The sequence below is a fragment of the Parabacteroides sp. AF18-52 genome (genome assembly GCF_003479145.1).
Classification (GTDB): domain Bacteria; phylum Bacteroidota; class Bacteroidia; order Bacteroidales; family Tannerellaceae; genus Parabacteroides; species Parabacteroides faecis.
In genome coordinates, this window is sequence record NZ_QUGR01000011.1 from 113,832 (window position 1) to 171,502 (window position 57,671).

The window sequence follows — 57,671 nt, forward strand, 5'->3', positions numbered from 1 at the left end:
GGCAGGTTGATAGAGCTCCTGATAAATATACAACGTACCCAAATTGGCACATAATCGTCCCAACCAATAAGGTTCATCCAAATTTTTCCCAACCTTATACGCTTTCAAATAATAATCTTGTGCTTGGAGGGCATCATTCAAATCATAGAATACATTTCCACAATAATAGTACGCCAGCATCTTCCGATCTTCCCGATCCGTTTTTTCATAATAGTTAACGGCTATCTGTATCAATGAATCGGATGTATGCTCTATTCGATTTTTATCTTGTGCCTGTGTATATAACAAACACCAAAGAGCATTTTGCTCCTTTGACATATCTTCCCGATGTGTTATACTATCTAAAAGTAATAAGGCACTATCGGGTCTTTCATTCATATATCCCTCTGCCTCTTTCAATAAAGGGGAGATATTTGTATTTCTGCTACAAGCTACCAAACAGAACAGCAGCAGAAGATTTAGTATTAGCTTAAGTCTATTTGCCATACACAACTGTTTTACAGAATGCAATATAGAACTTTATTTTCAAAAGATCAAAAGAAATTAATACATTCATGAAGACATTGGTTATGTCCAAATGCATGTAAGACCTGATCTATATGGCTAATGAATAGACTGATAATAGTTTTTCAGGATAATAACATTCTAAGAAATCCCCCCAATTAAGCTACAAAACCAACTATACTCATTAAGATCTTGTACTCTTCGTCCATAATTAACTATACCAAGAACCATAAAAATAGTGGATTGCCACAGCATCTTGTAACTTTCGTTTCAATTCTTCATCCGACATATACCCTTTAATACAAAGGGCTACCTCATTTTTCGTCAATGGCGAAATGACAGAAGCTGGTAATAACCTGACCTTTTCCTTGAAATCGTAATTGTCATATACCCGGGTCAACATATAGGGACCGGTCGTCTCCAGTACATAATTAAACTTATCGTCCATGTCATACTGAACCGGATCATCCGACAATAAATGTTCCAATATTACTTTAAAGAGAGGATGCTTGGCCTCTACAGCCATAAAAGCGTTGGTCACAATATGGGATTTATTGAATATACGGGCATGTTCTTCCGGGTCGGATGCCAAACAACAAGACTCATTCTCCAACAAACCATCCAACGGTTCTATACATTCATAATCCAAATCCGCATAAACTCCCCCATATTCATACAATATCAAATAACGAATCATATCCCAACGCTGGACAGCATATCGGTAAGATTCATACACGTCCACATATTCGGAATGTGTACGCATAAAGGAATCTATCTTATCTCCATCCCAAAAGACATACGCCCAATCAGGATGTTGTTCTTTCCATGTTTGGGACACATCTAATAGAAAATTAGGAGGAGGCCCATCTTTACCCTCCCAGACTTGGTGTATAATTTTAGGTATTAGCATATTTTGTTATATTAGTTTTTAATTTCAGCAAACATAATGATAGGGTTATCCTCTTCGTCTGATTGTTCAACCAAAGACTTTAGTTCTCCTGACAATTTGCCCTGTTTCAAACGCTTTTTCAATTCAGGCATTTCCAAAATATCAAATATCAAATTATCCCGATTCGTACCCCAAGCCAGAACATAATCATCCAGATCCCGGTTACGGATCTTTACCCTTGAACATTCCCCAGATTCTTTATCTACCCAATAGGTAAAGTCTGGCATTGGAATATCACCAATGAATACACTGGCAAACCGGGAGGATTCAAATTGCAGATACGGGACCGTTTTCACCTTATCCTCATCCGTCTTCAAAGGATTTTGGATGTATATAGGATCCACCATATTATTTTTTGTATCATAAGCATATATGGTATCACTTGTCGATACACATAAATAAATACGGTCTCCTAATTTATTGATCCTAGAAAAGGCTCCGATATTCACCATCAAGTTTTGGGTATTCGCCAGTATTCTCTTTTCCAACAAGACATGGCCAACTTTTCCATCTCGCAAAGAAATCGTAAAAGCCCGAATGTCATTCGTGATATCATTCGTCGAACAAACAGCCAGAGAATCGTTCAAAACATAAAAGCGATCAAATCTTTCTTCACACCTTACACTTCTCAGATACTTCCCTCCATAAGTATAGACCGAGATTCTTTGCTGCGCCACATCTAACAAAAACAACTCTTGCGTCTCTTCATTTACGGAAAAAATACCACCTAAGGTAAACTCGAAGGGAGCTGCTCCACGTTTTCCTATATTATTCAGGAAAGTACCGTCCAAACCGAATCTGTAAATATTTTCTCCAAAAGAGAGAAACAAATCTTTGTCGGTTAAGAAAATACCGGAAAAACCCCATTTACGCGGAATAAGGCTCTTTGTTTCCGTCCCTAATTTCAAATAGGAGACTTTGGCTATATCGTTAATCTCAATTTCACGTTCGTTTTTATTCGACTTATCGATTAAAAAAGGATAAGAGATTTCCGCTTGAACCTCTACACTATCACATGCAGTCTCCTCCACTGACGCTTTTCTATTTCCACAAGAGAATAGCAGAAAAGAAAAAACGATTAAACATAGGCAATTTACAATCCGATTTAATAAAAATCCATTACTCTGTTCCATAAAATCCAATTTTATATAATTATCTTAATTCCAACAGACTGATATCAGGCTCACTCATCACACTATCTATCAACTACTTAAATACAATATCACCTCTTTCCAGTAAACCCGATATTAATTCGTGCATAAAAGGGAACAAGGTATTCGATGAAAAAAAACCTTCTTCTCCTAATTCATCCAAAGCAGGCAGAAAACGATTCATCAAAACCGGATAATATTTACTATCCTCTTTTACTAATGAGATGAAATATTCTACCATTTCTAATCTTATACGCCCAGCTGCCTCTTCTGATTCTGCTAAATACTTAATACTTGTCTGTTCCGGATAAGTTCTATATAAAGTGAATACTTCTGGAATATTGGCTATTTCTCCTATTTGAGCAATATCCGACCATAATTTATAATCAGCAGCAAAAGAATAACCATACGAATACCTCAAGTTATGTTCAATCAGCACATCTCGCCGGATAAATCCGGTTGGATTCATCATGGGACAATGAATGATCATTGTTTTTATAATATCCAAATGAGTTAACGGTGCTTTCATTAATCGGGAATACATTCCAAAAGAATACATATATCCACCACATACGACAATATTGGGATTATCTTCCATATATTCATATTGCACTTTCAACCTATGGGGCAACATAAGATCATCATGGTCTAATAAAGCAATATATTTTCCTTTGGCTATATCAATTCCATGGTTAAGAGTTTTAATAAAATCATGTGTACATGATACATATTTTACACGAATGTCTGTATAGCTTTTTATGATCTCAGAACTTTTATCAGCAGAACCATCATCCAATAACAAAATTTCAAAATCCACCAAAGTTTGCCCCAGAACACTATCGACAGTCTCCCTTATAAATTTCTCTGAATTATAAACAGGTATTAATACAGATACTAGTGTCTTGCTTTTATCGCTTACAAGCATTAAGAATTATTTTTCCGCAATTTATATAAATTCTCCATATAATGAACCTCTATAGCGCAGTAATTCCTTTCTATAGGAGAGAATATCATTAATATATGCTATCTCCGGTACAATTCCTTCCATTCCGTATTATATTTGTATTCGTACGTTTTTGCGTTTGATATATATCAAACGAATAAAACACATATATGCTTCTTTCGTTTGATGATTGATTTCCTTTCGTTCAATGATTATTGAATGAATGAGTGTATGGGATGAAAATTTGTTTTGGCTGGTATTCATTTAAAACAAGATAGTAATGAGTTTAAAATTCGGATGGTACAAAACACCGGTCCCGGGAGACAGGGAAGACAAGGAGATTCCGCATGCACGGATCATTTCACAGGGTACGCTCGACACAAAGTACATGTGCAAGATGATCTCGATGTCGAGTACGATCTCGTCGGCAGACGTAAAAGGGGTATTGGAAGCGCTTAACTACTGGATGGGGTTTCACCTGGCGGAAGGGAATAGTATCGAACTGGACGGACTGGGATATTTCACCCCCACGCTGAAAAGCCGGACAGTAACGGATGAAAACGACAAACCCAAAGTCATCGCAGAAGCCGACACCGTTAGTTTCCGTTGCGCAACCTCCCTGAAAGAACAGGTAAGGGAAGCCGGACTGGAACTGGTGAAAAAGGCGAAAACAGAAAAACTCACACAGGAACAACGGCTGGAGAATATTATGAAAGAGGTGAATAAAAACAAATGTATCAACTGTAGTACCTGCGTGCAGATAAATCATTACAGCCGGTTCATGGCTCTGAAAGATCTGAAACAACTGATAGACAGCAACAAGCTGGTTCAGATCGGCGGAGGGAAACAAACGATGTATATTCGGTCATTGTAAATCCAAAATTTCGCGGCGGCGAAAATAACCGCCGCGAAATTTCAGATTCAAGCCAAATCACTTTTGCCATATACATATTCTTTTCAGCAAATATAATTATTTAATTCGAATTATTCGAATCGAATAATACAGATTTAACCGTTTCACAAGGACATACAGCCATTTTGTCACCGTAAAATTTGTTATTCTACATCCTTTCTTTTACCTTTGTAACAGCCGTTAATGTAATAGCTATTAAATTAACAGGGATTAAATTAAGACACGCATGAAATTTTACGATCGAAAAAAAGAGTTAAAGCTACTACAGGACATCAATGAGCAATCACGTAACAGCGCTTGTTTTACAGTGATGGTTGGCCGCCGCCGTATCGGCAAAACGGCTTTACTGCTCGAAAGCGTAAGGGGAAAGAAGTTTCTGTACCTCTTTGTTTCCCGCAAAAGTGAAGTACTTTTATGCGAACAGTTCCAACAGGACATCAAAGAAAGCCTGGAGCTGGATATATTCGGCCGGGTGGACAACTTCCGTACCTTATTCGAGCAATTGATGATTTACGCTACAAAAACTCATTTCACACTGATTATCGATGAATTCCAGGAGTTTGACAATATAAACAGCTCCATTTTCAGCGATATCCAGAATATATGGGATAGATATAAGGAAGAAGCTAAGGTAAACTTCATAGCTTGCGGATCTATTTATTCCATGATGAAAAAGATTTTTGAAAACAATAAAGAACCGTTGTTCGGACGCCTGACATCTAAAATTATACTAAAACCATTCAATGTTTCTACGATAAAAGAGATACTAAAAGATTACAATCCGGGATATACGCCCGAAGATCTGCTGGCTTTTTATCTTATAACAGGAGGGGTGGCTAAGTATGTTGCCTTACTGATGGAAGCAGGTGCTACCACATTCAACAAAATGATTCATTATACGGTACGGCCTGATTCTCCGTTCCTGTCAGAAGGACGCGATCTGCTTATTTCTGAATTCGGACGTGAATATGCAACCTATTTTTCCATCTTGCAATTAATAGCTTCAGGTAAGACAGCGCAAAACGAGGTAGATTCGATTATAGGAAAAAACACAGGGGCTTATTTAGCTAATCTTGAAAAAGAATATTCCCTGATAAACAGAAATAAACCGATGTTTTCAAAACCGGAAAGCAGAAACAGCCGCTGGTGCCTGAATGATAATTATCTGATGTTTTGGTTCCGTTTTATATTCCCAAACCTGTCTATGATTGAACTGGGGAAAAACGGTATGCTTGAAAAATTCATCTTAAAAAACTATGAACAGTACAGCGGATATATCCTGGAACGCTATTTCAGAGACAGGATTGCTGAAAGCGAAGATATTACGGACATCGGCAATTATTGGGACAACAAAGGAGAGAATGAAATCGATCTTATCGCCCTCAACCGTTTTGAAGGGAAGGCATTGATAGCTGAAGTTAAGCGAAATCCAAATAAGATCAATATAGCTCGCCTATATGAGAAAGTTGCCTCCATAAAAAAACAATTATCGCATTACACTTTGGAAATAAAAGGCTTGTCAATGCAGGACATGTAAATTGTCAAACAAAAACATTGAATAAACTAAACCTCCGTCGATATGATTCTACTCTCGAACATAGATTTCACCCTCCCACTGGCTGATCCGGTATTGAAGTTTTTACTGATACTGTTGATCATCCTGGCGGCTCCGCTCCTGTTGAACAAGCTCAAAGTTCCGCACCTGCTGGGACTGATCATAGCCGGAGCTATCATCGGGCCTAACGGTTTTAACCTTGTCCTGCGTGACAGCAGCATCATTCTTTCCGGTACGGCCGGTTTACTTTATATCATGTTCCTGGCAGGACTGGAGATAGATATGGGGGACTTCAAGAAGAATAGCGGAAAAAGTCTTGTCTTCGGAATGTATACTTTCCTTATCCCCATGATATTGGGGACGGCGGTGGGACTATGGGTCCTCAATTTCAGCATGGAAACCTCCGTATTGCTTGCCAGTATGTTCGCCTCGCATACATTGATCGCTTATCCGATTATCAGCAAGCTGGGGATCAGCAAAAATAACGCGGTCAGTATTACTGTCGGGGGAACCATGATCACGGATACACTGGCGTTATTGGTATTGACCATTATTGTCGGAATGGCAACAGGGAATGCCGACGACGCTTTCTGGATACGTTTAGGGGTTTCCATCGTTATATTCGCTCTGATAGTCCTGCTGGTATTTCCTTTTATCGGACGGTGGTTCTTCAAACGGGTACATGATAATATCTCACAATATATTTTCGTGCTGTCGATGGTCTTTTTCGGAGCATTCCTTGCCCAATTGGCCGGGATGGAAGCGATCATCGGCTCTTTCCTTGCCGGGCTGGCACTGAACAGGCTGATACCGCAAAGTTCACCGCTGATGAACCGTGTCGAGTTTGTCGGGAATGCCATTTTCATTCCGTTCTTTCTGCTGAGCGTCGGCATGCTGATCGATTACAGGGCTTTCTTTACCAGTTTCGAGACGATTAAGGTCGGCATAGTGATGATCGTTGTCGCTACGGCAGCCAAATACGCCGCTGCCTGGCTGACGCAAAAGACATTCCGGCTGTCGGTCGATCAGCGAAGCGTCATTTTCGGATTAAGCAATGCACAGGCGGCAGCAACTCTCGCGGCTGTCATGGTCGGATACAATGTGATCCTGGGAACGGATGCCAACGGGGAACCGATACGCCTCCTGAACGAAAGTGTTCTGAACGGGACGATCCTGATGATCCTGGTGACTTGTGCAATAGCCTCTTTCTCTGCACAAAAAGGGGCACATAATATTGCCATGAAGGAATCCGAAGAAGAAACGGAAGAGAATGAAACGAAGGATGAACATATCCTGATCCCTGTCAGCAATGAAGAGACGGTAGAAGAACTGGTCAACCTCAGCCTTGCCATTAAATCGAAAACAAATACCAGCGGCCTGTACGCCCTGAAAGTTATCGACAACCAGAACTCGGACGATAAGACACAGAAATCATCCAAACGGGTATTGCAAACGGCTGTCGATACGGCAGCAGCCACCGATACACGCCTGAAAGGACTGCTTCGCTACGACCTGAGCATTTCCAATGCGATCACCAGTGTCGTGAAGGAACGGGAGATAACCGACCTGGTTCTCGGACTTCACAAGGAAAAAGATATTCCGGCTGCATTCCTGGGGAATATCGTTGAAAACGTATTACAGCATAGCAGCGTTACCACCTTTATCTACAAGCCCGTACAACCGTTAGCAACCATCAAACGCCATCTGATCATCCTGCCTGACCAGGCCGAAAAAGAGATCGGCTTCCTGGCGATCATGAACCGGGTATGGAACGTATTGCAAAATGCCGGAGCCAAAGTTGTATTCTATGGCTCGGAGGATACGCTGAAAGCAATCAAAAAAGTATTTGCCAAAAGAACCGGAGAAATATCATACGTGAACTTCAGCGACTGGGATGATTTTCTGATCGTATTCCGGGATGTAAAAGCCGACGACAGCATGTGGGTAATCTTCAGCCGGAAAGAAGGCTTATCTTACGACCCCGTCATGCCACGAATCCCCGGATATCTGAACAAGTATTTTCAGGGTAACAGCTTTGTTCTTATTTATCCTATACAAGCCGGAATCGACGAAGGAACCAGGTACCTGACCTAATAAGAAAGATATTGTAAGAAAAACTATAAACGGAAGAACCAGAGCCCTTGTTCTTGCAGAACTCATGCACATTAAACAGTGCAAATGTAACGTTTTTTATTCACAAGTGTATCTTTTTTATAAAAAAATCACACACATGTTATACAACAGCAAAAAAACGCGCCTTTTTAACATAAATACCCCTAATCCGAGCCTCCCCTTTTAACATTAAGAAAATCTTTGTAATAATTAATCCCTCAAATACCATAGTTCTGCAAGAACGAAGATACGTCAGTACTCTTCTTGTAAAACCCAACGTAAACAATCCGGCAATTAGATTGCAACGGATAACCATAAGGCGGGTAAGATTTTACCTTTTCGGATCTAAAATATTATCGTTCAAAAAGAGTGTTATGTTTAAATTAACAAATTAAAAACACAAACAGAAACTCAATTTTTTATTCCTGTAACAATCCTAATTTATCACGATCGGATATGGACAGCAGCTAAAAAAATAAAGGAGTGCGCAGAGAAGATATTCTCTTCCTCCGATAAGCTATTTAATTGACTTTCCTTCAATGAAAGTCAGAGTGTATAACCTTATAATAATTATTAATGTATGGATAAACAATCGATAGTCCCGGATTCCCAATCACACAAGACTATGCAAATTGTGAAAATGACCGCATTGTTGTTACCTTTCAGTCTGACTCACATGATGGCTTCAGATGCACAAACTACCTCCGGTATTTCTGCTACCGACATCACTTTAGAACAACTTGCAAAACAAGCTCCAGCCAATCCGGTAATCCAACAATCGACCCGCCAGATAAAGGGTATTATCAATGATCAGACAGGCGAACCTATTATCGGAGCTAATGTGGTTGTAAAAGGGACAACCAATGGAACCATCACTGACATAAATGGTGAATTCTCTTTAAATGTTCCCGAAAAAGCAGTTCTTGTCATTTCCTATATCGGTTACAACAGTAAAGAAGTGGATGTGACAGGTAAATCACAAATAACAGCTACTTTATCGGAAGATACGCAAAAACTGGAAGAAGTAGTCGTTGTCGGCTACGGTACACAAAAGAAGGTAACGGTAACAGGTGCTGTAACAGCCATCGGAGCAGACGAAATCGTACAAGCTCCCGTTGCAAATATCAGTAATGCACTGGTCGGACGTCTGCCGGGTGTACGCGTTCAGAACACCGGTGGTATGCCGGGATCCGAATCATCCGTGGATATCCGCGGCTTTGGTAAACCGCTGATCCTCGTCGATGGGATAGAACAACCCGGATTCCAGGTCGATCCAAATGAAATTGAAAGTATCTCCGTCCTGAAAGACGCTGCTGCAGCTATCTATGGTGTAAAGGCCGGTAACGGTGTCGTATTGATCACGACCAAAAAAGGATCGGCCGGCAAAGCTAAGATTACTTACAACGGCTCCGTTGGATTCCAAAACTTTACGAATTATCCCAATGTTGTCAATGCAGCCCAGTATGCAGAACTCGTGGACGAAGATGCCATAAATCATGGGAACTCTCCTATTTATGGCCCTGAAAAACTGGCCTTATTCCAGGAAGGGACACAGGACGGTTATAAAAGCTATAATTGGAAAGATATCCTCACACGGAAAAATGCACCTCAGACACAACATAATATAAACATTAACGGAGGAAACGAAGATGTAAAATACTTCGCTTCTGTAGGTTATCTGGATCAGGAAGGTATGTATTCCACCGGTGACCTGAGTTTCAGCCGTTATAATTTCCGCTCCAATGTGTCGGCTAAAATAGCCAAACACCTGACGGCAGACGTACAATTGGGAGGACATGTCGAAAACAAAATGCAACCGTACGATGAAGACACGTATATCATTCACGGTATAACCCGTATGCTTCCGACATTCTCACCTTATGCGAACGATGAAGAAGGTATTCACTACGGTCTGACCAATTTTCAAAACCCATTAGCCCGTGCCGATGCGGATGTATCCGGATACCGGAAAGAGAAAAAGAAACTTTTCAACGGTTCGTTCGCGTTGAAATATGATATGCCTTTTATTCCCGGTCTGTCTGCCAAAGTGATGTTCTCTTACCTGACAAAGGTCGAAGAAACTAAGAATTTTCAAAAAGAATTCTATCTATATTCACATGATCAGGCAAGTGATAAATATAATAAGGTCTTTACCGGGAACTCTCCCTCTGCCTTGTATCGCAAAGACTATACAAGTGAACAGAACCTGTTGCAATTTTCTTTGAATTACAACCGTTCTTTCATGGACAAACATAATATTTCAGCCCTCTTCCTGTATGAACAGCGCGAAGACCTGGATGATTATGTATCGGCTTACCGGCAGTTCGCTATCGACGCACTCGACCAGATCAATGCCGGTATGGATAAAAACAAGACCAATAACGGTGTGGAAAGTGAACTGGCTAATGTTTCATTTGTCGGACGTATCAACTATGACTATATGAGCAAATATCTGTTTGAGTTCGCCTTCAGAGAGGACGGTTCCGCTAAATTTTACAAAAATAACCGTTGGGGATTCTTTCCCAGTGTATCAGCCGGTTGGCGTTTATCGGAAGAAGCATTCATCAAAAATAATACTTCGATCATAGACAACCTGAAACTTCGTGCTTCTTACGGGGTTATGGGAGACGACCAGGCATTAGACAGGGACGGTAATGCCACTGTAAAGGCGTTCCAATACCTGACCGGTTATAATTATCCGGGCGGAACCAATTATATTTTCGGGAGCGACGTGATCAACAGTGTAATAACAAAAGGATTGGCTAACCTCGATTATACCTGGCTAACCTCCAAAATCGTCAATGTCGGCATCGATGCTTCTTTATGGAACCGGATGCTGGAAGTTAACTTCGACGTATTCTATCGTAAAAGAGACGGTCTGATAGCCTACCGTTCAGGATCTCTTCCGAATACATTCGGAGCCTCTTTCCCACAGGAAAACCTGAACAGTGACGACTATCGCGGTTTTGAACTTGTGTTGGGACATACCAATAAAATCGGCGACTGGACTTATTCAGTCAAAGGTAATATGTCATTCACCCGTATCAAAGACCGTCATATCGAACAGGCCGATCCGATCAGTTCATATACCAACTGGAGAAACAACCGGAGTGACAGATGGCAAAATATGGAATTCGGTTATAAGTATGTCGGACAGTTCCAGAACCAGGAAGAGATCAACAACTGGGCCGTACAGGATGGCGCCGGCAATACGACGCTTATGCCGGGTGACCTGAAATTTGAAGACTTCAACGGTGACGGTGTTATCAACGAGTACGACTTGCAACCGATCGGCCGCAGCAATACGCCGGAAATCTATTTCGGACTGGATCTCTCCGCTTCCTGGAAAGGATTCGACCTCTCTATCCTGATGCAAGGGGCTACCAATTACAGCACACGTATGGACGGGATCATGGGATATGCCCTGTTCAACGGTTCAAGTGCCTTGGAATGTTTCATGGACAGATGGCACCGTGCCGACCTCTATGATCCGAATTCAGAATGGATTCCCGGAAAATATCCTTCAACCTATAACTCCGGTAAGGAATCGAACAAGAGAACTTCAACATTCAACACGATCAGTTCTTATTACCTGCGTGTAAAGAATCTGGAATTCGGCTACACGTTCCCAAGCAAATGGATGAGTCAGGCAGGTATCAGTAACCTGAGATTATACGTATCGGGCAATAACCTGCTGACTTTCGACAACCTTCCGTTCGGTGACCCGGAAGCTCCGAGCAGCGACCGTATCCTTTATCCGCAATTGAGAATATGGAATGTTGGTGTTAATGTTACTTTTTAAAGAATAGAATATGAAAAGTTTAAAATTATTGATAATATTAGCCGTTAGCGGATTATTTTCCTTCACGTCCTGCATTAATGATTTTCTGGACAGGAAACCGCTGGATGTCATATCCGACGATAATGTCTGGTCGAGTGAAAGCGCCATCCAGGCGTATATGGCCGGGATGTATGAAAAAGTATTTGTCGAACCTCATGGCTGGCTGATCAACTGGGGTACTCTGGGCCATTATACGGACGAATCCATGCGTAGTTATTCATGGGGACATCCGTATACACCAACCTTCTCCAACAGCTTTATGAGCAACGACCAGAGTGATAACAACCTTTGGGGAAGCGCTTACAAAGATATCCGCATAGTCAACGAGTTCTTCCAGAAAATTCCGGATGCGAACATTGCGGAAGACCTGAAAACCCGTTATATCGCAGAAGGACATTTCATCCGTGCTTTCTACTATTTCTCCCTGGTGAAACGTTTCGGCGGTGTTCCGCTGATCAAAGAAGTGCAGGAGTATACCGGAGGAAACATCGACGAATTAAAGGTAGCCAGAAACACGGAGGAAGAGACCTGGAACTTCATCGCAGAAGAATGTGACCTGGCAATTGCCGGCCTGCCTGAAAGCTATGCTGCGACAGATCAGTTCCGTGCCACCAAGTATGCTGCAGCCGCTTTGAAATCACGCGCAATGTTATATGCCGGTTCGATCAGCAAATATGGGAACCTTCAGCTGAACGGACTGGTGGGTATCCCAGCCGACAAGGCAAATTCATTCTTCGAAAAGTCTATGGCGGCATCCGAAATGATCATTCAGTCGGGACAGTTCTCGTTGTATGAAAAAAATGACGACAAAGCGGCCAATTACCAGAATCTGTTCCTGGATAAGACCTTACACGAGGAAGCGATCTATGTAAAAGCATATGCTGTTCCGGATAAGGGACATAATTTCGATTATGCGATGGCAGCTCCTTCGTTCAAAATCGACTGGGGAACCAATACCAGTCCGACACTGGAATTAGTGGAAGCCTACGAATATACGGACGGCACACCGGGTGCTCTGAAAACAGAAGATGCCAGCGGAAATCCTATTTTCTATGACAATGCCGACGATATCTTTAAAGATAAAGATCCCCGTTTCTTTGCTTCTGTATTATATCCGAACTGTCCCTGGCAAAACAACGTGTTGGAGATCAGACGCGGTATAATCGGTAGTGACGGTGTAAAGGTCGAAGCAACGGCTTTCGCCGACAAATTCCCGGAAGATCCCAGCCTGACAACCAGTGGAAAGGATGGCCTGGTGATGCAGGGAGACTGTAGCCGTACCGGTTTTTACATTAAGAAATTCATGGATCCGAACAACCGGGTGGAACAAGATCGCTCGGAAACGAACTTCATGGTATTCCGCTATGCGGAAACGCTGTTGAATTATGCTGAAGCGGCAGTCGAACTAGGTAAGGGCAGTCAGGCATTGCCCCGGTTGAACGAAGTGAGGAAACGTGCCGGTATCAAAGAGAAGTCAGGTATCACGATCGAAGACGTGCGTCACGAACGCCAGGTCGAACTGGCTTTCGAGAATCTGAGATTCTGGGATCTGGTACGCTGGAGAACTGCGACCAAAGTGATGAACAACACCATGTTCTCCGCCCTGATCCCCTGGATGGATTATAAGACCCGCAAATATACATTCGAGAAAGGTCCGAACACCATGCAGTTGCCTAAAACATTCCTGGATAAAAACTATTATCAACCGATACCAGAAGTCGAGAAGAACGATTTGTTAGTTCAGAATCCTGGTTTTTAATTATCAAAACAGATACATATGCGAAAAATAATATTTTTAGCAGTAGTCCTTTGCGGATTAATCAGTTTCCAGGGGTGCAGCCTGGACAACTACGACGAACCGACAGCCTCACTCACAGGAGCGTTGGTGGATGCAGAAACGAATGAGAATGTACCTTGCCAGTATCAGAACGGATCCCGTATCCGTATCTATGAGTTTTATAACGGGAATTGGGCAAACCAGCCGAACGATTTCTATACGAAACAAGACGGGACGTTTACCAATAATGCTATTTTCCCGGGGAAATACCAAATCGTAGCCGAGGGGCCGTTTGAGACTCCGGAAAAAGTAGAAATAGAAATCAGCGGTACCCAGACGCTGGAGATGAAAGTAACCCCTTTCCTGCGTGTTTCAGCCAATGCAACAGCTTCTGGAACAACTGTTAAAATGACGGCAACAGTAAAACACACTTCCAGCAAAAGAGTGATAAAGGCGGTAGAATTTTACTGTGGAAAAACTCAGTATGTAGATAAAAACACTTATACGGGCAAAGTAGAAGCCCAACTAAGTGAAATGACGGACGATCAAATCGCTTCTTCTACATTACAAGCTGAATTTACAGGCCTGCAAAGCGGGAAAACTTATTACTTCCGGGCAGGTGCTTTAGGAGAAAACTCCGGTAATTATTACAATTACAGCACTGTTATAGAAGTGAAAATTCCGTAATACTATCCTTACAGAACACAGATGGCACTTTTATCTATGCCATCTGTGTTCATAATACATATCGGCTCAAACATGACAAACAGATATAAAAATACATTGGGATTACTTTTCAGCTTGTTATTGCCTCTTGTGATACTGTTTCTTGCCGAATCAGGATTACGATGGGGCGGATACGGGATCGATCTGGATCATTTGTTCCTCACGACACCCGACGGGCAATATCTGTACATGAATAAAGAGATCAGTAAGCGTTATTTTACAGCCTCACAGGCAACCACTGGAAATATCGAATTCTTCAAAAAAAAGAAAGATGCCAATACCATACGTATGTTTGTTCTGGGAGAATCTGCCGCCCTCGGTTTTCCTTATCCAAACAATATTTCTTTCCAGCGAATGCTGAAATATGAATTGCAGAAAAATAATCCTTCAAAAAACATCGAGATCATCAATCTTTCCCTGACGGCAATCAACTCCTACACATTCTATGACTTCGGAAAAGAACTGGCAAAATACGAACCGGATGCGATCCTCATCTACGGAGGACACAATGAATATTACGGTGCATTGGGTGTAGGATCGACAAATACGTTCGGTAACAATCCGACAACCGTACGAATGATCATCCGCTTGCGCCAGACACGGCTGGTCCAGTTATTGGAGCGGATCACCCATTCATTCAGAAGTCGCAGCATCGATAAAGAGTCTGACAATCTGATGAAGTATGTAGTTAAAAACCAACTGATAAAATATCAAAGTCCGCTTTTTTACAAGGGTATCGACCAGTTCAGACGTAATATGGAGGACCTTATGTCTGTTTTCCATGAAGAGATTATTCCGGTATTCTGCTCTACCGTAGGGACGAATCTGAAAGACCAATATCCTTTCAGGAGTATCTTGTCGGAAAAGACCGATTCCACATTTTACCGGGAACAGTTACAGGCTGCCCGACTCTCTGTCGGTCAAGGAGAGATCACAACGGCTGATTCCATCCTGACCCTCCTTTACAACCAGGATCCTGCCTATGCTGACTGTTCCTATCTTCTGGGGAAGGTAAAACTGGCATTGGGGGAAAAAGAAAAGGCTTACAGCTATTTCAACGATGCGAAACAAAAAGACGGATTACGTTTCCGGGCACCGGATGAAATAAACGAAACGATCGACCGGCTAGCCGGTACATTCAACAATATACATAAAGTAGATGCAGAAGCCACTTTCAAAGCAGAATCTCCGGATCATATCCCCGGTTATAAACTGTTGCTGGAACATGTGCATCCGACCATAGAAGGACACAGGCTGATCGCAAAATGTTTTTTACGGGAATTGAACGGAGCCGGATTTTTCCGGGAGAAAAAGATGAACGAATATGTCGTTACCGGAGAAAGCCTGTCGACTTTTCCGGTCCTGGAATTCGACTCACTGGCCGGAGCATATTCCTGCGCCCGCCTGAAACAAGGGTTCCCGTTCTTCGAAACAGGAAACGATACGATACAGGCTGAAACACCGGTTGAAAAGATGGCGATGCAATATGTCCGTGAGAAAAACTGGTATAAGTCGATGGAAACCCTCTATAAATATGCCGTATCGGTAAAAGATTACCCGCTGGCTCTCGACCTGATGAGGGTACGCATACTGGACAATGAATATGATCCGGCCTTTTATTCGTCAGCGGGGGATATTTGTACCGTGATGCATCGGTATGAAGAGGCACTGGAATATTACCGGAAAAGTTTTACTCTGCATAACACATTTCCATGTGCAAAAGAAATCATATCAGTCGCCTTACGCCTCGACAAGCCGGAGACTGCTGTCCAATATATGGAATATGCAATAGCCAACAATCAAAGCTCCATGAATTTCCGGACGCTAAAAAATCATTGCATCGAGATCATCCGGTATAAAAAATTACTGGAAACAACTCCGTCGGATGAGATATACCGGAAAATCAGGGAAATCTATTTACAAATAGGAAATACGGAGGCTGCTGCTCTGTATCCGGATCGAAAACTGACCAGATAGAGGAACAAAAGCAAATGTATATATTAGGAATATCAGCATATTATCACGATTCGGCCGCTGCTTTGTTAAAAGATGGTGAAGTTGTCGCCGCTGCACAGGAAGAGCGTTTTTCCCGGATAAAGAACGATCCCTCTTTTCCCCGCAGGGCAATTCTTTTTTGTCTGCAAGAAGCCGGAATTGCTTTATCAGCAATCGATATCGTCGTATTTTATGACAAGCCGTTCATGAAATTCGAACGTATCCTGGAAACCTTCTACCGACATGCTCCGCTGGGATTCAAGCCTTTCCTGAAAGGTATTCCCATATGGATCAAAGAGAAAATGTTTTTCAAACAGATGTTGAGAAAAGAACTGCGTACACTCGGTCGATATGACGAAACACATACCCGGTTACTTTTCACGGAACATCATCTGGCACATGCGGCTTCCGCATTCTTTGCCTCTCCATATGAAAAAGCAGCGATCCTGACGGTCGACGGAGTCGGCGAATGGGCCACCTTATCTTTGTCGCTGGGAAAAGGAAATAAGATCGAAGTACTGAAAGAGATGCATTTCCCGGATTCAATCGGATTGTTTTACTCTGCTTTTACCTATTACTTGGGATTTCGTGTAAACTCAGGAGAATACAAATTAATGGGATTAGCCCCATACGGAGACCGGTCCTCAGAAACGACATTACGGTTTGCCGAACTGATAAAAGAACGCCTGGTACGTATCCACCCGGATGGTTCGATCACTTTGAACCAAGCTTATTTCAATTATCAGACAGGCTTGACAATGGTCAAAAGCCGGAAATGGGAAAAGTTATTCGGTTTTCCCCGACGGAAACCGGAAACCGATCTTCTGCCGGCGCATTGCAGCCTGGCTTGTGCAGCACAGATCGTCACCGAAGAGATCTTGTTGAAACTGGTTCATGAAGCCCGGAAAGAGACCTCGGCCACCGCCTTATGCCTGGCAGGAGGAGTTGCCCTGAATTGCGTTGCAAACGGTAGAATCATAAAAGAAAAAGTATTCGACCAGCTCTTTATCCAACCGGCTGCCGGAGACTCCGGGGGCGCCTTGGGGGCTGCATTGGCTGCGTATTATATTCATGCCGGTAAAGAACGCACCTGCCGCCAACCGGACCGAATGAAAGGGGCGCTACTCGGACCCGCTTATACCGATGCTGAGATCCGGGAACTGGCTGAGGAGGAAAATGTACCGTTCCGATCCTTCGACAACCGGAGAGAACTTTGCCGCCATACCGCCCGCCTGTTAGCGCGGGGAAACTGTATCGGCTGGTTTCAGGGACGAATGGAATTTGGTCCGCGGGCATTGGGAAACCGGAGTATTTTAGCCGATCCCCGCTATCCGGAGATGCAGCAAAGAGTCAATCTGAAAATAAAATTCAGGGAAAGCTTCCGTCCGTTTGCCCCGGCGATATTAAAAGAAGAGGCGGCTTCTTATTTTGATTGTCCGGTGTGCTCCGACTATATGTTGCTGACAGCAGAGATAAGAGACTGCTACAAAAAAGAACTTCCGCCCGGATATGCAGACCTGGAAATCACGGAAAAAAGGAGAATTGCCAAATCCGATTATCCATCGATCACACATGTCGATTACTCCTCCAGGTTACAAACGGTAGACCGGGAGACGAATCCGCTATTCTGGTCTTTGCTGACAGCTTTCAAAGAGCAAACCGGATGTCCGATGCTGATCAACACAAGTTTTAATGTCCGGGGCGAACCGATCGTTTGCTCTCCGGCAGATGCCTTCCGTTGTTTCATGACAACGGATATGGATTATCTGGTAATGGAAAATATAATCTTCGATAAAAAACAATGCAAAACATAATATGGAATTTCTAAAAGATCTATGGGGATTTTTCCGTGAACGAAAAAAATGGTGGCTGATGCCTCTGATCGTTCTGTTGTTACTGATCGGACTGTTATTGCTGGCAACCGGTAATACGGTACTGGCTCCTTTTATTTATGCCTTATTCTAAAAGACTGCAAAATGACTCTGTTTCAAAAAATAAAAGATCCGGTTATTCGCGTATGGAGCAAGTTCGGTTTATTGCTGAACCGGCTCTTTACGCCCCTGATTCTGGGATGTATTTATTTTATCGTTCTTACACCGGTCGCTTTGTTGTATCGTTTAACAAACAGAAAGAAACCGGCGGACAGCACTTCTTTTATCGGACGCAATAAGACATTCACTGCTAAAGACTTTGAAAATCCATGGTAAATAAACGATTATACATGAAACTTCTATCAAAATACAGGGCCGGTATCCTGTTCCTGTTCATAGCTGTTTTCTTCTGTTTCTTCTATAACTACCATCTGTTATATGTCGAACAACTACAGTTGTTCCGCTTCACGGAACTGTATTTTCAATCGCTGATCGGCAAACCCGGGGGAGCAGCTGATTATCTGGGGGCATTTTTCACCCAATTTTATGCCTGGAACTATGCCGGAGGTCTGTTACTCACATTCGCTTTATTACTTTTATTCTCCCTACAAAAGCGTATTGTCCGTAGCTGGGAACTGAAAGCCACGGATACCTTCTTATTGATTCCACCGGTTATATGCGCTCTGTTTTTTATGGATATAAATGCCCGGTTCGGAGGTTTGGCTGCAGTTCTGATCGCTATGGGACTTGCCTGGGGTGTCTCCTGCTTCGCTAAGAGGTGGCTGCGTTATGCCGCAGCTTTACTGCTGGTCCCCGTCATATACGGAAGTACGGGAGGTGGCCTGGTAGTTTATACGTCGCTGCTAGTCGTTCACGAACTACTGCGAGGCGGCAGAAACAGCTGTTTTCTGACGGTACTTTTATTATTATCATTAGTATTTCCTTTGTACGTAAGACAATACCTGATCCCGCTATCCTGGAACGATACCTGGTTCGGCACCGCTTTTTACCAGGGGAATAACAGTCCTGTTCTTATTTGGTATATTCTCTTTTCTCCGGCATTGAGCAGCCTCCTCGCAATATGGGGCAGCCGGATGACCGCCAAGTCTAAATATGCAGACCGGATTTCCGCCTTACTTGCCTGTTGTATTATCGGAGGTAGCGGAATCCTTATCTGCAGCAAAAGGGACCAAAGTGAAGAGATGCTTTATACACTCGATCACTTGTTCAAAAAAAGGGAGTGGAAAGAAATAGTCCGGATCGCCAGCGAACATCCCTACCGGAATCCCGTCTTTGTTTCATACGTCAATCTGGCTTTACTGAACCAGGGAGAATTGCCCGACCAAATGATGAGTTTCTCACAACGGGCGAATATAAACGAGTTCTGGACTTCCAGTTATCTCCCTATGTTCCTGACCGGTGAGACATATTATTATCTGGACATGTATGACGGAGCTCGTGCCTACCTCTACATGGCTAACACCCAATCACCTTCGGGACAATCTCCTTATATGTTCCAGCGACTGGCAGAACTGGAGATTATACGCGGGAACTCCAAATCCGGAATGAAGTATATACATGCCTTAAAACAGACCTTACGTTACCGGAATTGGGCCAAAGAGATGGAGCAAGCCGTTTTGTCCGGAAAGTACCCGGAGCATTTACGGATACCGATGGCACAATATAAAGAAAACGATTCGTTCCTGGCAAAAGAAATGCTCTACAACGTGGCATGCAAACACAGGGAGGACCCGGAGAATCCTAAAGTCCGTGATTTCCTGTTGGCCAAATATATCCTGGCGAATGATTACAAAGGATTTATCCATTGCATAGCGAACCTTCCCCATGGGACCGGCAGACCGTTTCCCCGTTCTTACCAGGAGTTTTTACTTATGTATGCTTATATGTTACGCGACAATACACTGATCGGCAAATGGAATATATCCCAGGACGTCGTCACTGATTTTTACCGTTACCTGCAAATCAACCAGTCCGGACAACCCCCGGAGGTGATCAAAAAGCAGTTAAGCGGAAATTTCCGGCAGTCGTATTGGTTTTACGTACAGTACACGAACGAATTTTAATCCTCAAGAAAATGAAAATCCAAATACATATCCGCCCGGTTATATCGATCCTACTCTTTTGGAGTGCATTGGCACTAAGTTGTTCCGAAAGACTTTCGGAGGCACGGTCCTCCGAGGATTGTCCGCCTATTTTCCCGGATTATAAAGAGATTACGGTTCCTGTCAATATTGCACCGTTGAATTTCCGCCTGGAACCCGGAGGAAAATGCAAGGTGCTGTTTTCGGCCAGGGATTACCAGTTCACCCTATCGGTCTCCGATTACGTGAACATCCCGTTAACAAAATGGCGCCACCTGCTAGAGCAGGCTCAGGGGGATAAGGTGACGGTAACTATTTATACTCCGGATCAGGACGGCTGGATAGCCCATCGCCCGTTTCATTGGTACATCTCCCCCGATCCGATAGACAGTCATCTCGTTTACCGGTTGATAGAACCGACTTACGCCAACTGGAATGAAATGGGAATCTATCAGCGGGAACTTTCTTCTTTTTCAGAAAAAGAGATCATTGCCAATGATAAAACGGGACATAACTGCATGAACTGCCATTCCTTCAATCAGGGAGATCCGGATCAAATGGTCCTTCATATGCGAAAGATCAATCCGGGTACTATCCTGATAAAAGACGGATCGGTCGTCAAACTGGAAACCAAAACCGAGTATACGATTTCCAATTTTGTATACCCGTACTGGCATCCTTCCGGAAAAGATATCGCATTTTCTACCAATAACACTCAAATGTCTTTTTTTGAAGCGAACAGTAAACTGATAGAAGTGTACGACCTGTATTCAGATATCGTACTCTACGATACAGACAAAAATGAAGTCTATACCAGCCCGTTATTATCCGACAAGGAGCAGTTAGAGAATTTCCCGGTTTTCTCTCCCGATGGGAAAAAACTTTATTTCTGCAGTTGTCCGCGTGTGGACAGTCTGCCCCAGGATTTCGACCGTGTGAAATACCGGCTATGCAGCATCGATTTCGATGTCGACCGGCAAGAGTTCGCTTCGAAAGTCGACACGCTGGTAGACCTGGTTTCCGAAGGGAAAGGAGTTTCACTACCGAGTATATCGCCCGACGGACGCTATATTCTTTGCAGCGTTGCCTCCAGCGGCTGTTTCCTGAGCTGGGATAAAGAATCGGATCTGTACCTGTATGACACCCGCACAAAAAGTTTTAAGCCTGCAAAAGCGCTGAATACGGATTATTCGGAAAGCTATACCAACTGGTCGTCCAACAGCCGGTGGATCGTTTTCAGCAGCCGCCGACTGGACGGTGTATATAACCGCCCTTTTATCGCCTATATCGGAGAGAACGGGGAAATAGGCAAACCATTTCTTCTTCCCCAGAAGGATCCGGATTTCTATCAAGACTTATTCAAAGCCTATAACCTTCCGCAACTCGTGAAAGGCGCAGTGAAAGTGAATCCCCATGAAATAGCAGAAACGGCAAAATCGGCCGTATCCGGACAAGTCAAATTTCGTAAAGACGGCCATGTTCCTTCCGCTTCCGGCAAGTCCGGGAATAAAAGCGAGGTGAACTAACGGATTGTCTTATACATTCCGGGTAAGCTATAAAATCCTAAACCATGAACAGTTGTTGACATATTTCAGTTATATTTGCAGACTGGAACAGATAAGTAATCAATAAAATGATGAATAAAGCATTACAAAGAATGGGAGAATATGTCATCTTGATGGGAAAATCCTTGTCGATCCCTGACAGATGGAGCATGTTCTTCAAACAATTGATAAAAGAAATATATAAGCTGGGGGTAGATTCGCTTTGGATCGTAATTATCATCTCCGTTTTTATCGGTACGGTTATCGCCATCCAGATATCGTTGAATATCAGCTCTCCGCTGATTCCTAAATTTACGATCGGATATACGACCCGTGAAATTATCCTGCTGGAGTTTTCATCCTCTATCATGTGTCTGATTCTTGCCGGTAAGGTCGGGAGTAACATTGCATCCGAGATCGGTACGATGCGGGTAACAGAACAGATCGATGCGATGGAGATCATGGGCGTCAACTCCGCCAACTTCCTGATCATGCCGAAAATCGCAGGGCTGATGATTTTTATTCCCGTACTGGTTATTTTCAGTATGTTCACGGGGATACTGGGAGGTATAGCGGCCAGCCATTCGACAGGAACGGGTATGACACCGGCTTCCTTCGAATATGGATTGCAATTTTATTTCAATGAATTTTATATCTGGTATTCTATTATAAAATCGGTAGTTTACGCCTTCATCATCTCATCGATAGCCGCTTATTTCGGTTACTATGTGAAAGGAGGAGCACTCGAAGTCGGTAAAGCGAGTACGAATGCTGTCGTAATGAGCAGCATCATGATCCTGCTGGCAGACGTAATAATGACCCATTTAATGCTTACGTAAAAAATGATAGAAGTAAAAAACATAACGAAATCATTTGAAGGCCGTAAAGTGTTGAACGATATCAGCGCAGTCTTTGAAACAGGGAAGACCAACCTGATCATCGGACGAAGCGGTTCGGGTAAAACGGTTCTGATCAAAAATATTATCGGCCTGATGAAACCTGATTCGGGCGAGATTCTGTATGACGGACGGGACCTTACTTCAATGAACAAACAGGAGTTGAACATGCTCCGCCGGGAAATGGGAATGCTGTTCCAGGGATCTGCCTTGTTTGACAGTATGACCGTTCTTGAAAATGTGATGTTCCCGCTCAATATGTTCTCGAAAGAGTCTTATAAAGATAGAGAAAAAAGGGCCATGTTCTGCCTGGAACGTGTCAATCTTGAGGAAGCTGAACATTTATACCCGTCCGAGATCAGCGGTGGTATGATGAAACGTGCTGCCATTGCCCGCGCGATCGCTTTGAATCCGAAGTATTTGTTCTGTGATGAACCGAACTCGGGCCTGGATCCTAAAACATCGTTGCTGATAGACGATCTGATCCACGATATCACTACCGAATACCAGATGACGACCGTTATCAATACCCACGACATGAACTCCGTTATGAATATCGGAGAAAACATCATCTTTATCAAGGAAGGTGTAAAAGAATGGCAGGGAACGAAAGACCAGGTCATCACCTCGAATAATAAAGCATTGAACGACTTTATTTTTGCGTCCGATCTGTTCCGGAAAGTGAAAGAAGTAGAGATGAAGCAGGAAGAAGGATAATAAAAGAGGATGTTAGTACTAACATCCTCTTTTGCAATAAACTATATAATAATTAAAAACACACTTCTATTTTACTCATTCGTATTCCAGAAAGGGGCCTGAATCAAAGTCGGGTCTTTATCCACTTCACTCTGATGGATAGGCATCCAATACTGTTTCTTCTGGAATGCACGCAACAAACATTTTGAACGGACAAAGAATGCATTGCTGTTGGAAGCATCGTCAGAATACTCCGTACCGCCGAAATTCATTCCATAATCATACCCGTTCAGCAGTTCTTCACCTAATTTCCAACGACGGATATCGTGATAACGGATACCTTCGCAACATAATTCAACACGACGTTCTTTACGAATCAGTTCACGTACTGTCGCCTGATTGTCTGTATAGGGGATGCGTTGAAAGCCATTGTTATCTGTTCCTGTTCCGTATTCAGGAATACCGGCACGTTCACGGATCTTATTCAGATAAAGTATGATATCTTTATTTCCCGGTTCACATTCGTTCAAAGCCTCCGCATAATTCAGGTAAGCCTCTCCCATACGGTACAGGATACCCGGGCGATAAGGACGTTTGCCATCTCTAGGAATAGATTCCAGTGATATTTTCTTCCTGTTCAGGTAGCCGTTTTGAGGCGCATCGTGGGTCGGTCCTCCGTCCGCCTGGTTAGACATCATCTCCGTCATACGTCCTTCCTGATGGAACCAGGCTCCGTTATACAATACAGCCAGATAAAAACGCGGTTCACGGTTGCTATACATATTGAAGGTATTCGGAGTCGTTATCTGTCCGGATTTCACTCCCTGGTATTTACGACAAGGATCCCAATTCGTTTCCCTTATCTCCGGTTCAGCAGAAAAGCCTTTTTCCGTGTAACCCGATGCTTCATTGATAACAGGAGAGCCGTCTGCATTATATCCCAGGATCGGAGATTGCCCGTTCTTCATAAAGAAAGCATCCACTAACCCTTGTGTAACACCGTATCCTCCGTTTCCACCGCATCCTCGGGGAGTTGAATGGCCTTCCCAATCCCCATAATTACAATCAGGACGGGCAAACAATATTTCATTATTACCCTCGGATGTTTTCTTCAATTGCAAATTATAACATGACATAAACGGATCGATCTTACCATTAATATATTCATAATATAATCCGTGTCCTGCTTCATGCGCTTTGTCGATCAACAGTTTACAGGCATCCGCAGCTTTCTTCCATTTATTCGGGTCGTAAGCCGAATTGAAGCGCTCCTTACCGTCATTGTTCAAAAATCCTTTGTACATCTCATTTCCGTTCACTAACGGACTTGCTGCAAATAAGAGCATACGTGCCCGTACCGCCAGACAAGCGATCGAGGTCGCCCTGCCGAAAAAGGCTTCTTCCCATTTTGCCGGCAGTTTACCCGACAATTCCAACAACTGCTTATCGAGCATATCTACCATATCATCGAAAGCCATCTGTCCGACCGTCATTTCTTCCAACGGTGCATTCACATCGACCACATCACCAAAATAAGGCACAGAACCATAAGCTTCTGTCATTGTCCAGTAATAATATGCAATCAGGAAACGGCATTCGTTTCTCATCGTTTCTATATCTTCTTCCGTTACTTTTTGCAAGGGATTGGCATGAGCATTGTTGATCAGGATATAAGCAGAACGGATGCGTTGGGGCAATTCATTCCAGAATCTGGCATCCCAATCGGAACTCGTATAAAAATTACCCACGCGGAAATTAAGTAATGTGCCACCCCACCATTGTACCCAACGCTGCGAAGCAGTCATATCATCACCTGCAATTTCCCAACCGATCTTGTTGGCATATCCCCAGTAAGGATCCGGGACACGGGAGTAGATATTAGCCAGCCAATCTTCCGTACGGGTCTTATCGTTAAAAACCATCTCCAGTGTCAGCTGGTCATCAGGAGCATTGTCGATAAAATCAGAACAACCGTTCAAGACCAGACATATAGCAGAAACACCTATATACTTGAATAAATTTAGAGTTTTCATATTAGTCATTTTATGATATTAGAAATTAACATCCAATCCGAAAGAAACCGACTTCATGATCGGATATTTCATACCGTTATTTGTATCGAGTTCCGGATCCCACATCTTGAAACCTGAAAAAGTCAGCAAATTAGAACCCTTCAGATAAAGGCGGAGCGATCTTACACCGATCTTGCTCATCCATGCTTTGGGAAAGCGATATCCTACTTCGATATCCTTCACGCGCAACATGCTCATATTACGTAACCACCAGGTCGACTCTTTCAGGTTATTTTCATTTTGCCCGTAGGTCAAACGCGGATAAAAGACATCCTGACTTGGGTTTTCCGATGTCCAGCGATCCTGATAATTATCATAAATATTATACATAGAGCCCATCGAACTTCCGGGCAGGAATCCTGAACCTCCGATAAAACGCCAGGTTCTGCCGTTTCCCTGAAAGAAAATATTCAAATCGAAATTCTTGTAAGTGACATTTCCACCGAAACCGTAAACGATCTGCGGATCTTTCGTTCCTCCCAAAGGAACCTGGTCCATATCTGTGATCGAGCCGTCTCCATCCACATCACGGTACCTGATATCACCCGGCCGAACCTTGGAACTGAACGTATGAGTAGGTATTCCATCTTTCAATACACCCTGCTCTACATTTTCAAAATCATCCTCGGTAAATAAACCTTCCGCAACGAGTCCGAACAACTGATTGACAGGCAAGCCAGTCTCCTGCCGATTTGTTCCTAATCTACCCGGAGCTTCGTCTTTCTCAATGACCTCATTCTTAGCATAGGTCATCGTACCACGCAAACTCAGATACCAGTCTTTATTCAATTGCTTATTAAATGTAAGGGACAAGTCAACCCCTTTATTGTCAACTTTTCCGAAATTAGCCCAGGGTGTATTCATAAAACCGGCTGCCGACGGGATCGTATTTCGTTTCATAAAGATATCACGACGATGTTCCTGGAACCAGTCGAATTGAAAATCAAGAGCATTCCACAACCCCAATTCAAAACCTATATCCGTCTTTTCCACAGTTTCCCAAGTCAGATTAGGGATACCGAAATCTCCTTCATAACGACCTGTACGGTGATAATCGTTATTCACACCCCACTTATACTGATTATCATCATGACTATTGATAGTAGTGATATAGGCAAAACGCCGTCCTTCCAACTGATCATTACCAACCAAACCCCATGAGCCTCTGAATTTTATTTTGGAAAATGTATCTTTAAATTTTTCCATGAATGGTTCTTCAGACAATAAATAACCGACAGCGAAAGACGGGAAGAAGCCAAAACGATATCCTTTGGCAAAGTTTTCCGAACCGTTATATCCAAAGTTAAACTCGCCTATGTAACGGTTGCCATAAGTATAAGAGGTCCTTCCGGCAATACCTAACCGGCGAAAAGGAACGACACTTCCGTCCTGATAATCACGTTGATTATACATGAACATACCTTCCACAGCATGTTCCCCGAATCTGTTGGAATAACTTAAATTACCTTCCAGATAAGTAGCTTTGTTACCCCATTCTTTTTTTTCTTCGCTTCCTAAAAACATTTGTCCGTAATCAGCGATCGTAATATCCAATGTTCCGTCTTCATTACGTTGAGTTGCCGGATAATAATAATCCGGACTCTTTGAACGAACCACGCCGGAACGGATATAGCGATCAAAAGAGAATATACCTTTGATTTTTAATCCGGGAAGCAGGAACTTCAAATCTTGTTCCAGGGAGAACATCGATTCGATCTTTGCATTCGAGTAAGTTGTAAAACCATGCTGGGTAGCTCTCGCCCAGGGATTAGTACGGTTTTTCACCTTCGGTATTTCACCGGAAGAATAGATAGCCGGGTGAACGAACGGCGGCGTCTCAAAGGCTTTATCCAAGACGAAATCCGAAGCCCTTGTATCACCATCGTCTATCATTCCGTTCGTCTCCTGCAAATAACCACCGATACTGATACGGGCGATTGTAGTCTTCGTAATATTAACATCTACATTCGAACGCATATTGTATTTATTCAATTTAGTGGAAGAATCCCAGGTCTGGCTTTCATCACGCTCAAAGATACCCCGTTCGCCATAATAAGAAGCGACTAACGCGTAACGTAAAACGTCGCTACCACCGGTTACCGTCAGATTTGCCCGCCGGTTAGTCGCATGGTCTTTAGTGATCTCATCCAACCAGTCTACATTCGGATATAATTCAGGGTCCGCATTAGTACGATATTTCTCGATCAGGTCCGGAGAGTAGATCGTCGATCCTCCGCCATCCAGAGACAGCTCATTCATTAATGACAAATAATCCGCCGAACCGATAAATTTAGGCAACTTCACCGGCTGGGTAAAACCTTGTTCATAATGTACATCTACAGTCGGTTTTCCTAACTTACCCCGCTTCGTATTGACGATGATAACGCCATTCGCACCACGTACCCCATAAACGGCACTGGCTGCCGCATCTTTCAACACGGAGAAGGACTCGATCTCCGAAGGATCCATATCGTCCAATGTCCGTTCTACGCCATCCACCAAAACCAGCGGGCTGCGTCCTGCATTCTGGAAAGATGAAATACCCCGGATCCAGAAACTCGAACCATCTGCTCCCGGCTCACCGGAACGCTGTACGGCAATCACACCGGCTAATTGACCTGCCAGGTTATTACTCAGGGCACGCGACGGACTTTGCTGTAACAGGCCTGGTTCTATCGTTGTAATGGATCCCACGATCGACTCTCTTTTCTGTGAACCGAAACCGACTACCACCACTTCGTTCAGACCGGTAGATATCTCTTTCAGGTTGACATTGATATTAATTTGTCCGCCCACCGTTACATCCTGCGATTCAAAACCAATATAACTGAATGTCAGGACAGAGTTCTTTCCGGGAACCGACAAAAAGTAATTACCGTTAATATCGGTAGTCGTACCTGAATTGGTCGATTTTACAATCACATTCACACCGGGTAAAGGATTTCCCTGTTCATCCCAAACCGTACCATTGATATTGACACCTTTCTTTTGCTGTTGTTGCGTTTCCGCCGCTTCCGATAAAATAATCTGCCGATCCTTTATTTCGTACCTGATACCAGTCTCCAAGGCTAACAGTTCCATGATCGACGAGATATTCTTATCTTTGACATCTATGGATACTTTCTTATCGAGAACTTTCAATAACTTTTGCGTGTACATGAAAATGAATTCACTGTTACTCTCGACGTAATGAATTACATCTTTTACAGTTTTATTTTCCATTTTCACTGTAAAACTCTTCTGTTGTATATACACGTCACTCTCTACCGCATATAGCGAAGTAGTAGAAAAAAATAAAAAAATGCTAATTATAAAAAAACACAAAGGTTTTCTCCTCGCTATCCTGCAAGGATTAATTTTCTTATTCATAACTTTACTTAGATTTTTGATTAATCATTAATATGATTAGATTAATTCTCCGCCGGATGATACGGGCATATCATCCGGCTTTTTTCATATGAAAAAAGCTAACTTCTCTTCTTCATGGCATAATTTTTTAATTTAAAAAAGATTACTACTCTCTCTTTAAATAGATCACTCCATTTTCTTCGCGCGCAGAAAGAGGAATCATCGATTTAATATAATCAATTATCTCATCCAGGTCATCCCGGAGATCTAATTTCCCATATATCTGTTCATTGTCTAAAGATGAATCACATATTATTTTTGTTCCGTACAACAAACTTAACCGTTCGGCAAGCAGTTTCAGATAATCACCGTTCAAAATCATCACACCATCGATCCAGGCTTTGTAATCACCTGCATTCACAGTTCTTTTGTCGGTAATACTATTTTTCTCAAGCGAGACAAGCTCATTGGGCACCATCTTCATCTGTTTGTTCTGCTGGTCCTTGATCTCTACCGATCCGTTAACCAATACAACACGACTGGTTGCCAGTTGTTTATAGGCAAAAACATCAAAAGAAGTACCTAACACCTTTACTTCAAAGCCCTCGGTATTCACATAGAAAGGACGCTTCTCATCATGAGTAACTTCCAGATAAACCTCACCGTCTACATATATCTCGCGTTTCTTTTCTCCGAAAACACGGGGATAGACCACTTTAGTCCCGGCATTTACCCACACCTTGGTACCGTCTGACAGTAACAGTTGGGAACGTCTTCCTTTCGGTACGATCAACTGGTTATATGACTCATGGTAAGGTGTCGTTACGTCCTTCTGTCCGGACTCAGCCACCGGAAGTTCTTCCGAATCGACAGAGACTTCGCCTTTCGGCGTATAAGCAATTTTCGCGTCAGAAGCTAATTGTAACTTCTCCTGATCAGACATCACCAGTACCACATCGTCCGTTTCTTCGACCGGAAGCATATCCATCAGGGCAATGACCTGCCTGAAGTCTTCCTTTTGAGAAAGATCATCGGATATATAAGGTATGCTCAACAATACAGCGATAGTTGCCGCAACAGAGGCAACTGCAATATAAAACCTGCTTCTTCTTTTTTTCTTTGCAGACGGAAGAACCTGCTGTTTCCCTTCTTCCTGTATTTTCCGGAGAGCTTTAGCACGGATCGAAGCGACCACATCCCCCTCTTCTTCCGGCAGGCAATCCTCCCAGAAAAATTCTATTTTTTTCTTTTCTTCCCTGTCCCGAGGCCGAAAAGTGTCATCATCAAATATATCGTGATCTGTTTTCATTCTGTTTTTCAAATGTGCTTACATATAAAAGACGCAGACGAAAAAAAAATGTCCTACTCAAAAAGTGATTTTTTTCAAATAATTTATTCACAAAGGATTCCTGATATGATATTCAGAGCCTTTGAAATATGCACATTGATTGTTTTCACGGAGATATTCAGCATTTCCGAGATCTTTTTATAGGGTAGTTTTTCTATTTTGGCTAATACGAATACTTCTTTGCATTTTGGTGGTAATGCAGCAATTGCCTGGTTGATCTTGGCGATCTCCTCCCGGCTTATCATTTTATTATCCGGTGACTGGAACAAAGGAACATGAAAATCGTCTATCTCGTCAAATGAAACGGTAGTATCCGGCTGCTCTTTTCGCAGATAAGAAATAGCTTTATTACGGACCAAAACAAGTAACCATGACTTGATATGGATTATTTCGTCAAGGCGGGCACGGTTATTCCAGACCTCCAGGAATACATCACTTACAACTTCTTCCGCCAGTTCACGGACATTTACATACCCCAAGGCAAAATAATACAAATCTTTCGAGTACAATTCGACAAAAGAACAGAATGCCATCTGATCCCCCTCTTTTATTTTTTGTACGCAAAAGACTTCTTCACTCATATTATAACAAATCCTTATTCGGCAAAAATAACGATAATAATATAAAAAAACTCCTGCTCCGAGATATTTCAGAACAGGAGTCTACTCTAGAACTTATAAGTTAGTTATTACAATCCAAAACTTTCTTTCACTTTATCCACATAATCCAGTTTCTCCCAGGTAAATAACTCCACCTCACAAATAGTAGGTTCCGGGTTATAACGAGAAGTAAATGTCTTGGTAACAATTTCCGGTTTACGTCCCATATGTCCGTAAGAGGCTGTTTCCAGATAGATCGGATTACGTAATTTCAGACGTTCTTCGATCGCTTTCGGACGCATGTCGAAAAGATCCCAGATCTTTTCTGCAATCTCGCCATCTGTCATTTTTACATTGGCACGACCAAACGTATTTACGAAAATATTCATCGGTTTTGCTACACCGATCGCATAAGAAACCTGTACCAGCATTTCGTCAGCAACACCTGCGGCAACCAGGTTTTTCGCAATATGGCGGGCTGCATAAGCAGCAGAACGGTCAACTTTCGAAGGATCTTTTCCGGAGAATGCACCACCGCCGTGAGCACCTTTTCCACCGTATGTATCCACAATGATCTTACGTCCGGTCAGACCTGTATCACCATGAGGACCACCGATCACGAACTTACCGGTCGGATTTACATGATAAATGATATCATCGTTGAACAAGGCTTGTACATAAGCCGGATACTGCGCTTTCACACGCGGGATCAGGATCTTCTTCACATCGGCTGCAATCTTCTTCTGCATGGCGATATCGGCTTCTTCCTGGCTGATACCTTTCGGACCGATAAATTCATCATGTTGGGTAGAAACAACGATCGTGTCGATGCGTAACGGCTTGCCGTTGTCATCATATTCAATAGTGACCTGGCTCTTTGCATCCGGACGGAGGTAAGGCATCAGGTCGTTCTCATTCTTGCGGATCTCAGCCAGTTCCCACAACAAACTATGTGAAAGGTCGAGGGCCAGAGGCATGTAATTTTCAGTTTCATTCGTTGCATATCCGAACATCATACCCTGGTCGCCAGCCCCCTGGTTGTAAGGGTCTTCGCGTTCAACGCCTCGGTTGATATCGCCACTCTGTTCATGGATAGCAGAGAATACGCCGCATGATTTGGCCTCAAACTGATATTCGCTTTTCGTGTAACCGATCTTTTCGATCACACCGCGTGCAACTTCCTGCACATCTACATAAGCACTTGATTTAACTTCTCCAGCCAAGACAACCTGTCCGGTTGTAACAAGGGTTTCGCAAGCAACTTTCGAGCTCTTGTCATAAGCAAGGAACTCATCCAGCAAAGCATCCGATATCTGATCGGCTACTTTATCGGGGTGCCCTTCGGACACCGATTCGGAGGTGAATAAATAACTCATTACTTTTTAATTGAAAATTGAATACTGAAAATTGAAATTAGATGTCAGACACCCCTAAATTCAATCAACAACAGACAATTGATTAATAATAATGAATTGATAACGGAAGGATATATATGCCGAACGGCTAAGAAAAGTAACTTGTTTTTAGCATTTTTTCCTGTGGTTGCAAGCAATACAAATCTATCCACATCAATTCGGAGACAAAGATAAGAATTAATTGACAATTCAAAATTGAAAATTGAAAATTATTTTTTCTTCTTTGTGTTACGAAGTGCTTTTTTATACTTGTATTCAGCTTTCATCTTTGCTGAACCCGATTTATGGGTACCTTTCAGGAAATCAGAGTATTTGATTTTTTTTTCTCCGGCATTCTCTTCCTTGGCCTTCTTGAAAACCATTCCTCCACCGGTCAGGATCTTTTCTATATCGTTCATTGCTTTATCTTTTATTGTTTTATTTGAAAACAGTATGAAGTTACAAAATGTTGCGTTCCCGCATGAGGGAAACAACAGTCTTTTTAAACACCGGATGAACCATGTTCGGAGCTATTTCAAGCAAGGGTTCCATCACGAACCGGCGATCCTGCATCAACGGATGCGGCAATGTCAGTTCCGGCGTCTGCAGGATCAGATCGTCATACAACAGAATATCGATATCGATGATACGGTCATGATAAGTACCGTTACTTTTCTGCGTACGTCCCATCTGCACCTCGATCTGTTGGGTTGCTTTCAGCAGCTCCAGCGGAGATAAAGAGGTTTCGAGCTGCAAAGCAGCATTCAGGAACGTATTCTCCGACTGAAATCCCCAGGGTTCGGTTTCATAAAAACCGGAAAGGGCGAGAACATCTCCCACCCTTTCAGCTAACAGCGCAGCGGCCGTTATCATATTCCGTCTTTTATTTCCTATATTCGTACCTAAAGCCAGGTATGCAATAGCCATAAACGTACGTCTTAGATGATCAACATTGCGTCGCCATAGGCACCGAAACGGTATCCTTCTTTCAATGCCACGTCATAAGCATCCATGATCAGGTCATATCCGCCGAATGAAGCTGTCATCATCAAAAGAGTAGACAACGGCATGTGGAAGTTGGTGATCATACTGGTAGCCACGCTGAAATCATAAGGAGGGAAAATGAACTTATTTGTCCATCCTTCAAACTCTTTCAGATGTCCGTCCGTACTTACAGCAGTTTCTACCGCACGCATCACAGAAGTTCCGACAGCACAGATCTGACGACCGTCGTCCTTCCCTGTATTCACGATATCTACGACATCCCCATTCACGATCATCTGTTCGGAATCCATCTTGTGTTTTGTCAAGTCTTCCACATCTATTTCGCGGAAATTACCCAATCCGGAATGAACTGTCAGGAATGCAAAACGGCAATCTTTGATCTCCAGACGTTTCATTAATTCGCGGCTGAAATGCAGGCCGGCGGCCGGAGCCACTACCGCACCTTCTTCTTTCGCGAAGATATTCTGGTAACGATCTTCGTCATCCGCTTCTACCGGACGATCGATATATTTAGGAAGCGGAGTCTCTCCCAAAGCATACAATGCTTTTTTGAACTCATCATGGTTTCCGTCATACAGAAAACGCAAGGTACGACCGCGTGACGTAGTATTATCGATCACTTCGGCTACCATCGAATCGTCTTCCCCGAAATAAAGTTTATTACCGATACGGATTTTACGGGCAGGATCAACTAGCACATCCCAAAGACGAAGGTCTTCGTTCAGTTCACGCAGCAAAAATACTTCGATACGTGCACCAGTCTTTTCTTTATTACCATATAAACGGGCAGGAAAAACTTTCGTGTTGTTGAAGATGAATACATCTTTTTCTCCAAAATATTCCAACAGGTCTTTAAAGACTTTATGCTCGATCTCCCCTGTGTTACGGTGTACAACCATCAACCGGGATTCATCCCTGTTCTTTGCGGGATGAAGAGCGATCTGTTCCTGCGGCAAGTTAAATTTGAATTTAGATAGCTTCATAATGTTACTTTATTTATTTTCTTTTATTCTTATCATTTTTCTATCGGAGCCGCTCCGGCTTCATCAGCCACACGATCTTCGACCGCTTCCTCCAGAAAAGCATCTATCTCTTCCGGATTCATACATTTATCCAATGTTATATCTCCGATCCGGGTACGCTCCAATCCGATCAGATGGGCGCCCGAATTCAAGGCAACACCGATATCACGTGCCAGGGCACGGATATAAGTACCTTTACTACATACCACACGGATTTTAATGACCGGCAGGCTGCATTCCAGCAGTTCCATCTCATCGATCACCAGTGTTTTTGACTTCAACTCCACTTCTTCCCCTTTACGTGCCAACTCGTATGCACGCTTCCCGTCCACTTTGCAGGCCGAAAAAACCGGCGGGATCTGCTGGATTGTTCCTACGAACGAATTCAGCACATCCCCGACCATCTCCCGAGTTATATGTTCTGTCGGATATACGGCATCTATCTCCTTTTCCAGATCAAAGGAAGGCGTCGTTTCCCCAAGCTTCAGGGTTGCCACGTATTCTTTTGTCTGATACTGGAATTCATCGATCCGCTTGGTTGCCTTCCCGGTACAAACGATCATGACCCCGGTAGCCAGCGGATCCAGCGTTCCGGCATGTCCGACTTTTATTTTTTTTACTTTCAGCTTCCGCGATAATTTGTAACGGAACTTGTTCACCAGATCGAACGAAGTCCACGTCAGCGGCTTGTTAAAATATAAAACCTCTCCTGCTATAAAATCCATTCTATATTACTTCATCAATGTACATGCAATAGTGATCAGTCCGACTATCGCACAATAAATAGCAAAGTAGATCAGCTTTCCCTTTTTCACGATATTGATCATCCACTTACAAGCCAGACAACCGGAAAGGAAAGCAGCTACAAAACCGACAACCAGCGAAAGCATCGGAATATCTCCGGCAATATTTTCGCCTTTTACCAGCTTCAATACATCCAACAGGGCTTCACCCAGAATCGGGGGAATGACCATCAGGAAAGAGAATTGAGCCAGTTTAGCTTTATTATTACCCAGCAACAAACCTGTAGCGATCGTTGTTCCGGAACGTGAAAGTCCGGGCAAAACAGCACAAGCCTGGGCCAAACCGATAATAAAAGCATCTTTCATCGAAAGGTTCTCTTTCTGCCGGGGCTTTGCATAATAAGAGAAAGACAGCAATGCCGCCGTTACCAGCAACATGCAACCGACTATCAGCAAACCCGAGCCAAAGATAGCTTCGACTGTATCTTTGAAAAATACTCCGACAATACCGATCGGTATCATAGAAATCAGGATATTGATCACATAACGGGTTTCACTATTCATCTGAAACTTGAACAATCCGCGGAATATCCATTCGATCTCTTTCCAGAGTATAACTAATGTACTAAATACCGTAGCCACGTGGACTACGATTGTAAATGCCAGATTCTCTTCTCCTTCAATTCCAAACAGCGCCGATCCGATTGCCAGATGTCCGCTGCTGCTTACAGGAAGATACTCCGTCAGTCCCTGTACGATCCCCAGCACCAAGGCTTCAAACCAACTCATTCCGTAACTTCTTTACTTTTGCTGTTTTTCAGGATTCCTACAATCATAAGGCCGAAACCGATCATCGTCACAACCGGAGCCACCACAATACGACGTGTACTGAATATTTCCGGGTTAAAACTGGTTGCATCGGCAGAACCTCCTCCACTCATCAACATAAAACCAATAATGATCACTGTCACGGCAACCGCGATCAGAATAAAATTTTCTTTTCCGAAAGCAAAATCTCTCTTAGCCATCTTTTCTGTTTATTATATATAATACAACTTATCAACACCCATACGGAGGTACTTGTTTACAGCAAATACAGTAGCTGTTACCGACAACAGGATCCCTAAGAGGAACACTGCGGCAAAAACCACCAATAAAGCCTTCATATCCAATAACTGGATAAAACCGTCCAATTCGTGTTGTAAATAATATAACGAACCGGTCAGCATTAATATTGCCAGAATGGATGCAAAAATACCGCTTACTACATTATAGCGCACAAAAGGACGCCTGATAAAACCGGAAGTCGCCCCAACCAGTTTCATCGTATGGATCAAAAAACGTTTGGAATAGATCAACAAACGGATCGTATTACTGATCAGAACAAACGATATGGCCATCAACATAACAGCCAGCGTAAGCAGGATAATGCTCAGGCGTTTCATATTATCGTTAACCATCTGCATCATATCCTTACGATAAAGCAGATCTGAAACGGAAGTATATGTTTTAATTTTCCTTTCAATATGTTGCAGGCTGTCCGGATTGGCATATTCGGAATGCAGCTTTACTTCGATAGATGCCTGCAGAGGGTTGAAGCCCAGGAAAGTCTCGGGATTTTCCCCCAATTCCTCTTCCAGTTCTTTCGCAGCCTGTTCTTTCGAGATATATTCTGTGGATTTGATAAAAGGTAGTGCGTCCAGGCTTTTTTGCATCTTCTTGATCTCCGCCTCTTTCTGGTTATCTTTCAAAACAATGGAAAAGGATATATTTTCCTTCACATAGACCGATAACTGATTCCCCAGCAGTCCCATCAACAAAATCAACCCGAGTAAAAATAATACCAGGGCTATACTTATAATAGATGTAAGACGTGAATTAAAGAAAGAAACCGAGTTAACCTTATTATTTTCAGCCATCAGACGTAACCTTATTATTATTCAACAAATTGGGGAGATACGTACAGAGCACATACCTCCCAATTTTTCTGCAAAAGAACGAATAAATTGTGAGACAGGCAGCAGATTATAATTATTTAACCAATTATAGAGCTTTATCAAGAGAACTTCAAATTTCGACATGAAGCTAGACACAGACACTTTCAAATGAATCTATTGCATAATCTCACATAATAAAAAAATATCTATAAGACTTGTGTAAAACGAGAAATGGCGAGATTCACATCCAGCCATTCCCTTTATTTTTTAAGTGTGTTATGTAAGGTTTCGGACTATATTAAAATTTCATTTCATGAAAAATAATATTCCGGATTTACTAATACCCTGTATTCTGCTGCCCTTTGATCTGCGGGTTCGCATCGATCTCATCTTTAGGGATCGGCCATACCCACATATAATCATCGGCAGCCTTTACCATATCCGTACCCAAAGCAGGCAGATAAGAAATATCCTGAGCTTCGCTTGAAGAACGGTTCAGCCCTTTCTTCCAACGTTTCAGGTCAAAGAGGTAAGGATGTTCACCGAATAATTCACGGACATACTCATCCTGAATTTCTTTTATCAAAGCATCGCCTTTGTAAGACTTATCACTCCATCCTTTCACACGGGCTGTCTTCAGCTTATTCAACATCACGGAAGCATTCGTTTCATCTCCCGACATTGCATAAGCTTCAGCCGCAATCAGATACATTTCTGAAATACGGAAAGCCTTGGTCTTATTTATGTTATTGCTCTTTCCTTCATACAATTCAGGGTTACCCGGCCATTTCTTACAATACGTAATCATAAAGTCCGGAACAGTCTGGGCATCGATCGAGTCATACGTAAAATAGGCATTATAACGAATATCATTCTCCTTATCATACAAATTCAACACAGTGTTAGTCGGCAAATAAGAAGGGCGGGGTAATTTATCTATAATACCGCAGAAAGCGCTACCCAAGGAATTCGGTCCCGTTTCTTTGGCTTTCACCATAGCAAACTGCCAGATGGCTTCCGTTCCGTTGTCATGCAGCCACATATCAGTATAAGCATCACCGTCTGTCATCAATGGATAAGTACCACTGTTTATCAGCGCGGTAGCGGCAGATATAGCAGTCGGGTAATCCTCTTTTTCCAATGCTATTCTGGCTTTCAAAGCTTTTACCACATCAGCCGTGATATAAGCAGAGTTTATCTCTCCTGTTGTCGTTACATATTCTTCTGCTTTTGCCAAATCGCTATCGATCTGTTTATAAGTTTCTTCCAGCGTACTACGTCCCGGATAGGTTCCGGCGATAGATGGAGTCGAATTGTATTCTTCCACAAGAGGAACGCCATATTCCTTAGCAGCGGTAGTCGGATCGTAATTTTTACAGAAATGAAGAGCCAACTCAAAATAAGCATACGCTCTTGTAAAATAAGCATGACCCATATAAAGTCGGATTTCATTCCGATCGGCATCCGATAACGAATTATCTGCTAATAAAGCTTCTGCCCCTTTCAACAGGACGTTGGCGTTTGCTATAAAATTATAATTATTGCTCCAACAGCCAGAAAAAGCACCATCTGTAATAGTATAATCCCAACGGTAAAAAGCGCCATACGTATTTCCGTAATCAGCCGTGGCTGTTATCAATCCAGACTGGACCAACGCATCCATGGTATAGGCATTTTGCACATAACCACGCCATTCCGCATGGAACAAATTACTATATTTCCCACAATCCTGTACAGACAGAACAGATTGATTGGTAGGTATGCTTGTTTCCGAAGCCAAATCCATATCGCAAGCCGTAAAAGCAGCAAAGCAACAGGTCGCAACTGACAATATAATAGATTTTTTCTTCATGATTTTCTTCTTTTTACAAATTATTAGAACGTAAATTCAGCACCAAATGAGAACTGGCGGGTATTCGGATATTTACCTAACTGCAAGTTTGAATCCACCTCCGGGTCCGCTCCCTGATATTTTGTAACAGTCAACAAGTTACGGCCAACAGCAAAGACTCTGACACCACGGATAAAGCCTGTTTTTCTTAATAAATTGTCCGGCAGGTTATAACCGATCGTCAAATTCTTCAGACGCATAAACGATGCATTTTCAATTAAGTGAGTATCAAATTGAATTGCAGAATTTGCTGCCGGAATATCCGTTACCTGCCCAGGTGTTGTCCACATATTTTCCATCACGACAGCCTGGTTTAACTGTCCGACGAAATTCGGATTTTCAACGAAGTAGCGGTTATTATCGATCATATATTTACCCAACATAAAAGAAAAGTCCGCATTCAAAGTGAAACCCTTCCAGGAAAACTGGGTATTGAAACCACCTATCCAGGGTGCAAATTGATTTTTTCCGGTAAACACGGCATTATCTTCAGAATAAGTTTTTGTTTCATTCCCGTCTTTATCCAGCCATATTTGCTGTCCGTCCTGCGGATCAACGCCTTTCCATCTCACATAATAGAAATCGCCATATGTTTTACCTACTTCATATTTAACACCTGTATTAGCCACTACATACTCATCACGTCCGCCAAACAATTCTGTAATCTGGTTCTTGTTATAGTTGATATTAGCCGAAACACTCCAAAAGAGATCTTTATTGGAGATTATATCATAAGAAGCGGTAAGTTCGATACCACGATTAAACATACTGCCAATATTTCCCCACCCTGAATCATGACCGGTTGTATAAGAGAATGGGATCGTCATCAACATATCCGTCGTCACCTTGTTATAGAAGTCAAAGTCGATACTCAAGCGATTAAAGAAACGTGAATTGAAGCCGATATTCAATGTTTTTTGTTTTTCCCAGGTCAGATCGTCATTTTGTACGGAAGAAACTCCAAAACTCTGGTTCCCGTTGTAAAGTCCTGTACCGATCAATCCTAAGGATGGGTAATAGGGGTCACCTTCAAATGCAGAGTTACCGGTTGTACCATAACTGGCTTTCACACGCAATTCGTCCAACCAGTCTACATCAGCCAGGAATTGTTCTTTCTTCATATTCCACATAGCCCCAACAGAAAAGAAGGAAGCCCAGCGTTTGTTTACCCCAAACAAAGAAGAACCATCCGTACGGTAAGAGGCATCCAGATAATATTTTTCATTGAAATTATATTCCGCGCGTGCGAAGAAAGAGTTCATCGTTTTCTTCTTCAGACTCGCGCTCGGCGCTTTGTATGTTGTACCATGACTTACCATCGACAAACGAGAATCGGTTATGCCGTCTACGCTGGTTCCGAAAGAACTGCCATCGTATATAATCGACTCTTGCCCCACCAGAGCTGTAAGGTTATGCGACTTATTGATATCGAACTTATATTCAGCCGTATTAGTCAGCGTAAAAGAAGAATACCGCTGGAAAGTTTCGGCAGCACTACCGGAATAATTATTATATCTGGCCGGTAAACTTTTATAGCGATACCTGTAATCAAATGCATCCATAGCCTGGGCAGCACGAATTGTCAGTCCCTTAACCGGAGTCAGTTCTTCAAACATATTCCCATAAAGACGAATTTTATTTTTTTCAGTCGGTTGATTTTCCAATAAATAATATGGATTCCACAGTCCCAGCACATCCAGTAAATCTTTCCGCTTACCATAGGATATACTGCCATCCGCGTTTTCTATTATTTCATAAGGAGTTTCATAAGGGACAGCCCAACGGCTTAAAGTACCAACATTATACCAGCTATTTCCTGTACTGGCAAATCCGTTTGTCTCAAAATCTTCATAAGACAAACCCAAATTCAGCCCTACCCGCAGCCAGCTAAATACTTTTGAATCAATATTACTACGTAATGTTTCACGACGCATACCGGAAGCCGGTTCCACACCTTCCGCATCATAATGACTGGCAGAAATAAAGTAATTCGTATTATTGGCAACACCTGTAATACTTGCATCCAATTGCCATGTCGGGGCATTATCCTTCAAAAAATAATCAGCCCAATCGGTAGAAATTCCCATATTCATGTATTTTTCAACCGTAGAAAGATTGGCATCCGGCTTAACCGTTTTCCAGAAATTGTAATATTGCGTCGTGTTCATCATTTCCGTTGTAGGCAACGCCGGCTGTGAAAAGCCATACTGTCCTTTAACGCTAACCGTAGGTTTTGAACCTTTACCACGCTTAGTTGTAATTATCACGACACCATTCGCTGCACGGGAACCGTAAATGGATGTTGATGACGCATCCTTCAAAACAGTGACATTTTCAATATCACTCGGGTTCAAAGCGGTAAAAACACCGCTGGAAATCGGGGAGCCATCCAAAACAAATAAGGGCTCGGTAGAAGAATTGATAGAACCGACACCACGCAAACGCATAGAAACATTTTCGCTCGGTTCTCCCGAAGAGGTGTATACCTGTAGACCGGCAACCTGCCCTTGTAAAGCGTCTGCAAAGTTCGCACTCGGACGATTAGAAATCTTTTCCGATTTAACGGCGGCAACAGACCCAACCATTGAACCTAATTTCTTTGCCGAACCATAGGTTCCTGTAATCAGCACTTCATCCAGCATCTCTGAAGAGTTTCTCATCCGGACTGTCAGATTCGGAGCGATTTTAACGGTCATCGTTTCCATTCCGACAAACGAGATTTCCAGAACTTTTGCCGAAACCGGGACATTACTCAAACTGAAAAAACCATCTGCATCAGTTACAGTACCGATAGTTGTCCCTTTCACCATCACAGTCGCTCCAATAATAGCTTCTCCATCCTCATCGGAAAGAACTTTACCAGTTACCTTAGACGACTGAGCCATCACCAAACCTACACCTATTATACAACAGGTAAGTAATAACATCATTCTTCTTCTCATAATTTTACATTTAGATTGAGTATTAAGTCTATAATACTAAGTACTCGTAGGACTTATGTAAATTATCAGAGAGGTCTACAATGAAGGAGGGACTTAATAAAGTGCCAAACAGCGCCTTACGCTTTTTTAATTGAGGTGATAAAAATTAGCGCCAAATAAACAGCTTAACATATTTTATCTAACAAGCTTTAATTATAAAGAATAATAAATATGCGTTAAGCGGGAATAAAACAGCATATAAAGCAAGCTACAAATCAATAAAATCATTTAAAATACAATTTGTGCAATAAGGTAGTCTATAAAAAAGAATATATGTTATACGGCAGTTTTGCTATATTTTCTCCCGCTATTTAATTTATATAAATAAATATATGTGTAAATTTGCATTTACTAAGAACGTAGTCCTACGAGAACTATGTTAATTTATCCTTTCTATCCTTGAATATCATTTGATGCAAAACAATCCACTATTTGAGAATCCATACACTATTTCACCTTGCCTATCGACATAATAACATATAGAAAAAGATGTAAACAAAAATTCTCACTTTCCCGCAGTTTTTCCATATCAATAATTCAGGTGCCAGTCAAAACGACACTGACACCTGAATAAATAACAGTAGTGACAATTAACAGATTACAACAATCAGATCATTCACCCAGATTTTCAAAAATGTTACCTTCCTGAATATTATCCGCTTTCATTTCATCCTGATAATATTCCCGGGCTAGAGTTGCATACTTTTTATACATTTTCTGAACCGTTTCTATTTCATCCCCCTGAATGACCGGAGTACGGGCTTTGCCGGTTTTTGAAACAAATTCCAGTTCCCAGTCTCCCAGTTGACTATAGAATTCATTGGCACGAAAGGCTTCACGGCCATGAGTCATAGGAAGACCTTTTTCCGAATAATCCTTTCCCATATCCAGATGCTCCTGCAGCATAGCGTAAAACATTTCCCAACGTTTCAGGTAATAACAATCGATCAGACCTGACCATTCGCGCCACGAATAATCAAAGATCAGCGGATCACCGTCAGCTCCCCAAATAGTCACCAGTGCTGTGGCATCTTTTTCAAGCAAGTCTTTTTCTTCACCGGTAGTTCCCCAGCTACGAGCGTCAGTCAACCATTTATCAAAATTGAACTCCGGACGCGTACGCAACAAGATATCTGCATCACGAAGCATTTCCAGAAAACGGCTGCTATGCAGAGCGAAAGCAGCTTTATCCTTCTTTTCAAAAGCTTCGGCCGCTTTTTTATGAATAGCCTGACCCAGATTCGACATTAGTTGGCGTTGAATATCGACCACATCAAAACGGTAAGGAGCAGAGGCCTTTAAATTATCGGCATCTTTCAACAATAAACCTTGTGCCCGGATAACCAATAAGGGTGAATACGGAATACCTAATCCCGCATTCGGACCGGATTTTTTCACATTCAGTGCCGGACGAGCAGCAATAATGGAACTACGCTCCGTACCATTTGTCCCGGGGCGGTACGGACCTTCTAGCAAATACAACCAGGCCCTATGAGCATTCTCAGAAATAGCTCCGTAACGCCGCTTTGCGTAGTTGCCTAACCACTCCTCGACATCCACTTCACCGATATGAAGCGGAATTTCAAAAGCCAGATCATAATAAACCGGATTTTGTTCGATCGATTCCATAAACAAACCGGAACCGCAAACATTGGACGACTTCCGGTTGGCAAGCACATATTGATTGGAAGCCAGCAGACGTAAGTCACCGTGCAGGTTGATACGACCACCGAAGTTGTGCAGATTCCCGGCAACAACCGGATATCCCCAACAAGTATTTTCCTGTCTGCTTCTTCCGCCATTCAGGTCGAGTATCAAAAGATGTTCTTTAGGAACGGCTTTCACGATCGGTTCGCGAAGGCTCCAGGCTTGCATAACCCACATGGCCGAGGGATCGAAATTTTTGAATAATTCGTAGATAGAATTACCTACAGCACTCAGATATTCGGGTGTATCGACCGGCGGTCGGCTTTCATGAAACGGATCGGCAGCATACACGCCATGCGCACCGAACAATCTCTTTTCCTCCTCCAGAAAGTCACGTCCAAAAGCACTGAAAAGCGGATCGGTCGGATCCAACTGTGCAGCACCGGTAAAACCGCACCAAGAAGGTTGCAATTGAATTTTTGCATCCGGATATTTGTTTTTCAGCTCACGCGGGACATAACCGGAGAATCCCTGCTGTATGGGTTGCATTCCCAATTCCAATTGGCGATCGATGACCTTTTTCCCTAATTCTACATGGCTGTCAATCCAGGACTTCGGTAACGGACCACCATAACTTTGCAGGTTTTGCATCCACTGCCAGGCGAAATGTCCGGGTCCTGCCAGGAAAGCACGGGCCTCTTCATCGGTAAAGCCATATTTCAATAAAGTATTATACCACACAGCTTCCAGTCCGACAACGGACAACGGCATATTGATGGAGTTCATCGCCATATAGTCCAATTCCCTTTGCCAGCGGTCCCAGTCCCACCAGGCAGCGGTATAGCTGACAGTACAGTAATTCATGTACACTCTGTATTTTCCATTGATCGTATTTTTTATTTCTTTTTCAGGGAGAGGCAACTGTTCCGGTAAATCCAGCTGGTCACCAAACCAGGAAACATGTGCATTGCAGGTATATTTCAGATATTGATTGTAGGCTGTAGCCAAAGAAACGGTATTATTACCCCGAAGAAGCACTTTTCCATCTACGGATGTTATTTCATATGCATCCTGTCCATCGACAGGTTCGATCAGTTCCAGTTTGAACTGTTTTCCATATCCGGGTGTAACACGCTCGATCAAATCGTAAGCCGCCCGGATCTGCGGGTCTTTCGTACATCCAATACAGAATATTGTAAGAATAAATAATGCTATTTTTAGTTTCATTTCGTATATCTTGTTTGTTATTTATTAGTATCAAATACTCGTAATTTAGAATAAACTATCTCCAAACATACCAATGGTATGCACAATAACACATTCCGAACGTATTATCTGCATACCATCAGTTCATAATCACCTTTCAGTTACTATTCCGCAATCGGGACATGATAGACCGTTGCACTCGCTTCAAAAGTATCCAGTGAACCAAGAGGTTGATAAACAGAAACCACAGCAAATTCATCACCTGCTTTCAGGTTCGACAGGACGGTTTCTGACATATCATTCTCCACTTTCTTCTCAATCGTCTTCGGATCAGACGGCTCGGTATTATCCGTATAAGTGATCATGGTATACAATAAAGTCTCGCTCTCGATCGAACTCCAGGTCAACTTAACGCTATTACCTTCCTGAGCTACTATCGTTCTGATTTCCCTGTTTCTCAAAGTCGAAACATATCTGGAACCATAAATATCCGCTGTTTTTTCTACGTTCAACGATTTATGACCTTCATCATCTTTTGTCACAAATTTGAAAATATAGCTATTCTCAGGCAAATTCAAACTTGTTTCCATCCGCATAATACCTGATTGAGTACGATTGACTTCTACAACAGCAGAATCGCCCCCGTCATTCCAGTAAATTACAGTTTTAGTAATACGAGGATCCGCATTGATCATCCAGGTAAATTTAATACGCTCATTTCCGGGATACGCTTCCAATGAATCTACAACGCCTGTATAGATTTCTTCCCCCCATTTCAGATACTCTTCATGTACATCATTGATATTTTCACAGCTGCTCAATCCTATGATGATACAAATAAACCCTGCAATGTTTTTTATTATACTTTTCATTCTGATTCTCATTTTAATAGTTTATCGATCATTACCCCAGAAAGTCAATTCAGCAATATGCAAATAGGCAGCTCCCGACCATGTACTTTTCACGACAAAACGCAGATAACGTACTTTTTTCAGGTCCAAAGGTGCAGAATACTCGAATCCCTTAGAAGCATACTCCGCATCTTCATTGGTGACAGTTCCGTCTCCGGAAGGTTTCAAGGTGACATAATCGCCCACTTGCACCCAATCATTCTTCCACTCTTCCGTCCAATATTCATCCCCCATTCCTTCTTTATAAGTATCGGTAGCCCATACTTCAAATGTTTTGGGGTTGTAATGTTTATAGAACCAGGACGTACCGTCACGATGATACAGCTTAAAGCGACTCAATTTTGCATCGACACCCAAATCCAGTGTGAAACAGATTGGTATAGAGCCATCTTTTTCTGTTGTATGCCACATACTCGAAAGGCTATTATCAAACATTTTTTCGAATGTATAATTTGTATTCAGGTTCGTACTATTATCCTTTGGCAAAACAAGCCGTTTATGCTTGCTCTTATCCAACTGCATTTCATAATACGGAGAAACCTCCTGTTGAATGGTATCAGAAACATTTCCCCACTTATCAGTCAGATATAATGCAAACACTCGTTTGACATCATCATAACCTCTAAATGAATAGTCACCTTCTTTCATATTCGAATAATATGTTTCGCCATCTTCCAATTCTCCTTTGCTGTTTGTAGCCATTATAGTTAAACCAATCTCCGAGCCCAAACCATTGTTCCAGGTGGCATTGACACCGCCAAAGTCTGCCTGCAATTTAACAGAGCTCAATATAAGATCGACTATCGGCGTCGACGGATTGATGGTCACCACGTACGGTTCGGAAACATTCTCACTATGATCGACGACATATAATGTGATATCTAATGGATCCGTTGTACCCAGACCTTCAATTTCCAAACTGTTTTTATAGATGGAAGACCTCACCACATGCTCCCGGTTATTTACATAATAAACACCCTTCACATACGAAATATCGGTTTCTTTAGGTATTGTATACGATATCTTAGCTCCACCGGGTGTACTTTCTACCTCCACCGCCGTGATCGTCGACGGAGCTGTACCATCTGTTGGAGTTTGTCCGATATGATCTTCCGCACATGATGAGATCAATACCAACAAAAAAAATGAATATATTAACTGTTTCATAATGTTCTCTTTTATTATTTCTACATATTACTCCCAGCCAGGATTCTGTACCAGATTCGAATTAATAGTTATAGAATTCGTTTTGATCGGCCATAGATAATCTTTAGTCTTAAATATACGGTTTGCATAAGTCACCACCGTATAATAAGAGTCGGCCGTTTCCCCTTGATAATTCCAGCCTCTAACCGGTTGGTTCAAATAATCCATAGCTTCTTTCCAACGGCGCAAATCAGCGGAACGTACACCTTCACAAGCCAGTTCGTTCAGACGCTCCTGGTGAATGATCTCCCGCATCCCCTCCTGCGTATTCGGTTTATTAGCCAGTTTGGATTTCTTCCAGGATTCGACAACACCTTTTAGTCCGGCACGTTCCCGAACTTTGTCGGTATATGCATAAACGTCTGCCACAGGAGTAGAGTTTGCCTCATTCAAGGCCTCGGCATATAAAAGATAGAGATCGGACATACGGACTAGCGGGAATGAATAGCGAACGCCGTTGTAAGTATTGGAAGCTGTCCCTGCCGTTGTTTCATAATTGATCAACTTTTTAATAAAGTAGCCGGTCGGAATATGTTCACCCGTACTTCTGAATCCGGATATCTCACTCTTGCGGGCATGTAAATACCACTTATCATTATCCGTGATTTTACCGGCACCTTCAAAAACAGATCTGTCAAATCCCAGAGTTGCATAAAAACGAGGTTCCCGGTTAAAATGAAGTTTGGCTGTTACCTCACCCGGTTCCAGATAAAACTTATCCTTATCCGTAACTTTCTGCGTATCATATCTGTTTTCGTAGTCCCATGAAGGGTCCTCATCGATAGGAATACCATTTTCGGTATAAAATTGTTCTGCAATCTTCAGAGTAGCACATATTTCATTTGTACCGTTCCCCAAATTGTTTACGACCAGGTGAGGCATACAAAGTTTTTGTAAAGCCCCCACATCATGCGTCGATCCCCAAACAACCTCTTTATTCCATTTTTCAGAAAAGGCAGAACGAAGTGTCAACTTTAATGCAGTTGTATCAGATATAGAAGTGGTCGGTCTAAAAGTATGCAATTGATGTCCTGCCAGCTCACAGGTATCTATAGCATTTTTTAGTGCAGTTACCGCACGTTGCCATTTCTCTACTTTAAATTCAGTATCAACCAGTTTCCGTCCCTGATTATCTACAAAATGTATATAATCCGCATTCCCGTTGAATAACGGGCTGGCAGCCCAGACTAAAGCTTTTGCTTTTATTGCAACCGCTATAGGCTGCGTGATACGTCCGGCTTCATTTGTCTTATCAGCAATTTCAAGCGGAAGATCGGGGATAGCTTCATTTATCAAATTCACAATATATTCTACAACATCATCCACCGGCTCCCGATATACACGAACATCTTCCGGAGAAGCCGAAACCGGTAAGTTCTCATCAATGATTGGAACAGGTCCGTATAAAGTCATTAAATAGTAATGATAGTAGGCTTTCAGGAACTTAACTTCCGAAATCCAGCGGCTCCTTTCATACTCCTCCATATCATGCACCCGGTCAATATTTTCCAGAAAAATATTGCAGTCGCGTATTGCCACAAATAATTTCTTCCCGTTTTGTTCGCCATCCCAATAGTTGAGATACGGGTTATTGGCATTCTGACTACCTTTAGCAATATAAGTCACCGGATTGGTAACCCAGTTAGGTTGATCAATATCCCACCATATCTCATCTCCGGTCATCAGCTCCGTACTATTCCAAATATCCGTCGGATTCGGAAGATAACTGTAACAAGTAAAGAAGAAACGTTCTGCTGCCGCCCTGTTATTAAACGATTTCTCTATTGTAGCAATATCATCCGGCACAATATCCAGATAATCTGCACATGAGGTAGAGAAAAAGGTCAATGCAATTATGATCAATCTCGAAAAGTATTTCATAATATTCTGATTTATAAGTTAATATTGACTCCAAAATTAAAGACACGCTGTAACGGGTAATTAAAAGCATTACCAGCCAGCTCAGGATCCCACATTTTAAATTTCGACCAGACACAAAGGTTGTTGCCGGTCACATAAAGCCTCACATTAGCCAGACTTATCGTTTTTACCCATTTTTGAGGCAAAGAATAACCTACTTCCACTGTTTTTAAACGAATGAATGCACCGTCCCGCATAAACCAGGTACTGGCCTGCTCATTATTTTTGACCTGACTAGCCGATAACCTGGGCCACAAAGCGTAAATATTCTTATTGTCTTCAGACCAATGATCATCTGCATAATATTGTAACAAGGCTCTCGGAGCAGTATTTCCTACAAACGGAGCTGTTTTTGCAGGATCAATCCAGAAAGAAGAACGAGCCGACCCCTGGAAGAAACAAGAGAAATCAAGACCTTTATAACCGGCAGAAAGTCCGAAACCATAATTTATTTCCGGTGTTTTCGGAAAACCGATGGGCACCTTGTCGCGATCGTCGATAATCTGGTCGCCGTTAATATCCTTGTACTTGATATCACCGGCTCCGTAATCGCCGAAAGTTTGTTTAGGTGAATTCTTTACTTCTTCTTCGTCCAGGAATAAACGTTCCGCAACCAACCCCCATGTCTGGGATATTTTCTTTCCTTTACGCGACAGCCAAGGTGTATCACTGTAATCGGGTTCTTCATATTCCACATATTCACTACTTGCGTAAGTAAAATTTCCGCGCATAGATACCCATAAATCTTTTGAGAAAGAATGATTATAGTCAAGGGAAATATCTATACCTCCCCCTTTGGCTTTACCAACATTAGCCTGCGGAGTGGCTTGCAATCCCATTGTAGTCGGAATATATGAACGTTCCTGTAGAATATTCGAACGATGTTCCGTAAAATAATCCACCTGCAACTCCAAACTATTCCACAAATTCAACTCAAGTCCCAGGTTCATTTTCTTTCCTATTTCCCAGGTAATGAAAGGATCTTCATAACGAGATATGGAAACACCATTTCTGGTATAATTAAAATATTCGCCGAAAGTAAAACCTTTCCCCGAATCGTTTGCGTTTACTTGGGAAAGATAGAAGAAACGGTCTTTATTCTCTCCGATCTGGTCGTTACCGACCAATCCGTATGTAGCCTTCAACTTTAGTTTACTTAACCACTTGGAATAAGGCTTCATAAAAGACTCATTGGATACTATCCACCCTAAACCGATAGAAGGGAAAAAACCGAAGCGTTCATTCTTAGCAAACCGTTCGGAACCATTGTAACCGAAGTTACCCTCCACAAAATAACGGCTATCGTATCCGTAAGTAAAACGTCCGGCCAATCCTATGTTACGATGCGGAAGAGCCAACTGCAATGTCTCTGCATTACTGTCCACATAATCGCGCATTGTATAAACCAACATTCCGGAAACATTATGCTTATCATTAAATTCCCTCTGATAAGCAAGCGCACCTTCAAAATACAAGGTACTGGTTACCTCCCTGGCCCCGGTTGCAAACTCCAGATATTCTGTACCGCCATCCGGATTCAAGGCTGTCAATTTATATAAGTCCGGACTGTCCGGATTGGCAGAATATGAATAATAAAACGGTTTATATGAATTTGAATTACCCAGTTTAGAATATCGGTTCACATTAAACAAAGCTCTTGCTGATAACCCCTCTGTAATAAAATCCAGCTTCTGCTTTGCCTCAAATTGAGCTAACATGGTCGAACGGCTATATTCCTGATAGCCTTTAACCATATCGGCATAAGGATTCGAATAATTTCCTTCCCCATAATTACCGAAAAGAATATGAGAAGTATATTTATTAGCTTCGTCAGCCGGATAATAAGGTTGGAACAATACAGGACTGGCATTTAACGCTTTCTCATATAAAGACGAACCACCGTCCAGCGGACCGGAATAATCATCAAAAGCTCCATGCAGACGGACAATGATTTCAGTCGATTTTGTCAGGTCTATATTAATGTTTGAACGTAATATATATTTATTGATACTGATATTATTATTAAAATTATTACGTTTATCCATCTGAATGATACCATTGTCCTTATTATAAGCTGCTGCAACATAATAACGGGCAATTTTACCACCACCACTAATACTCATGTTGTAACGCTGATTGAACGTGTGATTGTTGAACAACATATCACGCCAATCAATGGCCGGGTATTGGAGAGGATTTAATCCTTTTTCCGTATTTACTATTTTTGATGTAGAGTAAGGTAATGCTGCCAATGGGTCACGTGTACGCACAGCTTCATTGTGCATACGCATGTAAGTGACCGGATCGGCAATTCCCACTTGTTCTGTCGGAGAAGAGAACGAACCTTCTGCCCGAACGGAAATACTGACTTTTCCCTCTTTTCCTTCTTTGGTACTGACAAGAATAACACCATTCGCACCACGCGCTCCGTAAAGAGCAGTTGCATTGGCGTCCTTCATAATAGAGAAGCTGGCAATATCATCGGTTGTCAAACGGGCCAAGTCCTCTGTCGTCATTTCCACACCATCGATCAGGATCAACGGATTCGACTTTCCGGTACCAAAGGTCGTCACACCACGAATGAAGAAGTCCGAATTATCTTCTCCGGGTTCCCCCGTACGCTGATAAGAGATCATACCGGCAATACGCCCGGAAAAAGCATTTGTCAAGTTACTGGAAGGGACCTTCAGGTCGGAAGGTTTAACCGTTGAAACGGAAGCAATCACACTTTCTTTTTTCTGTTTGGCAAAAGCAACCACCGTAACTTCTTCCAATTCATCCACCTTCGCTTTCAAAGTGACAATCAACTCTTTCTTACTTGCCACAGGGATCGTCTGAGGCTCCATTCCCAAATAAGAGAATATCAGCTTGTCCGAACTTTTTACATCTATACTAAAAGTTCCGTCGATATCCGTCGTGACACCACGAGGAGATCCTTCTACCACAATGGCCACACCTGGTAACGGTTCTCCCGTTTCATCCACTACTTTTCCCGTCACACTTTTTTGCTGTTGCGGAGTCGATGCAGGAACTGGCAGAGATTTCTCTTCCTTCTTTTTTAATACAACCTGACGATCTTTGATATCGTATGTCACTGAAGTATCTTTCAGCAACTTATTTAATACAGACTCAATAGATTCATCTTTGACGGAAACATTTACCTTGCGGTTCGTATCCAACACTTTTTCGTAAAAAAGGAATACAAACTCACTGTTCTGCTCTATATAATTAAAAACGTCTTGTATTGTTTTTTTCTCAAAATGGAAAGTAAACTGTTTTATCTGAGCATAATTCGATACCGAAGCAGCATCAAGATTCAACGAAATTGTCAAAAAAAGATTAACAAAGAAGAGGATTTTTATTTTTTTTATCATCCACTTCATTTTAAATGTATTATAATTCATATCTTTGTGATTTAAGGATTTAACCTGTATGCAAATTGGTTCAATCTAATCATCCGGGTAGTACCGCTAATACTATCCGGATTTTTTATTTTTATCTTTTTATCATCTCATAGGCTTATTAATTTTAAGGTTGAACAAATTATATTATCTCTCTCATTTTACATCTATATAATATTCCCCATCTGTTTTATTCCAACGAATTGGAGCCGATGAAGAGATCAGCACGATCAGGTCGTCCAATGATTGTTTCAGATCAATTTTCCCCTTCATCTTCAGCAAACCGGCATCAGGAGAAATGTGAATTGAAATCCCATAAAAGCGTTCTAACTTTTTAAAGACTTTAGACAATGGCTCGGACTGCAAAACTAACAATCCATTCGTCCATGCAATATAGTCTGAAGCATCAACTTTTTTTATCTCCCCTATTTTCCCTTGATTGACCGCAACCAACTGATCCGGCCTTAATTCTATCCTGTTTTTATGCTGGTCGGACAAACGGACCGATCCTTCAATCAACACAACTTCGTGATCCGAATCCCCTTTGTATGCGTTCACATTAAAGATTGTGCCTAAAACTTTTACATCGAAAGACACTGTTTTAACAATGAACGGAACATTTTCATTTTTAGTTACATCCAAACAGACCTCTCCTTCAACATATATCTCCCTGCTCTCCGAAGAAAATACACGCGGATATACGACACGACTACCGGAATTTATATGGACAGTCGATCCGTCGGAAAGTGTCAAATGAGTATATTTCCCTTTGGGAACAACGATTTGATTAAACTCTTGCTCTTTATTTTTTGATAGAGTATCCGATTGCTCCATCTGGTTGATAGAAACATTTCCTTTAGGTGAGTAACTCACAGATGCCGTATTCTCTTCGACCATCACTTTTTCTTCCGGAGACAAATAGACCTGAATCTGAGAACTATCCAATGTCGGTTCATCCAATAAGGCGACATAAGCATCCAGAGGATCAGAATCCCTGAGCCACAGATACTCAACTGATAAGAACAAGAGCAAAAGCACAGCGGCTACAGTAGAAATAATATAAAGCCGGCGTCTAAACAAAAATCTCTTCTTTCCTTCAATATTCTCCTCTATTCTTTTCCACACCTCGTCTTCGCCTCGTCTCTGTACATTTTCACGGATACGAAGATAAGTCGTCAATCGCTCTGTAACTTTCTGAAATTGTTTATAATCTTTTTCCATTTTTATTGAAATATCATTAGTATAACTGGAAAAAGACTTTTTACTCCTCACTTTTTGAGTAAAAAATTCATTTTTTATTTTCTGTCCCCATTATTTTCCTGAGTTTGGCAACGGAACGGGCGACCAGATTCATACAAGAATGTGTGTTAATATCCAAAGATACAGACATTTCATCCCATGAAAATTCTTTTATATAATAAAGGTAAACTGCATTTTTTTGGTTATCCGACAACTGAGCATAGGCTTTCACTAATAATCTACTTTTTTCAAGATAATCATCTTCCTTTTCAAATAATCTCACCAGTTCAATATCCTCGATCAGAAAATCTATGGTTAAATTCTCTTCCAAACTCACACTTTCCATAACCATATTAGACCTGTCGATCAGGAGGTTTCTCAATGCCCTGTATAAATAAGCTTTTACATATTCAATCGGGGTTAATGAATCAGAAGTAAAAAGCTTGACAAATAAGTCCTGAATACAATCTTTAGACATCTCGTCATCAAAACGAAAAGACAAAGCATAAGCCAATAGTGGAGAATAATAACGTCGGTAAAGTTGTTCAAAAGCTGCTTTATCCTTTTCTATTATCAAAATCCACAATTGTGCATCAGACATTTCAGTATATCTCATTTCCCCCTCCATTAGCTCAGACAAAGTTTTTCATGCTCACCCGAAAATAAGTCGGACTTAGTTCTGATAGAACTAAGGTTTTTAGACTGTTTTTAGGCCTGAATAATAAGGAGTTAAGAAAAAGGAAGAGGACGTCTTTTTTTAGTGATGTGGAGCTAACTTGTTTAAAATAAACTATATTTGCGTGTTAGAAAAGGTTTAGTTCTATCAGTACTAAATACTTATTTATAAAAAATAACTCTGCTTTTATAGCTAATTAGTATAAAAGCAGAGCCTTTTTCTATATAAAATTAGTATTATTCTACCGTTTCGCCAAATAATGTAGCAGAAGAAGCACGGGTAATCCGCACCTTCACAAACTGTCCGACTTTATAGTTCTTCTTATCAAAAATAACGACTTTGTTCTGACTGGTACGACCGAACAACTGTTCGCGGGAACGTTTGGAGAAGCCTTCGATCAACACTTCAAATTCTTTTCCGATATCACGCAGATTACTTTCTTCCGACAACTTATTTTGCAGGTCGATCATTCCCTGCAAGCGGCGCACTTTTTCTTCTTCCGATACAGTATCCGGAAGATGTTTGGCTGCATAAGTGCCAGGACGTTCGGAATATTTGAACAGGAAAGCTGCATCATACTTGACTTCACGCATCAATGAAAGCGTTTCCTGATAATCCTCTTCCGTTTCCGAATGGAAGCCGCAAAACAAATCGGTTGCGATAGACGCTTCGGGAACGATGCGTCGGATAGCAGCGATACGGTCCAGATACCATTCGCGGGTATATTTCCGGTTCATCACTTTCAGTATCTTCGAACTTCCCGACTGGGCCGGAAGATGGATATACTTACAGATATTATCATGGGCGGCAATCACACGGAGCGTATCATCACTCATATCTTTCGGATGAGATGTCACAAAACGGATACGCATTTCGGGAGCTTCCAAAGCCACACGTTCCAGCAACATCGGGAACGTTACGGTTTCGCCATCCTTCTCAAAAGCATACGAATTCACATTCTGCCCCAACAACGTTGCTTCCTTAAAGCCTTTGTCACGCATATCCCGTATCTCGTTCAGGATACTTTCCACATCCCGGCTACGTTCACGACCGCGGGTATAAGGTACAATGCAATACGTACAAAAATTATTGCATCCGCGCATGATCGACACAAAACCGGAGATATGCACACCACCCAATTTCAGCGGCATCACATCTTTATAGGTCTCCTGCGTGGAGAGCTCCACATTGATCGCTTTTTCACCATGCTCTACGGCCCCTACCAGGTTCGGCAGGTCCATATAAGAGTCCGGCCCGACAACCAGGTCCGCATGATGCACATTGATCAACTCTTCTTTCACCCGTTCGGCCATACATCCCAATACACCGACAATCAGCGATTTCTTTTTGCGTTTAAGCGACTGGAAATACTGTAGCCTTCCGTAAATTTTCTGTTCCGCATTATCACGCACAGAACAGGTATTCACAAAAACAGCATCCGCTTCTTCAATTTTGTCAGTCATGGCATATCCATCCATTTTCATAATGGAAGCGACTACCTCACTGTCCGCTACATTCATCTGGCACCCGTAAGTTTCGATGAACAACTTTTTCTCCTCAAATCCGGCTGCAGATTTTAAGTCTGCGCCATTTTCCTGATTCGCCATTTTGTCCTTGTTAATAAAATTTAAAATCTTACGTTCTATAAAAATAAACCTCCAAAGGTTTGCACAGTTCAAATTCGACTGCTATATTTGCATACGAAAAACGTAAATTTTTTCATAGTTAAGGTTTTGGTTAAATCGAATAAGGGTGGCTGTGAAGTTACCCTTATTTACTTTTATACTGCTTATATTACTTACCTCTTTCACTATTCAATTATTCTTCTTACATTTGGAGTGCAAAAATAATCAAAGTTATGGATAACTTAGGCGATTGGATCTATATTGTTTTTCTGATAATTGCCGCCGTGAGCGGTTTATTCAGTTCAAAAAACAAAAAAAAGCGCCCGACACAGGTACTCGGACAGCCCGGACATGACACGTTCCCTGAAGAAAATACATCTTCGGGCAAAGGTTTCTGGGAAATTCTGGAAGAAGTAAAAAATGTGTCGCCACAACAACCGGCTCCGGTCAAAGCCACTTCCGGTAAAAAGAATTTGAAAAAAGAGGCGCAGACTCCGAAAGCTTTCCTTTCCGCAGAAAAAGAAATCCATCAATCCAAAGTCAGTACGTCCCGCCCTATGGCCTTTCCGTATGAAGAAGAACACACCATGCTGGAAGATATTGAGTTCAATAATATCGAAGAGTTAAGAAAAGCTGTTATTTACTCAGAAATACTTAACCGTAAGTATTGATCTATCTTCTTTTTTAATACCTTTGCAGCCGTTTAGCTGACTAACAAGTATTTATCTAATAAAAAAAATAATATCATGGCTTTAAAATTCATTACAGCTGAAGAAGCTGCTTCGTTCGTACATCACGACGACAATGTGGGATTCAGTGGTTTTACACCTGCCGGATGTCCGAAAGTTGTTCCGGGAGCCATTGCAAAAAAAGCGATGGAGGAACATGAAAAAGGTAATCCTTTCCAGATCGGTATGTTTACCGGCGCTTCTACCGGTGATAAGCTGGACGGCGAACTGGCACGTGCCAACGCTATCAAGTTCCGTACTCCATATCAATCGAACAAAGACCTCCGCGCATTGTTGAATTCTCACGGAGCACAGTATTTCGATATGCACCTTTCCGAACTGGCGCAAGACCTGCGCTACGGTTTCCTGGGTAAAATCGATGTAGCGATCGTTGAAGCAGCCGATGTAACAGAAGACGGTGAAATCGTTCCGACCAGTGGCGTCGGTATCCTGCCGACTATCTGCCGGATGGCTGACCGTATTATTATTGAATTGAACAGCCGCCACCCGAAAGAAATTCGTGGCATGCATGATATTTATGAACCGGCCGATCCTCCTTATCGCCGTGAAATTCCTGTTTATACTCCTTCCGACCGTATCGGTACACCTTATGTAAAGGTAGATCCGGCTAAGATCGTCGGCATTGTTAAAACAGAAGAACCGAACGAAGGTGGTAAGTTCTCTCCGCTGGATGACGTTACAATGGCTATCGGTAAGAATGTTGCCGACTTCCTGGTTAGCGAAATCAAAGCAGGCCGTCTGCCGAAAGAATTCGTTCCCCTGCAGAGTGGTGTAGGCAACGTTGCCAATGCTGTTTTAGGCTGTATGGGAGCTAACGAAGAAATCCCGGCATTTAATGTATATACAGAAGTTATCCAGGATGCTGTTATCAGCCTGATGAAAGAAGGCCGCGTTAAATTCGCCAGTGGTTGCTCTTTATCTGTAAGCAACGAAGTGATCCGCGAAATTTATGCGAACCTCGATTTCTTCAAGGATAAAATCCTTCTTCGTCCGCAGGAAATTTCCAACAACCCGGAAGTTGCCCGCCGTTTAGGTCTGATCGCTATCAACACAGCATTGGAAGCCGACATCTTCGGTAACATCAACTCTACCCACGTATCAGGAACAAGAATGATGAACGGTATCGGTGGCTCAGGCGACTTTACCCGTTCAGCTATGCTGTCTATCTTCACGACT

The 57,671-nt window shown here is 42.3% G+C and carries 42 protein-coding genes (2 of these 42 cut by a window edge); 16 read left to right on the forward strand and 26 right to left on the reverse strand.

Annotated elements, in window-relative coordinates:
• The 4 genes from DWX23_RS17605 to DWX23_RS17620 form a co-directional block, all read right to left on the reverse strand.
• Positions 1-510 carry the 5' end (the start) of a tetratricopeptide repeat protein gene (locus tag DWX23_RS17605; protein ID WP_233587660.1) on the reverse strand. 1,224 nt of this gene lie to the left of the window's left edge, so only the first 510 of its 1,734 coding nucleotides appear in the window; it begins with the start codon at positions 508-510; its stop codon lies beyond the left edge, outside the window.
• 205 nt (positions 511-715) lie between these two features.
• Positions 716-1,414, reverse strand: a complete 699-nt coding sequence (locus DWX23_RS17610) for a glycosyltransferase family 32 protein (protein WP_122375421.1) — start codon at positions 1,412-1,414, stop codon at positions 716-718.
• Positions 1,415-1,425: 11 nt separating this feature from the next.
• A complete protein-coding gene (locus DWX23_RS17615; protein WP_122375422.1) occupies positions 1,426-2,586 on the reverse strand; it encodes a 6-bladed beta-propeller in 1,161 nt (386 codons plus the stop codon).
• 73 nt (positions 2,587-2,659) lie between these two features.
• Positions 2,660-3,529 (reverse strand): glycosyltransferase family 2 protein, encoded by an 870-nt coding sequence (locus DWX23_RS17620; RefSeq protein ID WP_122375423.1) that lies wholly within the window; start codon positions 3,527-3,529, stop codon positions 2,660-2,662.
• Between the two features lie 298 nt (positions 3,530-3,827).
• On the opposite strand from DWX23_RS17620, the gene DWX23_RS17625 reads away from it, so the two are divergent.
• The 14 genes from DWX23_RS17625 (at position 3,828) to DWX23_RS17685 (ending at position 23,596) form a co-directional block, all read left to right on the forward strand.
• On the forward strand, positions 3,828-4,421 hold the full coding sequence (locus DWX23_RS17625; protein ID WP_122354239.1) for an HU family DNA-binding protein: 594 nt from the start codon (positions 3,828-3,830) through the stop codon (positions 4,419-4,421).
• Positions 4,422-4,686: 265 nt separating this feature from the next.
• Positions 4,687-5,997 (forward strand): ATP-binding protein, encoded by a 1,311-nt coding sequence (locus DWX23_RS17630; protein WP_122354238.1) that lies wholly within the window; start codon positions 4,687-4,689, stop codon positions 5,995-5,997.
• Between the two features lie 42 nt (positions 5,998-6,039).
• Complete coding sequence (locus DWX23_RS17635; RefSeq protein ID WP_122375424.1) at positions 6,040-8,109, forward strand: cation:proton antiporter; 2,070 nt, start codon at positions 6,040-6,042, stop codon at positions 8,107-8,109.
• Positions 8,110-8,752: 643 nt separating this feature from the next.
• A complete protein-coding gene (locus DWX23_RS17640; protein ID WP_233587662.1) occupies positions 8,753-11,929 on the forward strand; it encodes a TonB-dependent receptor in 3,177 nt (1,058 codons plus the stop codon).
• Positions 11,930-11,939: 10 nt separating this feature from the next.
• Positions 11,940-13,727: a RagB/SusD family nutrient uptake outer membrane protein gene (locus DWX23_RS17645; protein WP_122375425.1), complete on the forward strand. Its 1,788-nt coding sequence runs from the start codon at positions 11,940-11,942 to the stop codon at positions 13,725-13,727.
• A gap of 18 nt (positions 13,728-13,745) precedes the next feature.
• On the forward strand, positions 13,746-14,432 hold the full coding sequence (locus DWX23_RS17650; protein ID WP_122375426.1) for a DUF3823 domain-containing protein: 687 nt from the start codon (positions 13,746-13,748) through the stop codon (positions 14,430-14,432).
• Between the two features lie 72 nt (positions 14,433-14,504).
• Complete coding sequence (locus DWX23_RS17655; RefSeq protein ID WP_147382552.1) at positions 14,505-16,448, forward strand: SGNH/GDSL hydrolase family protein; 1,944 nt, start codon at positions 14,505-14,507, stop codon at positions 16,446-16,448.
• A gap of 14 nt (positions 16,449-16,462) precedes the next feature.
• Positions 16,463-18,280 carry a carbamoyltransferase gene (locus tag DWX23_RS17660; protein WP_122375428.1) on the forward strand — a complete coding sequence of 606 codons (1,818 nt, stop codon included), beginning with the start codon at positions 16,463-16,465 and terminating at the stop codon, positions 18,278-18,280.
• Position 18,281: 1 nt separating this feature from the next.
• Positions 18,282-18,431 (forward strand): DUF5989 family protein, encoded by a 150-nt coding sequence (locus DWX23_RS25010; RefSeq protein ID WP_183672329.1) that lies wholly within the window; start codon positions 18,282-18,284, stop codon positions 18,429-18,431.
• Positions 18,432-18,442: 11 nt separating this feature from the next.
• Complete coding sequence (locus tag DWX23_RS17665) at positions 18,443-18,673, forward strand: hypothetical protein (protein ID WP_122375429.1); 231 nt, start codon at positions 18,443-18,445, stop codon at positions 18,671-18,673.
• A 14-nt stretch (positions 18,674-18,687) separates the two neighbouring features.
• Positions 18,688-20,421, forward strand: a complete 1,734-nt coding sequence (locus DWX23_RS17670; protein WP_122375430.1) for a DUF6057 family protein — start codon at positions 18,688-18,690, stop codon at positions 20,419-20,421.
• 11 nt (positions 20,422-20,432) lie between these two features.
• On the forward strand, positions 20,433-21,965 hold the full coding sequence (locus DWX23_RS17675; RefSeq protein ID WP_122375431.1) for a PD40 domain-containing protein: 1,533 nt from the start codon (positions 20,433-20,435) through the stop codon (positions 21,963-21,965).
• Between the two features lie 110 nt (positions 21,966-22,075).
• Positions 22,076-22,822 carry an ABC transporter permease gene (locus tag DWX23_RS17680; protein ID WP_122354290.1) on the forward strand — a complete coding sequence of 249 codons (747 nt, stop codon included), beginning with the start codon at positions 22,076-22,078 and terminating at the stop codon, positions 22,820-22,822.
• A 3-nt stretch (positions 22,823-22,825) separates the two neighbouring features.
• Positions 22,826-23,596: an ABC transporter ATP-binding protein gene (locus DWX23_RS17685; RefSeq protein ID WP_122354229.1), complete on the forward strand. Its 771-nt coding sequence runs from the start codon at positions 22,826-22,828 to the stop codon at positions 23,594-23,596.
• 71 nt (positions 23,597-23,667) lie between these two features.
• On the opposite strand, the gene DWX23_RS17690 is transcribed toward DWX23_RS17685, so the two are convergent.
• From DWX23_RS17690 to miaB, 22 genes are all read right to left on the reverse strand, one after another.
• Positions 23,668-25,608 (reverse strand): RagB/SusD family nutrient uptake outer membrane protein, encoded by a 1,941-nt coding sequence (locus DWX23_RS17690; RefSeq protein ID WP_122375432.1) that lies wholly within the window; start codon positions 25,606-25,608, stop codon positions 23,668-23,670.
• Positions 25,609-25,626: 18 nt separating this feature from the next.
• A complete protein-coding gene (locus tag DWX23_RS17695) occupies positions 25,627-29,016 on the reverse strand; it encodes a TonB-dependent receptor (protein ID WP_122354227.1) in 3,390 nt (1,129 codons plus the stop codon).
• A 145-nt stretch (positions 29,017-29,161) separates the two neighbouring features.
• On the reverse strand, positions 29,162-30,304 hold the full coding sequence (locus DWX23_RS17700) for a FecR family protein (RefSeq protein ID WP_122375433.1): 1,143 nt from the start codon (positions 30,302-30,304) through the stop codon (positions 29,162-29,164).
• 83 nt (positions 30,305-30,387) lie between these two features.
• Positions 30,388-30,924 (reverse strand): RNA polymerase sigma factor, encoded by a 537-nt coding sequence (locus DWX23_RS17705; protein WP_122354225.1) that lies wholly within the window; start codon positions 30,922-30,924, stop codon positions 30,388-30,390.
• A gap of 107 nt (positions 30,925-31,031) precedes the next feature.
• Positions 31,032-32,318 (reverse strand): methionine adenosyltransferase, encoded by a 1,287-nt coding sequence (gene metK / locus DWX23_RS17710; RefSeq protein ID WP_122354224.1) that lies wholly within the window; start codon positions 32,316-32,318, stop codon positions 31,032-31,034.
• Positions 32,319-32,566: 248 nt separating this feature from the next.
• Positions 32,567-32,755 carry a hypothetical protein gene (locus tag DWX23_RS17715; protein WP_122375434.1) on the reverse strand — a complete coding sequence of 63 codons (189 nt, stop codon included), beginning with the start codon at positions 32,753-32,755 and terminating at the stop codon, positions 32,567-32,569.
• 40 nt (positions 32,756-32,795) lie between these two features.
• On the reverse strand, positions 32,796-33,263 hold the full coding sequence (gene folK / locus DWX23_RS17720; RefSeq protein ID WP_122375435.1) for a 2-amino-4-hydroxy-6-hydroxymethyldihydropteridine diphosphokinase: 468 nt from the start codon (positions 33,261-33,263) through the stop codon (positions 32,796-32,798).
• 11 nt (positions 33,264-33,274) lie between these two features.
• Positions 33,275-34,324, reverse strand: a complete 1,050-nt coding sequence (gene queA, locus DWX23_RS17725; RefSeq protein ID WP_122354221.1) for a tRNA preQ1(34) S-adenosylmethionine ribosyltransferase-isomerase QueA — start codon at positions 34,322-34,324, stop codon at positions 33,275-33,277.
• Positions 34,325-34,356: 32 nt separating this feature from the next.
• Positions 34,357-35,088 (reverse strand): tRNA pseudouridine(55) synthase TruB, encoded by a 732-nt coding sequence (gene truB, locus DWX23_RS17730; RefSeq protein WP_122375436.1) that lies wholly within the window; start codon positions 35,086-35,088, stop codon positions 34,357-34,359.
• A gap of 6 nt (positions 35,089-35,094) precedes the next feature.
• Positions 35,095-35,895 (reverse strand): undecaprenyl-diphosphate phosphatase, encoded by an 801-nt coding sequence (locus DWX23_RS17735; protein WP_122354219.1) that lies wholly within the window; start codon positions 35,893-35,895, stop codon positions 35,095-35,097.
• A complete protein-coding gene (locus DWX23_RS17740) occupies positions 35,892-36,134 on the reverse strand; it encodes a DUF3098 domain-containing protein (protein ID WP_122375437.1) in 243 nt (80 codons plus the stop codon). Before DWX23_RS17740 ends, DWX23_RS17735 begins: the two co-directional genes overlap by 4 nt.
• A gap of 12 nt (positions 36,135-36,146) precedes the next feature.
• A complete protein-coding gene (locus tag DWX23_RS17745) occupies positions 36,147-37,025 on the reverse strand; it encodes an ABC transporter permease (RefSeq protein WP_122354217.1) in 879 nt (292 codons plus the stop codon).
• A gap of 355 nt (positions 37,026-37,380) precedes the next feature.
• Positions 37,381-38,895, reverse strand: a complete 1,515-nt coding sequence (locus DWX23_RS17750; protein WP_122375438.1) for a RagB/SusD family nutrient uptake outer membrane protein — start codon at positions 38,893-38,895, stop codon at positions 37,381-37,383.
• Positions 38,896-38,918: 23 nt separating this feature from the next.
• A complete protein-coding gene (locus DWX23_RS17755; RefSeq protein WP_199673316.1) occupies positions 38,919-41,876 on the reverse strand; it encodes a TonB-dependent receptor in 2,958 nt (985 codons plus the stop codon).
• 651 nt (positions 41,877-42,527) lie between these two features.
• Entirely contained in the window at positions 42,528-44,789 is a 2,262-nt protein-coding gene (locus DWX23_RS17760; protein ID WP_122375440.1) for an alpha-N-acetylglucosaminidase, read from the reverse strand.
• A gap of 143 nt (positions 44,790-44,932) precedes the next feature.
• Positions 44,933-45,640 carry a DUF4998 domain-containing protein gene (locus DWX23_RS17765; RefSeq protein WP_122375441.1) on the reverse strand — a complete coding sequence of 236 codons (708 nt, stop codon included), beginning with the start codon at positions 45,638-45,640 and terminating at the stop codon, positions 44,933-44,935.
• A 21-nt stretch (positions 45,641-45,661) separates the two neighbouring features.
• Complete coding sequence (locus tag DWX23_RS17770) at positions 45,662-46,846, reverse strand: DUF5000 domain-containing lipoprotein (RefSeq protein ID WP_122375442.1); 1,185 nt, start codon at positions 46,844-46,846, stop codon at positions 45,662-45,664.
• A gap of 27 nt (positions 46,847-46,873) precedes the next feature.
• A complete protein-coding gene (locus tag DWX23_RS17775; protein WP_122375443.1) occupies positions 46,874-48,766 on the reverse strand; it encodes a RagB/SusD family nutrient uptake outer membrane protein in 1,893 nt (630 codons plus the stop codon).
• An 11-nt stretch (positions 48,767-48,777) separates the two neighbouring features.
• Positions 48,778-52,209, reverse strand: a complete 3,432-nt coding sequence (locus tag DWX23_RS17780) for a TonB-dependent receptor (protein ID WP_122375444.1) — start codon at positions 52,207-52,209, stop codon at positions 48,778-48,780.
• Positions 52,210-52,362: 153 nt separating this feature from the next.
• A complete protein-coding gene (locus DWX23_RS17785; RefSeq protein WP_122375445.1) occupies positions 52,363-53,427 on the reverse strand; it encodes a FecR family protein in 1,065 nt (354 codons plus the stop codon).
• Between the two features lie 67 nt (positions 53,428-53,494).
• On the reverse strand, positions 53,495-54,061 hold the full coding sequence (locus DWX23_RS17790; RefSeq protein WP_229801161.1) for an RNA polymerase sigma factor: 567 nt from the start codon (positions 54,059-54,061) through the stop codon (positions 53,495-53,497).
• A 296-nt stretch (positions 54,062-54,357) separates the two neighbouring features.
• The gene (miaB, locus tag DWX23_RS17795) at positions 54,358-55,728 is read right to left on the reverse strand and encodes a tRNA (N6-isopentenyl adenosine(37)-C2)-methylthiotransferase MiaB (RefSeq protein WP_122375446.1); all 1,371 of its coding nucleotides are present in this window, start codon (positions 55,726-55,728) and stop codon (positions 54,358-54,360) included.
• A 251-nt stretch (positions 55,729-55,979) separates the two neighbouring features.
• Between miaB and DWX23_RS17800 the strand changes: the two genes are divergently transcribed.
• Positions 55,980-56,417: a hypothetical protein gene (locus DWX23_RS17800; protein ID WP_122375447.1), complete on the forward strand. Its 438-nt coding sequence runs from the start codon at positions 55,980-55,982 to the stop codon at positions 56,415-56,417.
• Positions 56,418-56,492: 75 nt separating this feature from the next.
• Positions 56,493-57,671: the 5' portion of an acetyl-CoA hydrolase/transferase family protein gene (locus DWX23_RS17805; RefSeq protein ID WP_122354203.1), read on the forward strand. Its footprint extends 318 nt past the window's final position; the window shows 1,179 of its 1,497 coding nt (coding positions 1-1,179); the start codon lies at positions 56,493-56,495; the stop codon falls past the right edge of the window.

Coding starts and splice junctions, on each gene's coding strand:
- DWX23_RS17610 (WP_122375421.1), bottom strand. CDS start 1,414: ATGCTAATACCTAAAATTATACACCAAGTCTGGGAGGGTAAAGATGGG.
- DWX23_RS17615 (WP_122375422.1), bottom strand. CDS start 2,586: ATGGAACAGAGTAATGGATTTTTATTAAATCGGATTGTAAATTGCCTA.
- DWX23_RS17620 (WP_122375423.1), bottom strand. CDS start 3,529: ATGCTTGTAAGCGATAAAAGCAAGACACTAGTATCTGTATTAATACCT.
- DWX23_RS17625 (WP_122354239.1), top strand. CDS start 3,828: ATGAGTTTAAAATTCGGATGGTACAAAACACCGGTCCCGGGAGACAGG.
- DWX23_RS17630 (WP_122354238.1), top strand. CDS start 4,687: ATGAAATTTTACGATCGAAAAAAAGAGTTAAAGCTACTACAGGACATC.
- DWX23_RS17635 (WP_122375424.1), top strand. CDS start 6,040: ATGATTCTACTCTCGAACATAGATTTCACCCTCCCACTGGCTGATCCG.
- DWX23_RS17640 (WP_233587662.1), top strand. CDS start 8,753: ATGCAAATTGTGAAAATGACCGCATTGTTGTTACCTTTCAGTCTGACT.
- DWX23_RS17645 (WP_122375425.1), top strand. CDS start 11,940: ATGAAAAGTTTAAAATTATTGATAATATTAGCCGTTAGCGGATTATTT.
- DWX23_RS17650 (WP_122375426.1), top strand. CDS start 13,746: ATGCGAAAAATAATATTTTTAGCAGTAGTCCTTTGCGGATTAATCAGT.
- DWX23_RS17655 (WP_147382552.1), top strand. CDS start 14,505: ATGACAAACAGATATAAAAATACATTGGGATTACTTTTCAGCTTGTTA.
- DWX23_RS17660 (WP_122375428.1), top strand. CDS start 16,463: ATGTATATATTAGGAATATCAGCATATTATCACGATTCGGCCGCTGCT.
- DWX23_RS25010 (WP_183672329.1), top strand. CDS start 18,282: ATGGAATTTCTAAAAGATCTATGGGGATTTTTCCGTGAACGAAAAAAA.
- DWX23_RS17665 (WP_122375429.1), top strand. CDS start 18,443: ATGACTCTGTTTCAAAAAATAAAAGATCCGGTTATTCGCGTATGGAGC.
- DWX23_RS17670 (WP_122375430.1), top strand. CDS start 18,688: ATGAAACTTCTATCAAAATACAGGGCCGGTATCCTGTTCCTGTTCATA.
- DWX23_RS17675 (WP_122375431.1), top strand. CDS start 20,433: ATGAAAATCCAAATACATATCCGCCCGGTTATATCGATCCTACTCTTT.
- DWX23_RS17680 (WP_122354290.1), top strand. CDS start 22,076: ATGAATAAAGCATTACAAAGAATGGGAGAATATGTCATCTTGATGGGA.
- DWX23_RS17685 (WP_122354229.1), top strand. CDS start 22,826: ATGATAGAAGTAAAAAACATAACGAAATCATTTGAAGGCCGTAAAGTG.
- DWX23_RS17690 (WP_122375432.1), bottom strand. CDS start 25,608: ATGAAAACTCTAAATTTATTCAAGTATATAGGTGTTTCTGCTATATGT.
- DWX23_RS17695 (WP_122354227.1), bottom strand. CDS start 29,016: ATGAATAAGAAAATTAATCCTTGCAGGATAGCGAGGAGAAAACCTTTG.
- DWX23_RS17700 (WP_122375433.1), bottom strand. CDS start 30,304: ATGAAAACAGATCACGATATATTTGATGATGACACTTTTCGGCCTCGG.
- DWX23_RS17705 (WP_122354225.1), bottom strand. CDS start 30,924: ATGAGTGAAGAAGTCTTTTGCGTACAAAAAATAAAAGAGGGGGATCAG.
- metK (WP_122354224.1), bottom strand. CDS start 32,318: ATGAGTTATTTATTCACCTCCGAATCGGTGTCCGAAGGGCACCCCGAT.
- DWX23_RS17715 (WP_122375434.1), bottom strand. CDS start 32,755: ATGAACGATATAGAAAAGATCCTGACCGGTGGAGGAATGGTTTTCAAG.
- folK (WP_122375435.1), bottom strand. CDS start 33,263: ATGGCTATTGCATACCTGGCTTTAGGTACGAATATAGGAAATAAAAGA.
- queA (WP_122354221.1), bottom strand. CDS start 34,324: ATGAAGCTATCTAAATTCAAATTTAACTTGCCGCAGGAACAGATCGCT.
- truB (WP_122375436.1), bottom strand. CDS start 35,088: ATGGATTTTATAGCAGGAGAGGTTTTATATTTTAACAAGCCGCTGACG.
- DWX23_RS17735 (WP_122354219.1), bottom strand. CDS start 35,895: ATGAGTTGGTTTGAAGCCTTGGTGCTGGGGATCGTACAGGGACTGACG.
- DWX23_RS17740 (WP_122375437.1), bottom strand. CDS start 36,134: ATGGCTAAGAGAGATTTTGCTTTCGGAAAAGAAAATTTTATTCTGATC.
- DWX23_RS17745 (WP_122354217.1), bottom strand. CDS start 37,025: ATGGCTGAAAATAATAAGGTTAACTCGGTTTCTTTCTTTAATTCACGT.
- DWX23_RS17750 (WP_122375438.1), bottom strand. CDS start 38,895: ATGAAGAAAAAATCTATTATATTGTCAGTTGCGACCTGTTGCTTTGCT.
- DWX23_RS17755 (WP_199673316.1), bottom strand. CDS start 41,876: ATGAGAAGAAGAATGATGTTATTACTTACCTGTTGTATAATAGGTGTA.
- DWX23_RS17760 (WP_122375440.1), bottom strand. CDS start 44,789: ATGAAACTAAAAATAGCATTATTTATTCTTACAATATTCTGTATTGGA.
- DWX23_RS17765 (WP_122375441.1), bottom strand. CDS start 45,640: ATGAAAAGTATAATAAAAAACATTGCAGGGTTTATTTGTATCATCATA.
- DWX23_RS17770 (WP_122375442.1), bottom strand. CDS start 46,846: ATGAAACAGTTAATATATTCATTTTTTTTGTTGGTATTGATCTCATCA.
- DWX23_RS17775 (WP_122375443.1), bottom strand. CDS start 48,766: ATGAAATACTTTTCGAGATTGATCATAATTGCATTGACCTTTTTCTCT.
- DWX23_RS17780 (WP_122375444.1), bottom strand. CDS start 52,209: ATGAATTATAATACATTTAAAATGAAGTGGATGATAAAAAAAATAAAA.
- DWX23_RS17785 (WP_122375445.1), bottom strand. CDS start 53,427: ATGGAAAAAGATTATAAACAATTTCAGAAAGTTACAGAGCGATTGACG.
- DWX23_RS17790 (WP_229801161.1), bottom strand. CDS start 54,061: ATGAGATATACTGAAATGTCTGATGCACAATTGTGGATTTTGATAATA.
- miaB (WP_122375446.1), bottom strand. CDS start 55,728: ATGGCGAATCAGGAAAATGGCGCAGACTTAAAATCTGCAGCCGGATTT.
- DWX23_RS17800 (WP_122375447.1), top strand. CDS start 55,980: ATGGATAACTTAGGCGATTGGATCTATATTGTTTTTCTGATAATTGCC.